The sequence below is a fragment of the Rhizobium mongolense USDA 1844 genome, from assembly GCF_000419765.1.
GTDB lineage: Bacteria > Pseudomonadota > Alphaproteobacteria > Rhizobiales > Rhizobiaceae > Rhizobium > Rhizobium mongolense.
The window spans coordinates 1-55,469 of the sequence record NZ_ATTQ01000021.1 but is presented as its reverse complement, the minus strand read 5'-3'; the positions used below and the strand labels follow the sequence as shown (position 1 = coordinate 55,469).

At 59.4% G+C, this 55,469-nt stretch carries 57 protein-coding genes and 4 pseudogenes (1 of these 61 running past the window's edge); 27 read left to right on the top strand and 34 right to left on the bottom strand.

The features are described from left to right. From A3C3_RS0129420 to A3C3_RS0129385, 7 genes are all read left to right on the top strand, one after another. Positions 1 to 594: the 3' portion of an SDR family oxidoreductase gene (locus A3C3_RS0129420; protein ID WP_022718159.1), read on the top strand. 183 nt of this gene lie to the left of the window's left edge; 594 of the gene's 777 nt are visible here — the last part of the coding sequence; its start codon lies beyond the left edge, outside the window; the stop codon is at positions 592 to 594. A 29-nt stretch (positions 595 to 623) separates the two neighbouring features. After that, positions 624 to 2,540, top strand: a complete 1,917-nt coding sequence (locus A3C3_RS0129415) for a beta-N-acetylhexosaminidase (RefSeq protein ID WP_028740109.1) — start codon at positions 624 to 626, stop codon at positions 2,538 to 2,540. 24 nt (positions 2,541 to 2,564) lie between these two features. Continuing rightward, a complete protein-coding gene (locus A3C3_RS0129410; protein WP_022718157.1) occupies positions 2,565 to 4,001 on the top strand; it encodes a M81 family metallopeptidase in 1,437 nt (478 codons plus the stop codon). Between the two features lie 360 nt (positions 4,002 to 4,361). Further along, positions 4,362 to 4,601, top strand: a complete 240-nt coding sequence (locus A3C3_RS0129400) for a FitA-like ribbon-helix-helix domain-containing protein (protein WP_022718155.1) — start codon at positions 4,362 to 4,364, stop codon at positions 4,599 to 4,601. Continuing rightward, positions 4,601 to 5,041 (top strand): type II toxin-antitoxin system VapC family toxin, encoded by a 441-nt coding sequence (locus A3C3_RS0129395; RefSeq protein ID WP_022718154.1) that lies wholly within the window; start codon positions 4,601 to 4,603, stop codon positions 5,039 to 5,041. The genes A3C3_RS0129400 and A3C3_RS0129395 overlap by 1 nt, the downstream gene beginning before the upstream one ends. Before the next feature lie 22 nt (positions 5,042 to 5,063). Beyond that, the gene (locus tag A3C3_RS0129390) at positions 5,064 to 5,363 is read left to right on the top strand and encodes a hypothetical protein (protein WP_145611648.1); all 300 of its coding nucleotides are present in this window, start codon (positions 5,064 to 5,066) and stop codon (positions 5,361 to 5,363) included. Beyond that, positions 5,360 to 6,562 (top strand): MFS transporter, encoded by a 1,203-nt coding sequence (locus A3C3_RS0129385; protein ID WP_022718152.1) that lies wholly within the window; start codon positions 5,360 to 5,362, stop codon positions 6,560 to 6,562. Before A3C3_RS0129390 ends, A3C3_RS0129385 begins: the two co-directional genes overlap by 4 nt. Before the next feature lie 233 nt (positions 6,563 to 6,795). Here A3C3_RS0129385 and A3C3_RS0129375 read toward each other — a convergent pair whose 3' ends face one another. The 6 genes from A3C3_RS0129375 to A3C3_RS0129350 form a co-directional block, all read right to left on the bottom strand. Further along, the gene (locus A3C3_RS0129375; protein ID WP_022718151.1) at positions 6,796 to 8,079 is read right to left on the bottom strand and encodes an MGH1-like glycoside hydrolase domain-containing protein; all 1,284 of its coding nucleotides are present in this window, start codon (positions 8,077 to 8,079) and stop codon (positions 6,796 to 6,798) included. A 21-nt stretch (positions 8,080 to 8,100) separates the two neighbouring features. After that, the gene (locus A3C3_RS0129370; RefSeq protein ID WP_022718150.1) at positions 8,101 to 9,159 is read right to left on the bottom strand and encodes an ABC transporter ATP-binding protein; all 1,059 of its coding nucleotides are present in this window, start codon (positions 9,157 to 9,159) and stop codon (positions 8,101 to 8,103) included. A 45-nt stretch (positions 9,160 to 9,204) separates the two neighbouring features. After that, complete coding sequence (locus tag A3C3_RS0129365; RefSeq protein WP_022718149.1) at positions 9,205 to 10,035, bottom strand: carbohydrate ABC transporter permease; 831 nt, start codon at positions 10,033 to 10,035, stop codon at positions 9,205 to 9,207. Next, complete coding sequence (locus A3C3_RS0129360; RefSeq protein ID WP_022718148.1) at positions 10,032 to 10,883, bottom strand: carbohydrate ABC transporter permease; 852 nt, start codon at positions 10,881 to 10,883, stop codon at positions 10,032 to 10,034. The genes A3C3_RS0129365 and A3C3_RS0129360 overlap by 4 nt, the downstream gene beginning before the upstream one ends. Before the next feature lie 62 nt (positions 10,884 to 10,945). Beyond that, the gene (locus tag A3C3_RS0129355) at positions 10,946 to 12,223 is read right to left on the bottom strand and encodes an ABC transporter substrate-binding protein (protein ID WP_022718147.1); all 1,278 of its coding nucleotides are present in this window, start codon (positions 12,221 to 12,223) and stop codon (positions 10,946 to 10,948) included. Between the two features lie 24 nt (positions 12,224 to 12,247). Continuing rightward, a complete protein-coding gene (locus A3C3_RS0129350; protein WP_022718146.1) occupies positions 12,248 to 13,258 on the bottom strand; it encodes a LacI family DNA-binding transcriptional regulator in 1,011 nt (336 codons plus the stop codon). 324 nt (positions 13,259 to 13,582) lie between these two features. Here A3C3_RS0129350 and A3C3_RS48240 point away from each other — a divergent pair, with 324 nt between their 5' ends. Further along, positions 13,583 to 13,975 (top strand): hypothetical protein, encoded by a 393-nt coding sequence (locus A3C3_RS48240; protein ID WP_312866118.1) that lies wholly within the window; start codon positions 13,583 to 13,585, stop codon positions 13,973 to 13,975. A gap of 54 nt (positions 13,976 to 14,029) precedes the next feature. Here A3C3_RS48240 and A3C3_RS47370 read toward each other — a convergent pair whose 3' ends face one another. From A3C3_RS47370 to A3C3_RS47985, 4 genes are all read right to left on the bottom strand, one after another. After that, the gene (locus A3C3_RS47370; protein WP_233450559.1) at positions 14,030 to 14,281 is read right to left on the bottom strand and encodes an MBL fold metallo-hydrolase; all 252 of its coding nucleotides are present in this window, start codon (positions 14,279 to 14,281) and stop codon (positions 14,030 to 14,032) included. 130 nt (positions 14,282 to 14,411) lie between these two features. Further along, positions 14,412 to 14,627 carry an MBL fold metallo-hydrolase gene (locus tag A3C3_RS47365; protein ID WP_233450592.1) on the bottom strand — a complete coding sequence of 72 codons (216 nt, stop codon included), beginning with the start codon at positions 14,625 to 14,627 and terminating at the stop codon, positions 14,412 to 14,414. Beyond that, positions 14,609 to 14,887 (bottom strand): MBL fold metallo-hydrolase, encoded by a 279-nt coding sequence (locus A3C3_RS47360; protein WP_022718143.1) that lies wholly within the window; start codon positions 14,885 to 14,887, stop codon positions 14,609 to 14,611. The genes A3C3_RS47365 and A3C3_RS47360 overlap by 19 nt, the downstream gene beginning before the upstream one ends. A 559-nt stretch (positions 14,888 to 15,446) precedes the next feature. Further along, complete coding sequence (locus A3C3_RS47985) at positions 15,447 to 15,569, bottom strand: hypothetical protein (protein ID WP_022718141.1); 123 nt, start codon at positions 15,567 to 15,569, stop codon at positions 15,447 to 15,449. 92 nt (positions 15,570 to 15,661) lie between these two features. Here A3C3_RS47985 and A3C3_RS0129315 point away from each other — a divergent pair, with 92 nt between their 5' ends. After that, positions 15,662 to 16,087: a hypothetical protein gene (locus A3C3_RS0129315; protein WP_312866119.1), complete on the top strand. Its 426-nt coding sequence runs from the start codon at positions 15,662 to 15,664 to the stop codon at positions 16,085 to 16,087. Between the two features lie 214 nt (positions 16,088 to 16,301). Here A3C3_RS0129315 and A3C3_RS0129310 read toward each other — a convergent pair whose 3' ends face one another. Then, positions 16,302 to 17,213 carry a LysR family transcriptional regulator gene (locus tag A3C3_RS0129310; protein WP_028740107.1) on the bottom strand — a complete coding sequence of 304 codons (912 nt, stop codon included), beginning with the start codon at positions 17,211 to 17,213 and terminating at the stop codon, positions 16,302 to 16,304. A 94-nt stretch (positions 17,214 to 17,307) separates the two neighbouring features. On the opposite strand from A3C3_RS0129310, the gene A3C3_RS0129305 reads away from it, so the two are divergent. Next, the gene (locus A3C3_RS0129305; protein WP_022718138.1) at positions 17,308 to 18,192 is read left to right on the top strand and encodes an aldo/keto reductase family oxidoreductase; all 885 of its coding nucleotides are present in this window, start codon (positions 17,308 to 17,310) and stop codon (positions 18,190 to 18,192) included. Between the two features lie 251 nt (positions 18,193 to 18,443). Here A3C3_RS0129305 and A3C3_RS0129300 read toward each other — a convergent pair whose 3' ends face one another. The 9 genes from A3C3_RS0129300 to A3C3_RS0129245 all read right to left on the bottom strand — a co-directional run bounded on the left by A3C3_RS0129300 (position 18,444) and on the right by A3C3_RS0129245 (position 26,388). Then, on the bottom strand, positions 18,444 to 18,896 hold the full coding sequence (locus A3C3_RS0129300; RefSeq protein WP_022718137.1) for a hypothetical protein: 453 nt from the start codon (positions 18,894 to 18,896) through the stop codon (positions 18,444 to 18,446). Between the two features lie 247 nt (positions 18,897 to 19,143). Continuing rightward, positions 19,144 to 20,049 carry a hypothetical protein gene (locus A3C3_RS0129295; RefSeq protein ID WP_022718136.1) on the bottom strand — a complete coding sequence of 302 codons (906 nt, stop codon included), beginning with the start codon at positions 20,047 to 20,049 and terminating at the stop codon, positions 19,144 to 19,146. A gap of 163 nt (positions 20,050 to 20,212) precedes the next feature. After that, entirely contained in the window at positions 20,213 to 20,758 is a 546-nt protein-coding gene (locus A3C3_RS0129290) for an MOSC domain-containing protein (RefSeq protein WP_022718135.1), read from the bottom strand. 302 nt (positions 20,759 to 21,060) lie between these two features. Next, complete coding sequence (locus A3C3_RS0129280; protein ID WP_022718133.1) at positions 21,061 to 22,287, bottom strand: bifunctional alpha/beta hydrolase/OsmC family protein; 1,227 nt, start codon at positions 22,285 to 22,287, stop codon at positions 21,061 to 21,063. Positions 22,288 to 22,512: 225 nt separating this feature from the next. After that, positions 22,513 to 23,019: a peptide-methionine (S)-S-oxide reductase MsrA gene (gene msrA, locus A3C3_RS0129275; RefSeq protein ID WP_022718132.1), complete on the bottom strand. Its 507-nt coding sequence runs from the start codon at positions 23,017 to 23,019 to the stop codon at positions 22,513 to 22,515. Further along, a complete protein-coding gene (msrB, locus tag A3C3_RS0129270) occupies positions 23,020 to 23,463 on the bottom strand; it encodes a peptide-methionine (R)-S-oxide reductase MsrB (RefSeq protein ID WP_022718131.1) in 444 nt (147 codons plus the stop codon). 113 nt (positions 23,464 to 23,576) lie between these two features. After that, positions 23,577 to 24,452: a LysR family transcriptional regulator gene (locus A3C3_RS0129265; RefSeq protein ID WP_022718130.1), complete on the bottom strand. Its 876-nt coding sequence runs from the start codon at positions 24,450 to 24,452 to the stop codon at positions 23,577 to 23,579. A 388-nt stretch (positions 24,453 to 24,840) separates the two neighbouring features. Continuing rightward, positions 24,841 to 25,554, bottom strand: a complete 714-nt coding sequence (locus tag A3C3_RS39560; RefSeq protein WP_022718129.1) for an HlyD family secretion protein — start codon at positions 25,552 to 25,554, stop codon at positions 24,841 to 24,843. 189 nt (positions 25,555 to 25,743) lie between these two features. Further along, entirely contained in the window at positions 25,744 to 26,388 is a 645-nt protein-coding gene (locus A3C3_RS0129245; RefSeq protein WP_022718127.1) for a MarC family protein, read from the bottom strand. Between the two features lie 205 nt (positions 26,389 to 26,593). Between A3C3_RS0129245 and A3C3_RS0129240 the strand changes: the two genes are divergently transcribed. After that, positions 26,594 to 28,243 (top strand): alpha/beta hydrolase, encoded by a 1,650-nt coding sequence (locus A3C3_RS0129240; protein ID WP_022718126.1) that lies wholly within the window; start codon positions 26,594 to 26,596, stop codon positions 28,241 to 28,243. A gap of 53 nt (positions 28,244 to 28,296) precedes the next feature. On the opposite strand, the gene A3C3_RS0129235 is transcribed toward A3C3_RS0129240, so the two are convergent. Both A3C3_RS0129235 and A3C3_RS0129230 read right to left on the bottom strand, forming a co-directional pair. Then, the gene (locus A3C3_RS0129235) at positions 28,297 to 29,376 is read right to left on the bottom strand and encodes a calcium:cation antiporter (protein ID WP_028740105.1); all 1,080 of its coding nucleotides are present in this window, start codon (positions 29,374 to 29,376) and stop codon (positions 28,297 to 28,299) included. Positions 29,377 to 29,593: 217 nt separating this feature from the next. After that, complete coding sequence (locus tag A3C3_RS0129230) at positions 29,594 to 30,922, bottom strand: aminotransferase-like domain-containing protein (protein WP_022718124.1); 1,329 nt, start codon at positions 30,920 to 30,922, stop codon at positions 29,594 to 29,596. A 103-nt stretch (positions 30,923 to 31,025) separates the two neighbouring features. Between A3C3_RS0129230 and A3C3_RS0129225 the strand changes: the two genes are divergently transcribed. The 7 genes from A3C3_RS0129225 to A3C3_RS0129190 all read left to right on the top strand — a co-directional run bounded on the left by A3C3_RS0129225 (position 31,026) and on the right by A3C3_RS0129190 (position 38,613). Beyond that, positions 31,026 to 32,015, top strand: a complete 990-nt coding sequence (locus tag A3C3_RS0129225; protein WP_022718123.1) for a substrate-binding domain-containing protein — start codon at positions 31,026 to 31,028, stop codon at positions 32,013 to 32,015. A 36-nt stretch (positions 32,016 to 32,051) separates the two neighbouring features. Continuing rightward, a complete protein-coding gene (locus A3C3_RS0129220; protein WP_022718122.1) occupies positions 32,052 to 32,942 on the top strand; it encodes an ABC transporter substrate-binding protein in 891 nt (296 codons plus the stop codon). Then, complete coding sequence (locus tag A3C3_RS0129215) at positions 32,939 to 33,907, top strand: amino acid ABC transporter permease (RefSeq protein ID WP_022718121.1); 969 nt, start codon at positions 32,939 to 32,941, stop codon at positions 33,905 to 33,907. Before A3C3_RS0129220 ends, A3C3_RS0129215 begins: the two co-directional genes overlap by 4 nt. Next, on the top strand, positions 33,904 to 34,683 hold the full coding sequence (locus tag A3C3_RS0129210) for an amino acid ABC transporter ATP-binding protein (RefSeq protein WP_022718120.1): 780 nt from the start codon (positions 33,904 to 33,906) through the stop codon (positions 34,681 to 34,683). The genes A3C3_RS0129215 and A3C3_RS0129210 overlap by 4 nt, the downstream gene beginning before the upstream one ends. A gap of 86 nt (positions 34,684 to 34,769) precedes the next feature. Beyond that, positions 34,770 to 35,948, top strand: coding sequence for a M20 aminoacylase family protein (locus tag A3C3_RS0129205; protein WP_022718119.1), 1,179 nt, complete (start codon positions 34,770 to 34,772; stop codon positions 35,946 to 35,948). A 157-nt stretch (positions 35,949 to 36,105) separates the two neighbouring features. Further along, the gene (locus tag A3C3_RS0129200; RefSeq protein WP_022718118.1) at positions 36,106 to 37,134 is read left to right on the top strand and encodes a glycoside hydrolase family 25 protein; all 1,029 of its coding nucleotides are present in this window, start codon (positions 36,106 to 36,108) and stop codon (positions 37,132 to 37,134) included. Between the two features lie 636 nt (positions 37,135 to 37,770). Continuing rightward, positions 37,771 to 38,613, top strand: coding sequence for an SHOCT domain-containing protein (locus tag A3C3_RS0129190; RefSeq protein ID WP_022718117.1), 843 nt, complete (start codon positions 37,771 to 37,773; stop codon positions 38,611 to 38,613). Positions 38,614 to 38,946: 333 nt separating this feature from the next. Here the strand turns inward: A3C3_RS0129190 and A3C3_RS0129185 are convergent, their stop codons facing one another. The 3 genes from A3C3_RS0129185 to A3C3_RS39555 form a co-directional block, all read right to left on the bottom strand. Continuing rightward, entirely contained in the window at positions 38,947 to 39,351 is a 405-nt protein-coding gene (locus tag A3C3_RS0129185; RefSeq protein ID WP_022718116.1) for a type II toxin-antitoxin system VapC family toxin, read from the bottom strand. Then, on the bottom strand, positions 39,348 to 39,581 hold the full coding sequence (locus A3C3_RS0129180; protein ID WP_022718115.1) for an AbrB/MazE/SpoVT family DNA-binding domain-containing protein: 234 nt from the start codon (positions 39,579 to 39,581) through the stop codon (positions 39,348 to 39,350). Before A3C3_RS0129180 ends, A3C3_RS0129185 begins: the two co-directional genes overlap by 4 nt. Positions 39,582 to 39,708: 127 nt before the next feature. Next, a complete protein-coding gene (locus A3C3_RS39555) occupies positions 39,709 to 40,821 on the bottom strand; it encodes an AI-2E family transporter (protein ID WP_022718114.1) in 1,113 nt (370 codons plus the stop codon). Between the two features lie 355 nt (positions 40,822 to 41,176). Here A3C3_RS39555 and A3C3_RS44065 point away from each other — a divergent pair. Further along, positions 41,177 to 41,278, top strand: a pseudogene (locus A3C3_RS44065) (DUF3309 family protein); the annotation flags it as partial. Between the two features lie 37 nt (positions 41,279 to 41,315). Here the strand turns inward: A3C3_RS44065 and A3C3_RS0129170 are convergent. Next, on the bottom strand, positions 41,316 to 43,094 hold the full coding sequence (locus tag A3C3_RS0129170) for an SLC13 family permease (protein WP_022718113.1): 1,779 nt from the start codon (positions 43,092 to 43,094) through the stop codon (positions 41,316 to 41,318). A gap of 162 nt (positions 43,095 to 43,256) precedes the next feature. Between A3C3_RS0129170 and A3C3_RS45565 the strand changes: the two genes are divergently transcribed. Next, complete coding sequence (locus A3C3_RS45565; RefSeq protein ID WP_022718112.1) at positions 43,257 to 43,511, top strand: hypothetical protein; 255 nt, start codon at positions 43,257 to 43,259, stop codon at positions 43,509 to 43,511. Between the two features lie 479 nt (positions 43,512 to 43,990). Here the strand turns inward: A3C3_RS45565 and A3C3_RS0129160 are convergent, their stop codons facing one another. Beyond that, complete coding sequence (locus tag A3C3_RS0129160; protein WP_022718111.1) at positions 43,991 to 44,383, bottom strand: hypothetical protein; 393 nt, start codon at positions 44,381 to 44,383, stop codon at positions 43,991 to 43,993. 622 nt (positions 44,384 to 45,005) lie between these two features. Here A3C3_RS0129160 and A3C3_RS45560 point away from each other — a divergent pair. Beyond that, positions 45,006 to 45,155 carry a hypothetical protein gene (locus tag A3C3_RS45560; protein WP_022718109.1) on the top strand — a complete coding sequence of 50 codons (150 nt, stop codon included), beginning with the start codon at positions 45,006 to 45,008 and terminating at the stop codon, positions 45,153 to 45,155. A 323-nt stretch (positions 45,156 to 45,478) separates the two neighbouring features. Here A3C3_RS45560 and A3C3_RS44055 read toward each other — a convergent pair whose 3' ends face one another. The 3 genes from A3C3_RS44055 to A3C3_RS39550 all read right to left on the bottom strand — a co-directional run bounded on the left by A3C3_RS44055 (position 45,479) and on the right by A3C3_RS39550 (position 46,763). Then, positions 45,479 to 45,781, bottom strand: a complete 303-nt coding sequence (locus A3C3_RS44055) for a hypothetical protein (RefSeq protein WP_084797062.1) — start codon at positions 45,779 to 45,781, stop codon at positions 45,479 to 45,481. 225 nt (positions 45,782 to 46,006) lie between these two features. Further along, positions 46,007 to 46,294: a hypothetical protein gene (locus A3C3_RS0129140; protein WP_022718107.1), complete on the bottom strand. Its 288-nt coding sequence runs from the start codon at positions 46,292 to 46,294 to the stop codon at positions 46,007 to 46,009. A gap of 166 nt (positions 46,295 to 46,460) precedes the next feature. Then, entirely contained in the window at positions 46,461 to 46,763 is a 303-nt protein-coding gene (locus tag A3C3_RS39550) for a hypothetical protein (protein ID WP_022718106.1), read from the bottom strand. Between the two features lie 1,076 nt (positions 46,764 to 47,839). On the opposite strand from A3C3_RS39550, the gene A3C3_RS39545 reads away from it, so the two are divergent. From A3C3_RS39545 to A3C3_RS0129110, 3 genes and pseudogenes are all read left to right on the top strand, one after another. Beyond that, a complete protein-coding gene (locus A3C3_RS39545) occupies positions 47,840 to 48,196 on the top strand; it encodes a hypothetical protein (protein ID WP_022718103.1) in 357 nt (118 codons plus the stop codon). Between the two features lie 208 nt (positions 48,197 to 48,404). After that, positions 48,405 to 48,518, top strand: a pseudogene (locus A3C3_RS45550) (VOC family protein); the annotation flags it as partial. After that, a complete protein-coding gene (locus A3C3_RS0129110; RefSeq protein ID WP_022718101.1) occupies positions 48,511 to 48,747 on the top strand; it encodes a hypothetical protein in 237 nt (78 codons plus the stop codon). The pseudogene A3C3_RS45550 and the gene A3C3_RS0129110, both read left to right, overlap by 8 nt. Positions 48,748 to 48,847: 100 nt before the next feature. On the opposite strand, the gene A3C3_RS47355 is transcribed toward A3C3_RS0129110, so the two are convergent. Further along, positions 48,848 to 49,270, bottom strand: a complete 423-nt coding sequence (locus A3C3_RS47355; RefSeq protein WP_233450560.1) for a hypothetical protein — start codon at positions 49,268 to 49,270, stop codon at positions 48,848 to 48,850. Next, the gene (locus tag A3C3_RS47350) at positions 49,224 to 49,556 is read right to left on the bottom strand and encodes a hypothetical protein (RefSeq protein ID WP_233450561.1); all 333 of its coding nucleotides are present in this window, start codon (positions 49,554 to 49,556) and stop codon (positions 49,224 to 49,226) included. The genes A3C3_RS47355 and A3C3_RS47350 overlap by 47 nt, the downstream gene beginning before the upstream one ends. Before the next feature lie 386 nt (positions 49,557 to 49,942). Here A3C3_RS47350 and A3C3_RS0129095 point away from each other — a divergent pair, with 386 nt between their 5' ends. After that, positions 49,943 to 51,463 carry an FAD-dependent oxidoreductase gene (locus A3C3_RS0129095; RefSeq protein ID WP_022718098.1) on the top strand — a complete coding sequence of 507 codons (1,521 nt, stop codon included), beginning with the start codon at positions 49,943 to 49,945 and terminating at the stop codon, positions 51,461 to 51,463. Between the two features lie 469 nt (positions 51,464 to 51,932). Here the strand turns inward: A3C3_RS0129095 and greA are convergent, their stop codons facing one another. Continuing rightward, entirely contained in the window at positions 51,933 to 52,415 is a 483-nt protein-coding gene (gene greA / locus A3C3_RS0129090) for a transcription elongation factor GreA (protein ID WP_022718097.1), read from the bottom strand. A gap of 921 nt (positions 52,416 to 53,336) precedes the next feature. Between greA and A3C3_RS0129085 the strand changes: the two genes are divergently transcribed. Beyond that, complete coding sequence (locus A3C3_RS0129085) at positions 53,337 to 53,594, top strand: YMGG-like glycine zipper-containing protein (protein ID WP_022718096.1); 258 nt, start codon at positions 53,337 to 53,339, stop codon at positions 53,592 to 53,594. Positions 53,595 to 53,949: 355 nt separating this feature from the next. Here A3C3_RS0129085 and A3C3_RS41815 read toward each other — a convergent pair. After that, positions 53,950 to 54,463 (bottom strand): annotated as a pseudogene (locus A3C3_RS41815) (P-loop nucleotide/nucleoside kinase family protein). A 716-nt stretch (positions 54,464 to 55,179) separates the two neighbouring features. Here A3C3_RS41815 and A3C3_RS0129065 point away from each other — a divergent pair. Then, positions 55,180 to 55,469: pseudogene (locus A3C3_RS0129065) on the top strand (L,D-transpeptidase); the annotation flags it as partial.

The window sequence follows — 55,469 nt, the reverse complement described above, 5'->3', positions numbered from 1 at the left end:
AGCGAGGAGAGCGTTTCTCAACTTGCAAGCCGCTGCGCCGAACTCGGGCAGTTGCAGACGCTCGTCAACAATGCCGGCGCGGCACGTGCTGTCAGCCTTCATGATACCACGCCTGCCATCTGGCGCATGGACAATGCCCTCAACCTCGAAGCTGCATTCTTATGCTTTCGCGCCGTAGAGGACATGCTGAAGGCCTCGAAAGGCTCGGTCATCAACATCGCCTCCGTCAACGGCATGAACGTTTTCGGGCATCCGGCCTATAGCGCGGCGAAGGCAGGGCTTCTCCACTTCACGCGGTTGGTGGCCGTCGAATACGGCAAGTTCGGCATCCGCTCCAATGCGGTCGCCCCCGGCACGGTCAGAACCCGGGCCTGGGAAGCGCGCGCGGCTGCCAATCCCAACGTCTTTGAGGAGGCACGGCGATGGTATCCGCTTCAGCGGGTCGTCGACCCGAAGGATGTGGCCAATGCCGTTGCCTTTTTAGCCGGACCGCAGGCGGCAGCCATCAGCGGGGTTTGTTTGCCCGTAGATTGCGGTCTGACGGCGGGTCAGGCGGAGCTCGCCCGCACCTTCTCGCAATCCGACCATTACTGAAATCCATGATCAAAAGAGAGGAACAGGACATGAAACCGGTTTACTATCGCCTGGAAAACAGCTGGACCCCAAAGGGCGGGCCAAACGGCCAGTTCACCTTCACACTGTTAAACCTCTCCGAAAGCCCGCTTTCCGGCTTCAAGCTCGTCTATACGTCCTTGACGCGGGTGAGTGATCCTGAAGCCTGCGAGAACGCTCAGTTCCTGCGCCGGAACGCGAACTTCCACGAATTCTCGCCACCCCCGGGGTTCCTTCTTGCGCCCGGCCAGAGCTGGATCTTCACGGTTGCCGGCCTTCATCGCAAGGCGCAGCATTGCACGGATGGGGCAAAATCCGCCTATCTGACACTGTCCGACGGCACGCATGCCGAGGTGGCCGTCTCCGATCTGCTTCTTGAAGGCAGTCTGAGCGCGCCGCCGCCGGCGCTGCTGCCGGAGGGCAGCCTTGATCTTCCCTTCGCGCTCCAGCCCTGGCCGGCAGAGATCGATGCCAAGCCGGGCGACAGCTTTCCGGTCGTGCTTTATCCGCAGGGCGCAAGCTCCGACGAGCTGATTTCGATCTCGACGGTGATTTCCCTTTCGCGCCGGCTCTTTGAGAGCGACCATTCCATCTTCAGCCTGGCGCCATCGCCGCAGGGCCGGGCGCTGGCCTTCGACCGCCAGGCCCGGCTCGATGCGGAGAGTTACCGTCTAACCTTTGCCTCTGACAAGGTCACGCTTTCCTATCGCGATGCGGCCGGGCTCCAGTATGGCCTGACCTCGCTTGCGCAATTGCTCAACGGAGCGCGCACGACAAAGGGCAGGTTCCGCTTTCCGATCTCCGGCAGCATCTCCGACAAGCCGCGTTACGGCTGGCGCGGCTGCCATCTCGACGTGTCGCGTCAGTTTTATCCGGTTGCCGACGTCAAGCGGCTGATCGATATCCTTGCCTGGTTCAAGCTCAATATCTTTCATTGGCATCTGACCGACGACGAGGCATGGCGGTTGGAGATCAGGGCCTATCCGCAGCTGACCACCACCGGCGTCCTGCGCGGTCCGAACGAGCCGCTGCTGCCGCAGCTCGGCAATGGCGCTGAGCCCGTCGGCGGCTTCTATTCGCAGGACGATATCCGCGACATCGTCGCCCATGCCCAGGCATTGAATGTCGAAGTCGTGCCGGAGATCGATATACCCGGTCACAATGCCGCAACGCTGGCCGCTCTCCCGGAGCTCACCGATGGCCAGGAGGCACCGGACAGCTATCATTCCGTGCAGGGCTATCCGAACAACGCCTTGAACCCGGCCGTACCCCTCACCTACGAATTCCTGGAAAAGGTCTTCGACGAAATGGTCGAGCTCTTCCCCTCCTCCTACATTCATGTGGGCGGTGACGAAGTGGCGAACGGTTCATGGCTTGCCTCTCCGCTGGCAAAGAAGCTGATGGCCGAGGAAGGCATTTCCGGCACGTTCGGCCTGCAGTCCTATTTCCTGAAACGGATCAAGGACATGCTGACGGCGCGCGGACGCAAGCTTGCCGGCTGGAACGAGGTGGCACATGGCGGCGGCGTCGCGGCGAAAGATACGCTGCTGATGGCCTGGGAAAATCCGCAGGTCGGCATCGATCTGGCAAGGGAGGGCTACGATGTCGTCATGACGCCGGGACAGGCCTATTATCTGGACATGGTGCAGGCAGAAGCCTTCCAGGAGCCGGGGGCGAGCTGGGCAGGCACGGTGCCGCCGGCACATACCTATGCCTATGAAGCGGAAGGCGAGTTCCCCGAGGATCTCAAGGACAAGATGAAGGGCGTACAGGCCTGCATCTGGTCGGAACACTTCCTGTCGCGCGGCTACTTCAACCGCCTGGTCTTTCCGCGGCTTCCGGCGATCGCCGAAGCGGCATGGACGCCGAAGGCCAAGAAGGACTGGAACCGCTTTGCGGCCATCGTCCCCTTGAGCCCGGCACTCTAGGCGCGAAACTCCAGGACGGTAGCGATGCGGATTGCGGTCGGCGGAATTCATACGGAATGCAGCACATACTCGCCGGTGCTGATGGCGATCGAGGATTTTCGTCTCATGCGCGGGGCAGATCTCCTCGGTTCCGACTATTTCAACTTTCTGAACGCGGAGGGCGTCGACCACCTACCGCTTCTCCATGCGCGTGCCATTCCCGGCGGACCGGTGTCGCGTGCCGCCTACGAGGAGTTCAAGACGGAGTTCCTCGACCGGCTGCAGGCGTCCACGCCGCTTGACGGTCTCTATCTCGCCATGCACGGCGCAATGAACGTCGAGGGCATGGATGACGCCGAAGGCGACTGGATATCGGCGGCCCGCGCTGTCGTCGGTCCGCACTGCATCGTCGCTGCGAGCTACGATCTGCATGGCAATGTCAGCCAGAAGATCGTCGACCAGCTCGATATTTTCGCGGCCTACCGCACGGCGCCGCACATCGATGTGCGCGAGACCATGGTGCGCGCCTGGTCGATGCTCGTCGACGCGCTCAACAGCGGGAACCGGCCGGGCGTGGCCTGGGCGCCGGTGCCTGTCCTGTGGCCAGGCGAGCGGACTTCGACTGAGGATGAGCCGGCAAAGGGCCTCTACCTGCGGCTCGCGGACTTCGACCGCCGGGACGGCGTTCTCGATGCCAATCTGATGATCGGTTATGTCTGGGCCGACGAGCCGCGGGCGACGGCCTGCGCCGTGGTGACGGCGTCGGACAAAGCTGCTGCCGCAAAAGCCGCTGAGGAGATCGCGCTTTCCTATTGGTATGCCCGCGAAGATTTTCGTTTCGGACCGGTAACCGGTCCGCTCGATGACATGCTCGATATCGCGGCAGATACGAAGACTACGCCGGTCGTGCTTGCGGATTCAGCGGACAATCCGACCGGCGGCGGTGTGGGCGACCGGGCCGATGTCCTAAGCGCGGTTCTTTCCCGCAAGTTCGAAAACACGCTCTTTGCCGGCATCACCGACCGGCCGGCCGTCGAGACCTGCTTTGCCGCCGGCAGGGGAGCGATCGTGCCTCTGTCAATCGGCGGTAGTCTCGATCCGGCGAGCTTTCCCGTTCGCATCGAGGCCGAGGTGATCCTGCTCGACGATCCAGGCTCCGAGGCCGAACGCCAGGCGGTGATCCGGACCAGCGGTGTGACGGTGGTTCTTGCCGCCCGCAGGCGTCCCTATCACAACATCGCGGATTTCGCGCGTCTTGGGCTCGATCCCAGATCGGTTCGCCTGCTTGTCGTGAAATCGGGCTATCTTTCGCCCGAGCTTGCCCCGATTGCCAATCCGAATCTCATGGCACTGACAGAGGGCGTCGTGAACCAGGATATCGAAAGTCTCGCAAGCCATCGCCGAACCCGGCCGGTCTTCCCGTTCGACCGAGAATTCGTATACCAACCGCAGGCGCGTCTTTCAGCGCGCTGGCAGGACTGACTATGTTTTTTTTCGGCCCCGGGACGAAGGCCACTATCCGGTACGGATCTGCACCTTCCGGAACGAGGTGAGGTTCCCGGGGGCCTTTCAGCCTCGTCTGACGGCAGCACGGCTCCTCGCGATGCCACCGTCGTCTTCTTCAGCCTTCCTAGCCCCTCTCCCACGGCCGCCAGCCCTTCACCCGGTTCAACCACGCACTCTCCCAGGCAAAGCCAGCCTTGACGCCAACGGCGAGCATGCGACGGCCGATCCTGTTTTTTCTCCCGTTTCCTCCCGTTTCCTCCCCTTCCTTCCCGTCCTTGCACGGACACGATTTAGCATGCTATCGTTGCTCTCAATGAGAGCATATGGAACATATCCATGGCTGGAAATCTGCACGTACGCAATCTTGATGATGACCTGATCAGGAAGCTGAAGATGCGCGCCGCCCGCCACGGCCGCTCGGCGGAAGCCGAGCATCGGGAGATCCTGCGCCAGGCGCTGGCAAACGAGACCGAACCTGATTTCGACGATCTCGCGGCCGAGCTGCGGAAGCTCACCGCTTCACGCAAGCAGACACCCTCCGAGGTGCTCCTGCGCGAAGACCGAGACGAACGTTAATGGAGACGCTAGTTGTCGATGCCAGCATCGCGATAAAGTGGGTCGTGGAGGAAGAGGGCACTCACGCCGCCGTCGATCTGCGCTCGCGGTTTAGCTTTGCTGCCCCGGAGCTTCTCATCCCGGAATGCGCCAATATTCTCTGGAAGAAGACACAACGCGGTGAGCTCATGCGTGATGAAGCAGTTCTTGCAGCGCGGTTGCTCGACCGCTCCGGAATTGCGTTCCTTTCGATGACCGGCTTGCTCGAGCGGGCAACGAGACTCGCAATCGAACTCTCGCACCCGGCATACGACTGCGCCTACCTGGCTGCCGCGGTCCAAACGGGGTCGAGGTTCGTGACGGCGGACGAACGGCTGCTGCGGGTGATCGCCTTGCATGCGTCAAATGAGATCGCAAACGCGTGCGTTTCGCTGACAGCCATCCAGAGTGGCGCACATTGAATCGTGCGAGCGTAACTGGACAATGCAGCGCAAGGCGAACTGTTCGGAGGAGCTGATGTGCGATGATTATCCTCTGATCGCGGGCACCGCCTCCATCGCCGAGAATTTCGCGGAATTCAGTTCAAGACTCGCTTTGTCGATGTTTGCCGGACGCGGACGATCTTCCGGTTCGACCGCACTTTCGATTACCAGCCGCAGGCGCACGTTTCGACGCGCCGGCGGGATTGACATTTTGCATCATCAAATCGCGTGGCGGGTGGCGCATTGCCAGAACGCGCGCCGTGTGACCACCAGATCGTTCCTTTCGTTGATAGCCGCATGAACCGCCTTCTTCCCGATGTCTTTCGCAATCCGGCAATCCGCGTCAGCATGATTGCCATCTTTTTGTTCGGGTTTGCGGGGGCGACAACATCGCCCTATCAATCCGTCGTCGGCATTCGCGAGCTGGGGTTGAGCAACGGTCTTTATTCGGCCCTGATCTTTGCGGCCGCGGCGGTCAATGTCGTCGTGAGCATCCTCCTCGGCAACCTTGCCGACCGTCTCGGCGAATATCGTTTGATGATGCTGGTGGCTGCCAGTTTCGGCATTTTCGGCTATGGCGCGATATATTTCGTTCCGACCCAAACGAGCTTCGTCGCCTGCTCGCTTGTGTTGCTACCGATCTATGGTTCGCTCAACTCCCTGCTTTTTGCCAATGTCCGGGCCGCCACCGCGGGAATGCCCAAAAGCGAGGTCAACACCGTCAACTCAGGCGTCCGGGCGATGATCTCGCTGTCGTGGGTGCTGGTACCTGGCATGACAGGTGCTCTGCTTTCCGCGTCGACGAGCATGCTGCCCGCCTATCTTTTCGCCTGTCTCTCCTGCATATTCTGTTTTGCGCTGATCAGCGCGTTCCTGCCGCGCCAGAAGGGCACGGACAAAGCAGCAACGCATCATCTCTCTCATCTTGCCGCTCTCGCCGAAGTGGCTTCGCCGAGAATCTTCACGCCCTTGATTGCCGTTGCGCTCATTACGAGCACGCTCCATGTCAACGGGGCGATCCTGCCCTTGATCGTCACCGGAGCGGTTCACGGGACGGTGGGCGATGTCGGCATTCTTGTCGGCATTGTTGCCTTCCTCGAGATCATCTTCATCATCGTCTGGGCGCGACTTCTCAGGCAGATGGGTCAGGTCGCAGCACTGGTGACCGGCACCGTCATATATGCCGCCTACCTGTTGCTGCTCGGCATTGCTTCAGAGCCCTGGCACGCTTACGCCCTGACAGTCATCAGCGGCATCGGCGCTGCAGCGTTGATCAGCATCCCCATCACCTACCTCCAGGACCTCATTGCAGAGCGGCCAGGGCTTGGCAGCGCCCTGATATCCGTCAACATTTTTCTCAGCGCGGGCGTGAGCGCACTCGTCTTCGCCATCGGCAGTTCCATCACGACCTATTCGGGGACCTCAATTATTGGCGCGCTCTTCGGGCTCGGCGGCATCGGGCTCCTGATATACTGCAGCACCGAACGTCGAGCAGTTTGATGGAGGACGACCGGCCCGGATGAAGAAGGCAGGCGCCTAACTCGCCCAAGAATGAGGCGACGGCCGATCGCCCACCAACCGCAATGATGGCTGGCGATCAGATCATAAGCAGCTTGAAGAGCGTCGCCAAAGCCGAGAGCGACCTCGGTTCCAGCGTCGTGTGCAAGCCGCGACCACGGGCCATGCCGGGCTCCTCCAGCCGGGTACAGGATATCGGCGTTTGGTGCTGGCTCCTACTGAATTGCGGGACTGTCGGCCTTTTCAAGAGCAATGTAAGCCGCTGCCGTCCATGAGAATCCGAGCCCACCGCATCCTTCGCCGGTTTTCGGATCGAAATATTCGGCAAAGCCTTCGGTCTCGATCGCGCTGATCGTCGATTGGCGCAGTTCCTCTGCAAATCCTGCGTGGCCGTTGCGTTGTAATCCGTTGATCAGGAGCCAGTTGATGATCGCCCAGGCCGGACCGCGCCAATAGCGCTTGGCCTCAAAACTCGCGGAAGTAGGCTCGGTCGTCGGGAAGACGACTTTCATACCCTTGCACCATCTTCGCATTTCGGCGGCTGCAGCCTCGGCTGTGGCCTCATCAAGGTCGAGCGCAAGAAGAGGAATGAAGCCGGCCTGCGTGGCTGCGGCGACATCCTCGCCGGCCAGCAGATCCCTCGAGACGAAACGCGAAAGATGAGAACGCCATTGCGCCTTCAGAGCCTGCCGCGTGCGCTCATTCAGCGCTGCAATCTCATCGGCTTCGCCTCCGCGCCCGAAGACACCTGCAAGGTAATGCAGATCTTCGCCGGCCTTCAGCAGGATCGCGCTGGTCTGGATATCCGCGATCTTGAACTCAGCCTTTTGCCATTGCTGGATGGGGTCCCAGCCGCAGGCCGCATAGGTATCCAGGAGATGGACGAAGCGGCCATAGTCCTCGTCGCGCGGGCGCATTTGCGGGTTCACATGCCCTGTGTCTTTTCGCACGACCGGCGTTTCGGTCGTCGTCGGAACACGCGCAAGGGCGATGTCCCAGGCAGGCGAGTTGTCGCTGCCGCTTTCCCAAGGATGCAGCAAGGCGACGAGACCGGTGCCTTCCGGATCGCGCGCGCGGTACCACCACCGGTGCCACTTCAAGGCGGCTTCGTAGAGCGTAAGGGTTCGCTCGTTTGCGACGGAGCCGGTGGCGACCGCCGTTTCGTAAATCTTGCGAAGAGCCATCGCGAAGACCGGCGGCTGCGTGATACCGGAGGTCGGAATGACATGGTTCGTGCGCCAGACGTCGGGGCCGGGGAAGTAGCTGTCGCTCGGCTGATGGAACACGATATGGGGGATCATGCCATCGGCCCATTGTCCCTCGGCCAGGCATTCGAGTTCACGATAGGCGCGATCGATGTCATAGGCGGCAAACCCCATGGCGACAAAGGCCGAATCCCAGTTCCACTGAAAGGGATAAAGCCTGTCGGTCGGTACCGTGTAGCCGCCGCGGTCATTCGCCGCCAAGATCGCCTTGGCTTCATCGCTGTATTTCGTCATGCCATTTACTCCAGATATTCGTCAGGCAGCGGCCGCCAGGTAGGCCTTGCCGCTATCGGGTGCGAGCCAAGATATGCGCGCCGGATCAGGTTTCAGGCCGATGACGTCGCCGCTTGCGACCTTTTCGGCGGCCGGCAGGATGACGCGAACGGGCTGGTTTTCGATCAATCCCGTCAAAAGAAGATGCGAACCCATCGGCTCGGCGACGCGAACGCGCATTTGAAATCCCTCTGACGGCGGCGCAAGCGCCACGGCTTCGCCGCGCAGCCCGAGGATGATCTCGGGCCCGGATTCCGGCGGCACCGAAAAGCGCTCGCTGCCGGCGATCACGTGCCCGTCGGTCACGGGCATGCGGATGAAATTCATCGGCGGATTGCCGATGAAGCCGCCGACGAACCGCGTGGCGGGATGGTTGTAGATGTCGACGGGATGGCCAACCTGCTCGATCTGGCCGTCGTGCATGACGGCGATCCGGTCCGAAAGGCCCATCGCCTCGGTCTGGTCGTGCGTCACATAGATCGTCGTCGTGCCGGAAGACTGCAGGACCGTCTTCAGTTCCGTGCGCATTTCCAGGCGCAGCAGCGCATCGAGATTGGAAAGCGGCTCATCCATCAACAGGACCTTCGGCTCGACGGCGAGCGCCCGAGCAACGGCTACGCGCTGGCGCTGGCCGCCCGACAGCTTGTTTGGATAGCGGTCGAGATAGGGCTCGATATGCAGAAGAGCTGCCGCTTTTTCCACCTGCTGCCTGACGCGCGCCTCATCGGCCTTTTGCATCCTGAGGCCGAAGGCGACATTTTCAAAGACGGTCATATGCGGGAAGACGGCGTAGTTCTGGAAGACCATGGCAAGGCCGCGGTCCTTCGGCTGAAGCCCGACTACCGAGCGGTCTCCGATCCGAATGTCGCCGGCACTTTCGGATTCAAGACCGGCGATGATGCGCAGCAGCGTCGTCTTTCCGCAGCCAGAGGGGCCAAGAAGGGAAACGAATTCCCCATCGTTGACTGTCAGCGAGACCTCCTTCAGCGCCTGGAAAGTCCCGAAATTCTTCCGGATGCGGTCAATGACGATGTTGGCCATGAAACTGTTCCCGTTACTTGGATGACCCGTTACTTGGATGACCCGTTACTTGGATGAAATGCCCCAGATCGCGAAAAGGTAGCGCCTGACCGCGAAGATGAAGACCACGGATGGCAGGATGAGCATGAGGCCGCCCGCAAAGCGGTAATGCATCGGGCTTTCCGCCAGCACGGTCAGCAGATAGGCCGTCAGCGTCCGATTTCTGACGGTGAGCACGGACGCGGCGAAAACCTCGTTCCAGGAGATGACGAAGGCAAAGACGGCGGTCGCGGCGATACCTGGAAGGGCGAGCGGAGCGACGATCTTGAAGAATGCCTGGATACGCGAGCACCCGAAGACCCATGCCGCTTCTTCGAGTTCTCTCGGAACGCCAAGAAAGATGCCTTGCGTCACCAGCACGGCGAAAGGAAGGGCAAGGACGGTATGGACGAGCCCGACGCCCGTTACCGTATCGTAGAGGCCGAGACGGATGAAGGAAACGGTGAGCGGCAGAGCAAGGATTGCCAAAGGAAAGGCGCGGGTCAAAAGGACCATGAGCCGGAAGGAATCCTTGCCGTGAAAATTATACCGTGCCAGCGCATAGCCGGCGGGTGCTCCGAGAAGCAGGGACAGGGCAACCGTGATCGCTGCGGCTCCGAGTGAGTTCAGGAAGGAGCCGAGAACGCCTTCCGTCCTCAGGAACAGCAGGAAGGGCTCGAAGGAAAGGCCTGTCGGCAGACCGGTCTTCGGCCAGAGGTAGACGGCGCTTCGTCCGCCGAAGGCGCCGAGCGCGATCAGATAGATCGGCACCAGGACCCAGGCGCAAAGCACGGCGATCCCGCTCCACAGCAGAATGCGGCGGGACGAGACGAAATTTGCGGCGCGGGTCGTGCTCATGGAAGACGCTCCGGATCGACCTTGATGGCCTTCAGATAGAACATGGTGGCCGCAAGCGAGATGAGCATGATGAGAACCGCGTAGGCTGCAGCAACGCCATAGTTCTGGTTCTGGTTCTGCCAAGTGTAGGCCTCGCCGACGAGCACCGGGAAATTGCGGCCGCCGAGGGCATAGACGACGGCGAAAACCTCGAAGGCCAAAACGGTGCGCAGGATGAGCGCCGACTGCAGCGCCGGCCGGATGAGCGGCAAGGTGATGCGGAAGAAGCGCGTCCACGGACCTGCGCCGAAGATTTCTGCCGCTTCCCGGTATTCCTTCGGCACCTGGTTGAGGCCGGCAACGATGACGACCATGACGATCGCCGTTCCCCGCCATATCTCGGCGGCGGCTATGCCGAGAAAAAGTGCAAACGGCGTCTGGTAGGAAAGCCAGCTCGCCTGCCGACCGATGATGCCGAGGCCGTAAAGGAAGGAATTGAGATAACCGCTGTTCTGCAGGATCGACAACCAGACGAGACCGGCTGCGAGATCCGAAATGCCGAGCGGAATGGTCCAGATCCACAGGATCGTTTCCCGGCCGGCTGCCACTTTCGCGACCATCGTTCCCATGGCGAGCGCAATGACGATCTGCACCGGCACAACGGCAAGCGTCAGAAGAAACGTGTTTTGTACCGAGCGGGTAAAATTGAGATCACCCACCATACGCTGGACATTGGCAAGCGAGGGCGTGCCATTGTCGGAGACGGCAAGCCAGATCGTCTGCACAAGCGGCACGACGAAAAGCAGCGCCAGGAATGCGACCGAGGGCAAGATCAGCAGATAGGGGATCCAGGTGCGGTTGTTCGGCATTGGCTTTCGCTTCGTGGCATTTCGGGAAGCGGCCCGGACGCCAAGCGCCCGGGCCGAAAGGCTTATTCGACAGGGCAGGCTCCGTCGCTCTTGGCGTCCGGCGCCCAGCACGGGGCCTTGGTATCGGCCATCAGCTTTGCAAGCGTTGCGCCTTGCGCCTTCAGGACGTCGCCGACGGCTTCGTTCTGCAGAATGATCCGCTGGAAGCTGTCCATATAGACCTTGTTGAACTCGCCGCCTTTGTCGCCGAGGCCGACGGGAAGCAGCGAAATCAGCGCGTCCGGCGCGGTCTGGGTTGCGTTGACGGCAGCCGCGAGCAAGCCTACTCCAGGATCGATGTCGGAGGGCAGCTTGGCGTCAAGCGTCGGAAAGAACCCCACCTTCTGCGCTGTCAGCAATTGCGTGTCGAGCATCGTCAGGTGTTCGATGACAGCGATCGCGCCTGCCTTGTCAGGTGCCCCCTTCGGAACGGCGAGGCCGGCGACAACGGGCATGTAACCGCGGCCTTTCGGCCCGGCGGGAGCCGGGAAGACGACATATTGATCAGGCTCGGAGGAGATCGCCTCCTTGAGGCGGGCGACGTGATCCCAGGCGACCATGACTTCGCCGGCAAGCAGCGGCTCCTGCATGAAGTCGTAGTTGGTGGAGTTCGGATTGACGACTGACCAGAGTTCCTTCAGCTTCTCCCATCCGGCTGCAGCATCAGCACTTTGGAACGGCCGCACGACGCCGCCCGTGAAGGAGGGATAGAAATAGCCCTGGAAGAAGCGGGACATCAGCCCCTTCGGCCCGGCCGGAAAGCCGATCTGCGGCTGGCCGGTTGCTTCCTGCATCTTCTTTCCCCATTCGATCAGCTGATCGTAGGTAAGCTTGTTCACATCCGCGCCCTGGGGAAGATATTGCAGGGCGTCCTTCCTGGCGGCCATGACATAGGTCGCCTGCATCCAGGGGATATATTGCTGGCTGGACTTGCCGAGCTTGCCAAGATCAAGCAGAGGCTGCGGCATGCCTTTCGAGGCGAGCGTCTTGGCGACGTCGTCAAGCGGCTCAAGGCCGTCCTTGTCGGCAAGCGGCGACAGTTCGCCGTGCAAAGCGCCCACAAGGCTGATCGTGTGCGTTCCGGCCTGGCGCTCCGCCTCCATGCGGACCGCAAATTGTGGCGGCTCTTCGACCACGTAGTCGACCGGGTTCTGGACGCCCTTGAGCAGTTCTTCGCGAACCACGGTCGCTTCTGCGATCGGACGAAGTTGCGTGGACAGGAACACCGTGTCGGCAAGCACCGGCGTTGCGGCCAGAAGGACGGTCGATGCCAGAATTCCAAGTGACGCTAGATGTTTCATTTTCTCCTCCTCTTTGGTTCTTCTCTATGCATTTGGCGGCGAACGCCGATGGCTCTCGCGGTCGACGAATTCGATCGGGTGCAGTTCCTGAAGTTCTTCCGAAGGCTCGCCGGCAATGGCGCGAAGCAGCAGCGAGGCAAAGCTGCGGCCCAGGTTCTCGCCCGCCATGCGCATGGTCGAAAGCGGTGGGCTGGTATAGGCACCCGTTGGAAGATCGTCATGGCCGACGATGCTGATCGTCTCGCCGCCCTCAATTTCACGGAGCGCCCGCAAGGCACCGATCGCCATTTCGTCCGTCGCGCAGACGATCGCAGTTGGCCGACGTGGATGGCGCAGCAATTCGAGCGCCGCCAGGTATCCACCCTGCTCGGTCGGTGCACCTTCGGCGCAAAGTTCGCTCGAAAGGCCGCTTTCTTCCATGGCTGCCTGCCAGCCCATGCAGCGGACATGGGCAAAATAATAGTCCTGGGGGCCGGCGATATGAGCGATCCGGCGATGACCGTCGGCATGAAAGCGAAGGCTTGCCGCTTGAAACCCGGCAAAGCCGTCGCCGTCGAGATAGGGATGCGGCAACGCCGACTCGGTCCGGCCGTTGGTGACGAACGGAATGCCCCGCGCCTGCAGGAATTCCACGCGCTCGTCCCTGCGTTTCGTGCGAACGAGCAGCATGGCGTCGACCCTTTGCCCGTCGACGAAACGGCGACACATGTCGAGTTCGCTCTCGCCGCGCGGCACAGGGGCAATCACGAGATTGAGGCCGGCGGTCGCAAGATGTTCGGCGCAGCCGGAGAGCATATCGAGAAAGTGCGGCGGGCCGATGTGGCCCGGATCGCTCGGGAGTGTCACGGCGACAAGTTCGGCGCGCTGTTTGCGAAGGCGTCGCGCAGAAGCATTGGGACGATAACCGGTGAGCGCTGCCGCTTCCCGTACGCGTTCGCGGGTTACCGGCGAGACGTCCGGATAGCCGTCGAGGGCGCGCGATACCGTGGTGATCGACAGGCCGAGCGACTGGGCCAATTGTTTCAGATTGGACACTGCGTACCCTCCAGATACAGCCCCAATATGAACCAAAACGTTTTGGGGATCAAGCCAAAACGTTTTGGAAATGGACAGCTATGAACTGCTGAGAGGGCTGGTCGACTGTCAAGCGATGCGGCGCAGTAACGAGTGTCGACATCGCTGCATTCGCAACAGACATGAAGACCAGCAGGCTAGCGCTTGCTAGTTTTTTGCAAATTGCTAGCTCGCACCTTTAGGAAGCGGCGGGGGAAGCGACATATCCGGTCGGTCACTCAGAAATTTGCAACAAACGCTCCGGGTCGAACGTTAGATGTATTAAAGGCAAACCCCAGGCGACCCATGGTCTACAAGCGGTACGGTTTAGAGGAGAATTCTGACGGCACGTGGCATGTCATCGACTACCACGAACGAAGAACGGCAGAGATGCACGGAACGGTTCTCAATCGGTTGCCCCACGATGTCGCGACTGACCTCATGATCATCCTTAATGCCGAAGAAAAGAGAAAGACCGAGGCGGGGCCACAGCACCCAAAGGTACACCTCATGGCAACTGGGCGTTATAGCCGTCGCAAGAACCTGAACAACTACTGGGCGGTGGTCGATGCAGTGACCGGACAGACGGTCGTTATCGATGGGGTGGTCATGGATATGCTCACTGAAGAGGATGCCGAGGAGTTGGTCGAGCGTCTGAACCTTAAGGATGAGGAAGGGAAACCGTTCAGTCGTCCCTGACATTGCCGCTGAATAGCGGATAGTGAAACGCTCGGATGGGGACTCCTAATCCCGCTAACTCAATGACACAAACGTGTAGGTCTTGTCGCCGTTGTTGCCCACGTGCCCGAGCCCAGGAAACGGCAGGTGTGCGCCTCCGATCAGGTATCGATCCTTCGCAGCATCATCGAAGACACGCCAATGCTCTTGCTCGGCCTCGACACTGTCGACGTCATATCCGATTGTGACGGCCGGATCGACAAATTGCACTGCGGCGACATGGACGATATCGCCCCAAAGGAGCGGCTTTTCGCCTTTGCTCTCCACTTCATACATCGTATGACCAGGAGTATGCCCGTAGGCCGGCTGGGCTCGAATTCCTGGGATCAGTCGGCACCCCTTCGAACGTCTTGATCTTGCCCGCTGTCATGTAAGGAGACAATGACGCGATGGCCGCCTAAAAGAAGCGCTTCGCCGCGGCAGGAGCAGCCTGCATGTTTTCTTTGCTCAGCCAGTAATCCACGTCGCGCGTGTCGGCGCGAACGACAGCGTTTGGGAGGGCCCGTCGGTTTTCAGACATTAAACCGCCGATGTGATCTGCATGCATATGCGTGAGATAGACCTCGTCCACCTGCTCCGGCCGATAGCCCGCGGCTACAAGTTGCCAAGCAATTTGCCTGTGTGCGGCCCCAGTAGTGTCCCTGCACCCGCATCGACCAGTACCAGCTTGTCGCCCGTGTTCACCAGAAAGGAATTGTGGGAGGTTTCAAACTGCTCTCCAAGAAAGTTGCTTTTCAGGGCATCGGCGATCCGCGCGGTGTCTCCTTGCAACAACTTCGCAGCCGCAAGCAGATTCTTGCCGTCGGAAAGTACTGTGACCTCACAGTCACCAACCATTAAACGAAAGAAGCCCGGGCTGTCACTCTTGATCATTGGCGCATCAGCAAGGAGTGGGCCGGGCACAGCGATCGTTGACCAGACAGGGCGCAGTTTCCTTCACGAGCATCTTGACGAAGCTCAGGGTGTCCTTGCTCGCATCGGGGCGCTGCGCTTCCGTGGCAGCTCCGTGGCCGCAGGACCTGTCGGGCGTGCAATGCAGAACCTCAAGACAGCACTCGGCCAGAGGCTAGCGGGGACACCGGATAAGGAATTGCTTCTCAGCGTTGCGGAGATCATTGACGAGGCGGTGCACAAAATTGAAAGATTATGACGCCGATGGACAAGTCGGTCGCTAACAGCTAGCGATGCCGCCCGCGAAAAGCCAAAGGCTGCGTTCGCACGACACGCTCATCGACAAGTCAGATTTCGATCAGGTGTTCGTCGGCGCGGGCCGTTCACACGATCGTGGTCACGATCAGTCCCGTTGAGCAGAAAGATCAAGGCGCCGTCTAGCCTCTGCTTAACATCCGCCATCGCGGTCCGCGAGCTCAGTGCGGTGCTGTCTCCCGCGTGAATGAGTTCGCGCAATTCCTCGACCGTATAGCCGAACACGTCACGGCGCTGCTTGCTCGTTTGAACTGCCGAGGAAGACATCCTGCTCCAGCGTGATTAAAAACGGCTTGTGAGAATCGTGTGGAACAAGTTGATCGGTCGGATGTTCGTCATTTTCAACCATTAGGATTCTGCGTCATGCGAGTTTTACCCGCCATCGCCCTAACTTGTGCCATCTGTCTGACTTCGAACGCGTCCGCTTCTGAAGAAAACTTCTTGAAGTCGATCGAAGGGCAGTGGACGGGCGGCGGAGCGGTCCTGACAAAGCTCGGCGGAAGCACGGTTGATGTCTCGTGCAAAATGCAATCCGATGCCCAATCGTCCAGCTTTTCGATGAACGGCTCATGCCGAGCGTTTGCCGTTGTCACGCGCAGCTTTACCGCGAACGTCAAGGCGTCTGGAGAAGCATATTCCGGCATTTATGTCGGAATATCCGGTAAGCCGTCCAAACTCGTGGGCAGCCGAGACGGGAATATGATTAAACTCGATGTTACCTGGGCCAATACAATCTATGGGGATCGCCAAGCGAAAATGACGATCGAGAAGGTCGGCGAGGACGGTCTTCGAATTCGAACGATCGATCAAGATCCGGCTTCTGGGAAGTCGATTGTCACCACTCAACTAGATTTGCGGCGACGTTAAACGGTTATCGTCCGTCTTTTCCGAGAGGCCCTGTGACGAGAGGCTCTGTGACGAGAGGCCCTGTGACGGCGGCGTCGCTCCTTGGGCCGTCTACGGTGAGCAAACGCCGGCCATTGGTTCAATGCTCCGTCTGCCTGGCCTGGAGTGTTGATCGACAGCGGCCGGGTAAAGGCGGCCGCATAGTATCGGCAGGCTCGCAATATAACTTCAAAGGTCAGCGCTGGTCAGCCGATGCCTTGATGAAATCGATGAATGCACGCAGCGGCGTCGGCACGAGGCGCCGTCCGGGATAGTAGAGAAACGGCCCGGAGAAGGCCTGCCACCAGGGTTCGAGGACGGGTTCGAGGGCGCCGCTATTGAAATAAGGCCGCAGCCAATCCTCGAACAGCCCCACGATGCCGACGCCGGCAATCGCGGCATCAACGGCCAGATCGACGGCCCCGCCAATCCCCACGGTCAACGGCCCTTCCGGATCGACCCGCACGACCTCGCCTTCGCGCTCGAACTCCCACGGCGTCATCATCGCACCGCTCGGAAAGCGACCGCGTATACAGGCATGGCCGAGCAGATCGCGAGGATGATCGGGCCGCCCATGGCGATCAAGGTAAGCCGGAGAAGCAGCCGTGGCGAACCGCTGGACACGAGGTCCGATCGGCACCGCGATCATATCCTGCTCCAGCCGCTCCTCGTAGCGGATACCGGCATCGCAGCCGGCCGCCAATACGTCGACGAAGCTCTCCTCGGCGATCACTTCCAGCCGGATGCCAGGATAGGCTGCGAGGAATGGCGGAACGATGCTGGGTAGCACCAGCCGCGCCGCGCTGACCGGCACGTTCAGGCGCAACGAACCCGCGGGCCGATCGCGAAAGCCGTTCACCACGTCGAGGGCCGACTCCACCTCGGTCAACGCCGGGCCGAGCCGCTCCAGCAGGCCATGACCAGCTTCGGTCAAGACGACGCTGCGTGTCGTACGGTTGAGCAGCCTGACGCCGAGCTGCGCCTCAAGGCGGCGGACCGCCTCGCTCAAGCCCGACGCGCTTGCGCCGCTTGCGCGCGCTGCGTCGCGAAAGCCCTTGGCGCGCGCCACCGCCACGAAAACGCTCAGATCACCTAGATCCACACTCACTGTTCGCCTCTCCGCACAGCCTGTGCAGATTGTATCCGGTTATCGCGCGGATGACCAACGCCCATCTACGCCTTGTGAGATAAAGGGAAAGATCATGACCAGCAGCGAAAACCACTCCGAAACCTTCGTCCTCGGCGACCGCACCGTGAAGCGGCTCGGCTACGGCGCCATGCAACTTGCAGGGCCTGGCGTATTCGGTCCGCCCAAGGACCGTGACGCGGCATTGGCGGTATTGCGCGAAGCAGTGGAGCGCGGGATCAATCACATCGACACCAGCGACTTTTACGGCCCGCACGTGACCAACCAATTGATCCGCGACGCACTCGCGCCCTATGGTGACGATCTCGTCATCGTCACCAAGATCGGCGCCCGGCGCGGCGAGAATGGATCCTGGCTCCCGGCCCTCTCGCCGGAAGAACTGTCCCAGGCCGTGCATGACAATTTGCGAAATCTCGGTCTCGACGTGTTGGATGTGGTCAACCTTCGGATCATGTTCGACGCCCATGGCCCGGCCGAGGGATCGATCGAGGCGCCGCTCAACGCCCTGGCCGAGCTCCAGCGGCGGGGCCTGGTGCGACATATCGGGTTGAGCAACGTCACCCCCACGCAAGTCGCGGAAGGACGCCGGATCGCCAAGATCGTTTGCGTGCAGAACCAGTACAATCTAGCGCATCGGAGGGACGACGCCCTGATTGACGATCTTGCCCGCGACGGCATCGCCTATGTGCCGTTCTTTCCGCTCGGCGGGTTCAATCCGCTGCAGTCGTCTATCTTGTCCGACGCCGCTCAACGCCTCGGCGCCACGCCATTGCAGGTCGCTCTCGCCTGGCTGCTTCGTCGCGCGCCGAACATCCTACTGATCCCCGGCACCTCCTCGGTTGCGCATCTGCGCGAGAACCTCGCCATGGCGCAACTTGATCTGCCGAATGATACGCTTGATGCATTGGACGGCATTGCAGCGAGCGTCAGTTCCGCCTGAAGAACCGGCGATTTCACTTGCTTCGGGGCCGGCGGTCGGCAATGAAAGCTGGCAGCGTGATCGTGCTCGGCAAAGTCCGCTTTTCCCTCATGAACTCGGTTCGGCCGCACTGCGCTGCAGCAATTGGTTTCGTTGATCGCCACCGACCTCCCGCCGTCCCGTTATCGACACGGGACGGTATTGGGTATCCACCAACCTTGGATCAGAACAGGAAAAGGCCGCCTATCTTAGTGGAGGGAGATCGGAGCGCGTCAGTCCGGCTCGACTGGTCGGATCGTATCGACCGAGACGTCGCCATCAAGGATCCCGCGCGAAACGTCGGTACGATCACGGTCGATCTCGATTACGGTGTAAAGCTTGTCGTCCCGGAAAGCGCTCGCATTAGCTGTCGTCACGTCTTCGGCAGGCGCTGCATCGACCTCCATGAAGTCCAGCTCGCGACTCGCCGCCATGATCCGTGCGTCGCCTGGCGTCCTCGCCGCCACGACGACAACTCCATGTCCTGGAGAGTTGGCCCATCTTGGATCGTTCGGTGCGGCGATCGGCTCGAGACGATAGATGCTGAGTGCTTCCCCAGCGCTGCCGGGCGCGCCCTGCGCGGCCGCGTCAGCGATCTGCGCCTGGCTTTCGACCGAACGCCCGAACGTAGTCGGGCTGCTTGCATTGTTGATCGCGTCGGTACCTGTCTTCGAAACGTTCGACATGACGTCCTCCATAACAAACAATAACGATAGCGGCGCCCAACTGTTCCTAACTCCAGAACTCGCAGGGACCGGCCGGTACGGCGCTCAAGGCGAAGCCGATCCTTAAGTCCCAGGCGCCGACCAAGTTCGCAGAGCAACGGGGCGTTAAGGTGCGGGCCCGCCATGACCGTTTTATTGACCCACGTAAGAGCCGCGGTTTCAAATGGGCAGCCCGGGTGAGCGGTCTGTCTACGTGGACCTGGAATGTTCAGCGCGTCACGTAGACGTCTTCGTCCCGCACGACGTGGGTCGTGCCGACGGCGCCGCCGATCCAAGCCGCGATAGCACCTACGGCTAGGGCGATGAATGCCAGGATCGCTCCCGCCGAGAACACTGTCGCTGCGGTTTCGGCGGCCTCGGTCGCCTGCTGCTTGGCCTGGGCAACGGCGTCCTTGTACTGCTGCTCGTACTGGGCGACCTGCTGCTTGGCCTGATCGACAGGAATGTTCTGAGCTCGGGCGATGGCGTCGGCAGCGCGATTGCGTGCTTCTTCTGCCTTGGTTTGGTCGCCTGTCAGAACTGCGCGTACGGAGGCGACTGCGGCATCGCGCAGCGCCGCTGGATCGTTGCCGCCACTTGCGTCGCGGATGCTCTGCTCGACGCCGGCCATTGGATCGGTGGCCGTCGCAAGTGCCGGAGCTGCAGTCGTGGCGGCTGTGGCCACCGTGGATCCGGCGCTGGAGACGATGCCGCCCAAACCAGAGAAGACGCCACCGACGAGCGCGCCGACGGAAGTGGTCAGAAGATAGACGACGACCAGCGTGGTGACGGCCCACGACGTGACGCCATGAAGAGATCCCGTCGAACGAAGGGGGCGTCCTGACAACCGGCTGGCAATGTAGCCGCCGGCAAACGATGCGATCAGGCCGCTGACGACGAACCAGATTGCCGTGCTGACCGAGAGCGTTGTCGCACTCGGATTATCACTCGAAGCGGGATCGATGACGGCGGCGCCAAGGCCGGCACCCAGGAGGTTGAAGAGGAGCTGAACCACAAGTGCCACTGCGACGCCGGCGAACACGGCGCCCCAGGAGATCTTGTTGAAGGCTGCGGTGAGGTAGGGGTTATCGTCGCGCGTATGAATGTGCGCCACGGATGAAACGGGTTCGGTCATCGAAGTTTCCTTTTTTCACGCGTTCGTGAAGTGGCCATCAAACTCGCAGATGTGCCCATTGTTCCAGGTGGCTGAACTTCATTGGAAAAGAGTGGATGCGAAATCCCGCGTCCTTTGCTTGTCGCATCCGCAAGCACATAGCTCGAACCGCACCGGTGCCTTCTTAAACCCACTCCAGCGGAAAGAAGGGGGGCGGAGGCAGCACCACGGTGATGGCCTCGCCCGTGCGCACGATGCCACCTTTAAGCACGACCGTCATGATACCGGCCCTAAGAATGATCTTTCCGTTTGCCCGCTTGTCCAAAACGGCCTTGAGAAGACCCGGCTGAAACTTGTCGATCTGCGAGCACGGATTGCGAAGTCCCGTCACCTCCAGCTCGACGTCTGTTCCGAGCTTCAGAACAGCGCCGCGGGGGAGCGCCAGAAGATCGAGGCCGCGGGTAGTGACGTTCTCGCCTAGATCGGCTGGTCCGACTGTGAAACCTTTCTCACGAAGCTCGTCGAACAGTTCGGCGTGGATCAGATGAACCTGGCGCAGGTTCGGCTGGCTAGGATCGACTGCGACGCGGGATCGGTGCTTTACAGTTAGGCCGAGATGCGCGTCGCCCTCGACACCCAGGCCAGTAAGAACGCGGATTTCTGTTGTCTGCTTCTTCGAAAAGCGATGCTGGTCGTCCGCCGCAACTGCGATGACTTCTCCATCGGCCATGGCTATCTCTTCAGTTTCTACTCGGCAGCATCCTTGATAGCGGTTTAGAAACGTCTGTAAACCCGACAGACCGCTTTGATTTCGATCGGAGCCGCGGAGGTCGAACGGTGGCGATATCCCCTGCAAAGTGTTGCGAAGGACAGTGAGTTTGGTTCGACCACAAGTACACCGAATTGTAACCTCCACGCATAGTCCTTAGGCCGTCAAGGGATCGAGCGCACTGAAACTGGTGTCGTTCGATGACGACGGCGCGCGTGCGGGCGCCAGACCCAGCGCGCCCGCGAGGTGCTTGTCGACCTTTCTCATTTCACGATCGTTTTTATCTTCGCCACAGCTTCGAGCGTTCGATGGACCGGGCATTTGTCGGCAATTTCAGCAATCTTGCTGCGAAGCTCCCCGGAGACCTCGCCATCGATGGAAATGACGCGCTCGAAACGATCAATCCTGCCGCTTGCGCTGCGTTCCGCTTCGGTGCAGTCCTCGCAGTCCTTGACATGAATTTTGGCATGCGAGACGTCAACGCCGATACGCCCGAGCGTCAGCTTCGTGTGATCGGCATAGATGCGCAGCGTCATCGAAGTGCAGGCGCCGAGTGCGATCGACAGGAAATCATAGGGCGATGGCCCGGTATCGAGCCCGCCCAGGTTTCCGGGTTCATCTGCGAAAAGCCGGTGGCTGCCTGCCTGAACCGAATTCTGAAACTTGCCTTCGCCCGTTTCCGTCACCCGGACATGTTCGATCATCCCCGTGCCCTGCGGCGTGTCGGCGGCAAGATAACGGGTCAGCCATCCCGATATGACTCGTCCGGCGAAGGCTGCATCGTCAATGTCAGTGAGCAGGTGGTCGGCCTTGTCCAGCGAGATGAAGCTCTTGGGATGTCTGGCCGCGAGGAAGATTTCGTTGGCGTTTTCTATTCCGACCGTCTCATCCAGCGGCGCGTGAAGGATGAGGAGCGGCTTTTTCAGGCTCGCAACCGCATCCTTGATACGGTGTGAACGCGCGTCCTCGACAAATTGCTTTTTGAGAAGGAACGTCCGCCCAGCGAGATCGACTTCAGCCGCACCACTTTTTTCGATTTTCTCGAGGCTCGTCCCGAAATTCTTCAACACGTGGCCGACATCGGCCGGCGCACCGATCGTAGCAACGGCGCGCACTTCAGGTATGTCCTTGGCGACGGCCAGCACCGCCGCGCCGCCGAGCGAGTGGCCGATCAGCACTGACGGTGCCCGATAGTGCTGACGAAGATAGTCGGCCGCCGAAAGCAGGTCGGCGATATTGGAGGAGAAATTTGTCGAAGCAAATTCGCCTTCGCTCGATCCCAGACCCGTGAAATCAAAACGCATGACAGCGATACCTTCGCGCGCAAGCTCCGCTGCAATGCGGCGAGCTGCGGCCAAATCCTTGGAGCAGGTGAAGCAATGGGCAAAAAGTGCGTAGGCGCGTAAAGACCCGTTCGGCACGTCGAGGCGGGCAGCCAGGGTTGCGCCGGAATGGCCGGCAAATTGAAGCCGCTGTGTGTTGAAGGCCATGGGAATGCTCCGTCGCTGTGAGGAAATGAGCATTCTACATCAGCGACGGAGACCGACTACCTAGATGTTCGTTCAGAGCCCAATCTTTGCCCGGATCTGCAACAGCGCAGTGGCGGCGTCCAGACTGCACAACGTGCTCCTTTTTATGCGCCCGGCGTATCCGCCGGGCTTTCCAGGAGCGGTTCGAATGGTCGCTGTTTTGCGTGGCAAGAGGCAGGCGGCCGGTTATTCGGCCGCCGACCGCCGTGGCAGCACCCAGTTGGCGCGCGGGAAGTGGCAGGTGTAGCCGTTTGGATAGTGCTCCAGATAATCCTGATGCTCGGGCTCCGCCTGCCAGAAGTCTCCCGCCGGCTCGACCTCGGTCACCACATTGCCGGGCCACAGGCCCGAAGCGTCGACGTCTGCGATGGTGTCCTCGGCTATTTTCTTCTGCTCCTCGTCAACGTAATAGATCGCCGACCTGTAGGAGGCGCCGACATCGTTGCCCTGCCGGTTTCTTGTCGTCGGATCATGGATCTGGAAGAAAAACTCCAGAATCCGCCTGTAGCTGATCGTCTCGGGATTGAAGATGATCTCGATGCCTTCGGCGTGGGTACCGTGATTTCGGTAGGTCGCGTTCGGCACATCGCCGCCGGTGTAGCCCACGCGGGTCTGAATGACCCCGGGCAGCTTGCGGATCAAATCCTGCATTCCCCAGAAGCAACCACCAGCCAGAACAGCTTTCTCGGTCATTTAGATATCCTCCACCTGGTTGAGATACGCACCGTAGCCCTTAGCGTCCATTTCGTCGCGCGGAATGAAGCGCAGGGCTGCGGAATTGATGCAGTAACGTAGGCCGCCCTGGTCTTGAGGACCGTCGGGAAACACGTGTCCGAGGTGGCTGTCGCCATGCGCGGAGCGCACCTCGGTGCGGGTCATGCCGTGGGAACCATCCCGCAGTTCCTTGACGTTTGCCGACACGATCGGCTTGGTGAAGCTCGGCCAGCCGCAGCCGGAATCGAACTTGTCGGCCGAGGCAAACAGCGGCTCGCCTGAAACGATGTCGACATAGATCCCAGACCTCTTGTTGTCATGATACTCGCCTGTAAAGGGGCGTTCGGTGCCGTTTTGCTGGGTCACCCGATATTGCTCGGACGTAAGTTTGCTGACCGCTTCGTCGGTCTTTGCGTAGGTCATTGCCTATCTCCGTTCTCGGATTTGTTGCCTGAATATGGCGAAGCCCCACGGGGATTCCCAATATCAGGCGTGCATAGATTCAATAGCCGTAGGATCAGGACAGTTCTGCCCGATTACGCCCAGTCGTGCCGAGCTGCCATCTGCGCGATCTTGCGGATCTCGAGCGGCGTACCGGAACCGGAGACCGTCACGAAGACCAGTTCGCGTTCCAATGATATCCCTTCAACCGGGCGTGTCGCTATGCCCGGCACGACGACGGACCGCTCGGGCATGATGCAGATCGCGCGGCCCTCGGCTACCATTTGCTGGACCCAGTCCTCGCGCTCGGCACTGAAGCGCGGTTGCATGACCGCATCATGGTCCATCAGGTGCTCGGTGATCTCGCTGTGGAATTCGCAGGCCAGCCGGTCGACGTAAGGATAGGCGGCAATTGCCTCGGTACTGACGACATCTTTGCCCGCCAACGGATGGCTCTGCGCGCAGGCAAGGAGGAATCGCTCGCGAAACAGCGGCACGACGTTGAGCTTGGGGTTGGGACGCGGCGCCCGCGGCAGGATGCAGGCGTGGTACTTGCCCGAAAGCACTTCGTCCGCACTTTCTCCAGCCAACAGCTGATGCATGTTGATCTTTATGGAAGGAAGCTTTCCAAGCGCGTCGTCGAAGAATGCGGCAAAGGCAGCAGGCCCTATGGTCGGGGCAACAGCGATGTCGAGAATACGGCGTCGGCCGAGCACCGTGCTCTCGGAATGCTCGAGCACGTTTCGAAGCGCGAGTTCAATCCGCATGAACTCGGCCTGGACGTCGCGGCCAAGTGCCGTAAGGCGGCTGTCCTTGCCATCGCGATAGATCAGTGGACTGCCCAATTCTTCCTCGAGACGCTGGATTGCTCGAGTGAGACTTGGCTGCGAGACACCACTTCGACGTGCGGCTTCGGTGAAATTCAAGGTTTCCGCCAAATTGAGAAAGTACCTAACCTGATTGATGTCCATGGATCACTTCTTGCGTGGGTTTGACGGGGATTGCCATCAAGGTGGAAGCGAGATGCGCGCATTTTGAGCTCGCCTAGGAGTGAATACAGATCAGCAATGGTTTGCGCCACTCCAGGTGAGCGGCTGCCCCCGATGAGGTACCCGGTGCAGGCGATTATTTACCGCGGGGGCAGTGCAATCACAGCTCTCTTCCATGGGGCCAAGAAAGCCATTGCGATGGTCGTAGTCGGCCCGCGCTTACGTGCGACGGCGCAAAGCGTCGCGGTCCGAATTCGTCGACCTCCATGGGCGGCAATGCATTAAGCACCCTTGGAGGGCCGCGGCGCGAAGCCGAGTTGCGCCTTCGCACGGCTGTTGGAGGGCGCCGTAGCACCTGCGATGAATATCTTCATAGCCAACTCGAGCGAGATACGCTCTGTCCTAGCTTTCGAGTGCAGCCTGTGATGTAGGTCATCGCGGCTTCCCCCTTTCCCAAGACTTGTCCTAGCGCCAGCGAGAGACTTGTCACGCCGCCCTCGGAGGGAGCCAACACGGTCGTGCTGTGGAGGTCGAGGCTCGCTTGTTCCAATGCCGCCATGGCTTCGCGGATTTGAGGATTGGTTGCACCCGTTGGGCCTAGAGCTTGGCGAGCCTTCTCGACTTCGGCCTCGGCCTGAACCACGACAGCCTCTGCCGAATCCAGGAAGGACTGCGCCTGCGCTCGGCGGGCGGTTGGATAGACGCCCTTCTTGACCAGCTCGAAGGTACGCGCCGCCTGCTCCCGCGCGTTCTCCCGCTTGGCAATGGCCTCAACGCGCTTGGCCTTCGCCGTCGCAACAGCAGCGGTTGACGCTCCGATCGACTGCCCGACGGCTTCGAGCTGCGCCTCCGCGCGGCGGACCGCAAGCTCATACATGTCGGGATCGATGCGAAACAGGACGGCGCCCGCCTCTACCCGCTGATCGGTTTCGACGCCGATCTCGACCACCTTGCCTCCAACTTCAGGAGCGATCTTGACCAGATACGCCTGCACCAATCCCTGCGCTGTGTACGGAGTATATCGGTCCGAGGCGATGCCATAGAAGAAGAGCACGGCGCAGATCGCGATCACGATCAGCGTCACGCGGCGAACCGGATTTTTTGCCTGAGAGCTTTTGCAGGCGGTGGCGCAAGCGTCGAGGGCTCCGCTCCCATTTTCTCGTCCGCCATGCCGTCCTCCCCTCGGCTCGTCGTGCGTTTTCGCCGACTCCCCCTATCCGCTTCCCCATGCATTGCGCCGCTTCGCACCCAAGGTCATCAGCAGCTTCACGTTCTAGTGCTTGGCCCCCGCAATGATCTCAAGTGAACGCAGCCCGAAAACCATCAGTTCGACCGCAACCGCGGTCAACAAGATCCCGAACACAACCTCGGATATTACCAGAGTGACCGGGTTCAGGCGCTTTGCCACCTTGTCGATGTTGGAAAAGACCAGATAGTCGAGCGCGCCAACAAACAAGACGAGCCCCAGGACGAGGCCGGCGCTGGCGATTGAGACGACCTCGCCGGAGGCAACGATGAGTATTGTGATGCCGACCGGATTGAGCAGATATGGTATCGCCAGCGGGTAGACGGCGACCCGGCTTGGGTCTTCTTGGACACCGGGGTCCTCCTCGACCTTTTTGCCGGGCCCGGCGACCATTTCGATGGCCAGAATCGCAAGAATGATCGCACCGGCCACCGCCACGGCACCAGCGGTGATATGCAGCAGGCGCATGAGGAGCGCTCCGGTTGCAAACAGGACAATTGCCGTGACGACCGCCGTCACAACCATCCGTCGCCCGACGGCCCGTTGCGTCTCTGGTTCGTAGTGCTTGGTCTTTTCGAGAAAAGGCACCAATGCGATTTTGGGACCCATGCCGACGAGCAAGAGCAGCAGTAGCGTCACCACTAGCTGTACATCAATCACCGAGAAATCCATTACACGGGCTCGCTTTGTAGATGGCGTTGATGACAGACTTGCTCGTTCGATTCGCGCATGTCTAAATAAGATATTGCTAATTCTACCCCTCAGTGCAGTTCGGTCAAGCACCCGGATTCGAGGCGCCACAGTTCAAGGTTGCGCCGTCGTAGCTTGCACGGTAGGTTTTTTCGGAGTACTCCGGTGTACTTTAAGGGCCGCTGCCGTGTCCCAATCTCAAATCTTCAGGTTTTGGAATTCCTTTTCGGCCGCCGGTCTTTTGATCGGAGCACTGTTCTTCGCGGCCTCGCTTACTCCGACGCTGCTTCCACGCACGTTTGTGACCCAGGGGGTTCTATCCGGATTTTCCTTCGCTGCCGGATACGGCCTTGGCGTGTTCGGGCGCTGGCTGGCTCACTATCTGGAATTGCCCAAGCCAAAGGACCGCACACTGCGGATCATCAAGCTCGTTGCTGCAGTGGTTTGCGTTTCGATCGCCGCCGTTTTCCTGTGGCGGGCGTCGGAATGGCAGAACGCGATTCGCCACCTGATGGACTTGGAACCGGTCGATACTGCGCGTCCCTTCGAGGTCGGTTTGATCGCCGCGCTGACCTTCGCATTGCTGTTCGTCCTTGCGTGGTTGTTTCAGCTAACGTTCCTGTTCACGTCCAGAAGGCTCAACCGATTTGTGTCGAGGCGCGTGTCCTATTTGGCCGGCATTGTCATTGCGGTGACGTTGTTCTGGTCGCTCATCGACGGGGTCCTCTTCAAGCTTGCCCTGTACGCGGCGGATTCCTCCTTCCAAGCCTTCGACGAATTGATCGAGCCCGAGAGCCAGCAACCGACTGGTGCGAACAAGACCGGCAGTGACGCCTCCCTGATCGAGTGGGACGAGCTTGGAAGGGCTGGACGGGAATTCATCGCGACGGGACCGACCAGCAAGGATTTGCAGTCGTTTCTCGGCAGAGACGCGCTTGAGCCGGTCCGCGTCTATGTCGGGCTGCGATCTGCCGAGACCGCCGAAGCGCGTGCGAAGCTGGCCGTCGAGGAACTCAAGCGCGTCGGTGGATTCGATCGGTCGGTGCTCATCGTCGTGATGCCGACGGGTACCGGATGGATTGACCCGGCCGCCATGGACACGGTCGAATACCTGCACGGAGGCGATGTGGCGAGTATCGCGATGCAGTACTCCTATCTTACAAGCTGGTTATCCCTCCTGGTCGAGCCTGACTACGGGGCCGATGCCGCTCGCGCGCTGTTTGCCGAAGTTTACGCGCATTGGACCAAACTGCCCAAGGAAAGTCGCCCCAGACTCTATTTGCATGGGCTGAGCCTTGGGGCATTAAGCTCCGAGCAATCCGCGGAACTGTTCGAAGTCATCGGCGATCCGTATCATGGAGCCCTGTGGAGCGGCCCGCCATTTCCGAGCCGAATCTGGCGCTCGGTGACCGACGATCGCGTTCACGGTTCGCCGGCCTGGCAGCCGCGCTTCCGGGACGGCTCGTATGTCCGGTTCACCAGCCAGAAGAACGCCTTGGCGATTCCGGGAGCGCAGTGGGGGCCGATGCGGATCGTCTATCTGCAGTATGCGAGCGACCCGGTGACCTTCTTCGATTACCGGTCGCTGTACAGGGAGCCGGATTGGATGATGGCGCCTCGCGGTCCGGACGTGTCTTCCGAGCTGCGGTGGTATCCGGTGGTGACACTTCTGCAGCTCACGCTCGACATGGCAATGGCCACCACAGCCCCCATAGGGTATGGGCACGTCTATGCGCCGGCACATTATATCGACGCCTGGATCGAGGTGACGGCGGTGGACGGGTGGAGCGCTGAGCAGATCGCTCGCCTGAAGCATCACCTCGAAAGACGGCCGTGAAGGAATGTCGCTGAAAAGCCCATGGGTGCGATGGATACGACGCGACCGGAGGGCTATGGCGCGACGGCGAAGAACAAGAATACTGCAAAGACGACCAGGTGCACGATGCCCTGAAGCACGGTGGTCCGGCCCGTGCCCAATGTGATCACGCTGATGATCAGCGTCAGCACCAGCAGAGTCTGATCCTTCTCCTCCAGGCCAAGCGCCAGCGGCTCGCCAAGCACGATCGAGACGAGCGCAACGGCAGGGATCGTCAGGCCGATTGTCGCAAGTGCCGATCCCAGCGCCAGGTTCAGGCTGGTCTGCAGTCGGTTGGCTTGCGCTGCTCTGAGCGCCGCCAGGCATTCAGGAAGCAACACGACGCCCGCAATGACGATTCCCACGACGGCCTTCGGCACGCCGAGCCAGTCTACTCCTGCCTCCACCGAAGGCGTCAGAGCTTTCGCAAGGCCCACCACCGCCACGAGCGCGACGAACAGCAAACCTGCGCTCGTGGCTGCCGTCCTGTTTGAGGGCACCGGCGCGTGCGCATCCTCGTTATCGGCTTCGAACGGCAGGAAGTAGTCGCGGTGCCGCACGGTCTGGACGAAGATGAATGACCCGTAAAGGACCAATGAAACTGCACCGGCGAAGACAAGCTGCGGTGTGCTGAACATCGGCCCCGCTGCGCGCGTGACAACGTTTGGCACGACCAGCGTCAGGACGGTGAGCGCGGCCAGTACGGCCAAGGCAGCACTCGCTCCCTGGAGCTGAAAGCCCTGTTCGTGGTGACGCATGCCCCCGGAAAGCAGGCACAGGCCGACGATACCGTTCATCACGATCATGACAGCGGCGAATACGGTGTCGCGAGCCAGGTCCGCCTTTTCTCCCGGAGCTGCGATCATCACCGAGACGATCAGCGCTACCTCGATCACGGTGACGGCGATAGCCAGAACCAGCGTCCCGAAGGGCTCGCCGACCCGCTGTGCGACCACCTCGGCGTGGAATACCGCGGCAAAGACGGTGGCGATGAGAGCGACCCCGGCAGCCGCACCAACAGGGCCCGCGCTGCCTGTAAACGGCGTCACCAACAGGATCGCCCATGCCACTGCAGGCGAAACCCATGCCCACCACGGTGTTTGTTCTGCTGCCAAGGCGGTGAAAACCCATTGTTCGGGCGTTTAAGAATACGCATGGAAAGCCTCCATAGGCAACCTTACGTCGCACTCCACGGGCCTGAGTCTGGCTCCGTAGCGAGACATGTGGTTCTAACGCGCCGACGGCTCAGCGTCTGGCGTTCATCAATCCTTTGAGGCTTCCCGGTGTCCAACCTTACCATCCTATCTGGACCCTCCTGTTCAAAATCCAGGATCAGCCGGTCGTGCAGGCCAGCGCGATACCGTCCGCGACCTCGCTGCTACGCTCCGAAAGATTGCCCGTTGCGACCCTGATATGATTGCTGGGCAGGATCGAGAACTTTGCGCCGGGGTGAACGGCGATCCCTCTCGCCGCCAAAGTGACCATCGCAAAAGGCTCCGACGAGACCGGAATCCAGGCGCAGAGGCCTCCTCCATCATCCAACTCGACGCCGCGCACGCGCAGCGCATTCGTCAGATCATCGTGGCGCTGCTGATAGATACTGCGTGCGCGGGCAAGGATTTCCTCGGTTCTAGGATCGCGGAGCAGCCACGCTGCCGCCGATTGCAGGATCCGGCTGGTCCAGCCGGCGCTGAAGCTCCGATAGGATTGAATCTGCTCCACGATTGCCCGGGAACTCGACAGCACGGCAAGACGCAGGTCCGGACCCAGCGTCTTCGAATAGGACAGGATGTGTATGACGCGGTCCGGATAGCGCCCTCCCAAGGAATGCTTGGGTGCGCCGGAAATATCGGCCACGCCATCGTCTTCGATGATCAGCGTGTCGCTCCCCGCCAGAATAGTTCCCAGAGCTTCCAGACGGGCCTTGCTGACGCTTTGGCCAGTCACTGAGTGAAGCCGAGGCTGAAACAGAAATGCAACGGGGCGATATTTCATGGCCGCTTCGAGCGACGATGGCAGGGGACCGTCCTTGTCGCACTGAACGGGCAGAATGCGCACGCCCAGATCCTCGAGGATATCGAGAAGGCGCATGGCCGTCGGGTTCTCTATTGCGACCGAAGCGCCTGGCATCACTAACGCATGCAAGAGCGTATAGACAGCGTTGTAGCCGCCGTTTGTTGCAAGAAAGGCCTCCGGCTCGTAGGGCCAGTCGCGCCGCACGGCCGCTTCGAGCTCCGGCAGGATCCGGCTGCGTTCGTAGCTGTTGAGGTTATCCGCCGAGGCGCCGTATCCAAGGGCTTCTGCCAAGGGCGGCAGCAGGCTTACATCCGGGACCGCTGCCGTGAGGTCGAGTACGCCCTCGCCGTAGTTGCCGGAACTTGCAAGCCTCTCGGGCTTGGCAACGAACCGATCGCCGCTGATCCAGGTGCCGTTGCGGCCGCGCCCGCTGATGATCTTCTGGCGGCGCAGCTCGCTCCAGGCCTCAGAGATCGTCGCAGGGCTGACGCCAAGCGCGAAGGCAAGGTCGCGGATCGCAGGCAGCTTGGTTCCGACGGGAAGCGCGCCCGCGCGGATCATGGCGCTGGTTTCCAACGCAATTCCGCGAATGGACTTGTCGCTTAATTTTTCGGCAAACCAATCGGCATTTCGGGTTTCGCTCATTTTTGCACCAAGATTAAATGTTCAATAACGTAATAACATTTGATCGAGGCAATTTGAACATTTATTTACGAGCATTAATGACCATCCTTTGCGAGCAAAATGCATGACTGTAACGATACGGCTGGCCCTGCGCGACTGGGACTACATGACCCCGCTGGTGTTGGGAGAGGTCTCGTCACCCCGCCTCGACGTGAAGGTCGAAAGGGTTGGCACGCTCATCTCCCATATTGGAAAGGACGATGCTCACGACGCGGCGGAAATGTCCTTCAGCCGATATACGCAGCTTCGCGCCGACGGCGACGAGACTGTGATCGGCATCCCGAACTTCATCATGCGCGGCTTTCGCCATCGCTGCATCATCACGACGAAAAAGAGCCCGATCACGCAACTGCACCAGCTTGCCGGAAAGCGGATCGGTGTGACCGGATGGCGAGATTCCGGAAACACCTGGACGCGCGCAGCCTTGCGCCGTGAAGGTGTCGGCGTCGAGGATGCGATGTGGTTTGCCGGCCGGTTGACAGAAGCCCACCCTGTCACCGATCGTCTCGACGGCTTTGGCCGCGCGGGACGCATCGAGGCAGCGCCCGGCGAGCGGCCGATGGTCGAACTCCTGAAAGAGGGCGGGCTGGATGCGGTTTTCACACCCTTCATGCCTGAGGGCTTCTTCGATAAAGATTCGCCGTTCCGCCAGGTCCTTGCAGATTTTCGTGGTGCCGAACGCCAATATTTCGACGACGTCGGCTACGTGCCGGGCATGCATCTCATCGGCGTCAAGGCGACGGTGGCGGCGGAACATCCATGGCTCCTCGAAGAACTCAGCACCTTGATCGATGAATCCAAGCGCGTCTGGACGACGAAGCGCCGCAAATATGCCGACACCACGCCGTGGATGCTCGATGAGCTTTTGAAGGTCTCGGCAGATCTGCCACCGGAATGGGACGAAAGCGGCCTTGATGCAAACCGTGCGATGATTGTCGATTTTGCCCGGGAACTGCACGCGCAGGGCATCCTGCCGCGAATACTCACGGCGCAAGAGCTCTTTCCGCTGCAGGCGTCCTCAAATCGCTCGCAGCTTGCCGCAGCCGAATCCTGAACCTTTATCCATACAAACCAAAAAGGGGAATAAGAAATGCCATTGAAATCCGTTACCTCCTTCGCTCTTGCGAGCGCCCTGCTCTCTGGAATGGCCATGGCCGAGGATGCAACGCTTCCGAAGCTCACCGTCAACGAGGAACTGCGGGCAAAGCTTCCCGAGGAGATCAAGACCGCCGGCAAGATGATCTCGGTCAACAACGGCTCCTTTCCGCCCTACGAGATCGTCACCGGAACGAAGATGGAAGGTGCAAGCGCCGACCTCACGGACGCGCTCGGCCAGGTGCTTGGCGTTACGATCGAGCACGCAACCGTCGGTGGTCTGCCGGCACTCCTCGCCGGCGTCAATTCCGGCCGCTATCAATTCGCCTTCGGTCCTGTCGGCGATTTCAAGAGCCGCGAAGAGGCAAACGACTTCGTCGACTGGGTGCAGGAATTCGTCGTCTTCGCCGTGCACAAAGGCAATCCGAACGGGATAACCTCGCTCCACACCGCCTGCGGACAGCGCATCGCCGTCATGGCTGGCGGTTCGGCGGAGAAGGTCATCAAGGTCCAGGCCGAAAAGTGCAAGACCGACGGCAAGGAGGCGATCGAGGTTCAGTCCTTCACCGACCAGCCGAGTTCGATCCTTGCCGTCAGGTCCAAGCGCTCGGATGCATTCTTCTCCTCCCAGGCTCCCCTCACCTATTTCGTGTCGCAGTCCAATGGCCAGCTCGAACTCACCGGCGTCGGCCAGAAAAACGGCTTTGAAAATCTCTATCAGGGTGCCGTCGTGCCGAAGGGATCGCCGCTTGGACCCGTGCTGCACGACGGCATGAAAGTTCTGATGGACAACGGCACCTATGCGGCAATCATGAAGAAATGGGGTCTTGAGAACAACATGATCAAAAAGCCGGGCATCAATCTCGGCGGGACGTTGCCAAAATGAGCGCCAATACCCACAAAAGCGCATCGCCTCCGGGCGGTGCGGATCCCCGCGACGTCGTCAACGCGCACAAGCCGTTTCGCATCGATCGCCTGGTCCTTTGGACGCTGACACTGGGCATTGCCGCCGATTTTGGATGGATCGTTGCAAACAACGAGAATTTTGGCTGGCCGGTGGTCGCACAATATTTCTTTGATCCGACGGTCATTAGCGGTCTTTACGTGTCCCTCGGACTGACCGTTGTAGCCATGCTGATCGGCATAGCGCTCGGCCTGCTGCTTGCCATTGCGCGGCTGTCGACGGACAGGCTCGCCCATTCCCTTGCCGGCCTCTACATCTGGTTCTTCCGCGGCACGCCGCTCCTGGTCCAGCTTATTTTCTGGTACAACCTGTCGACGCTCTTTCCATCGATTTCGATCACCGTGCCTTTCGGACCGACATTGGCCAGTTGGGACACCAATTCCGTTATCACGCCGATGACGGCCGCAATCGTCGGCCTGGCACTCAACGAGGCGGCCTACATGGCCGAGATCATCCGCGGCGGCCTTCTCTCCGTCGACAGGGGCCAGGCGGAAACCGCGGAAGCCTTTGGCATGACGCGGGCACGCGCACTGCGCAGGATCATCATCCCGCAGGCGATGCGCTCCATCGTTCCGCCAACCGGCAACCAGCTCATCAGCATGATCAAGGCGACCTCTCTCGTCAGCGTGATCGCCATGGCGGACCTGCTCTATTCGGTCCAGTCGATCTATAACCGCACGTTCGAGATCATTCCGATGCTGCTCGTCGCCGTGGTCTGGTACCTGCTCATCACCTCGATCCTCAACATCGGCCAGGGCTATATCGAGCGCTACTACAGCAGAGGCGACAGACGCTCCAGCAGCGTGGCGACGCCTGCCGGACAGGCGGGCACGCCGATCGTACCCGATACCCCCTCACCCGTCATCGCACAGGAGGCGAGCCATTGAATGCCCTTGCAACTCTCGAGCCGCTCGTCCATGCACGCAATGTTCACAAGTCCTTCGACCAGCTTGAAGTCTTGAAAGGGATCGATCTTGACGTCGCTCCTGGCGAGGTCGTGGTTATCCTCGGGCCGTCCGGCTCGGGCAAATCGACCTTCCTGCGCTGCATCAACCATCTGGAGTCCATCAATCAGGGCTCCATCATGGTCGATGGAGAGCAGATCGGTTATCGATTGCGAAAGGGCCGGCTTGAGAAGCTCTCCAACAATGCAATCGCTGCACAGCGGCGCAAGATCGGCATGGTCTTCCAGCAGTTCAACCTCTATCCGCACATGACTGCGCTCGAAAACATCATCGAAGCGCCGGTTGGCATCCACGGCGAAAGCCGCAAGGCCGCAACGGAAAATGCGCTGATGCTTCTGGAGCGCGTCGGCCTCTCGGAAAAAGCCGGCAGTTATCCGCGCCAGCTTTCCGGCGGTCAGCAGCAGCGCGTGGCGATCGCACGGGCTTTGGCGATCAAGCCGAAGCTGATGCTGTTCGACGAGCCGACCTCCGCACTCGATCCCGAACTCGTCGGTGAGGTCCTTTCCACCATGCGGGACCTGGCAAGCCAGGGATTGACCATGATCGTCGTCACTCACGAGATTGGTTTTGCGCGCGAAGCGGCCGACCGGGTCATCTTCATGGATGGCGGCAAAGTCGTCGAACACGGCAAGCCCGAAGATGTTCTCGGCAATCCGCAGCATCAGCGCACGAGAAGCTTTCTCGCCCGCTTCATCTAGCCGGGCAATCTGTACGCTCCGCATTCTGCCCGCGCGCCAAACCGCGGCGCGACCATCCCGTCCATTCTAGCTACTGGAACTGACTGATGACACGCGACAACGCTTTTGCCCGCATCTCCGACTTCGAGCCGCTCAAGGAACAGCTTGTTGCGACCCGCCGGCATCTTCACGCCAATCCGGAACTGTCGTTCGAAGAAGTCGAGACGGCACGCTTCGTCGCCGAAAAACTGGAAACCTGGGGCTACGAGGTTTTTCGCAATGTCGGCGGCCACGGTGTCGTCGCTCGTCTCAAGGTGGGCAGCAGCCCGCGCAGTATTGCGATCCGCGCCGACATGGATGCCCTTCCGATCCAGGAAGAAACGGGCCTGCCTTATGCGAGCCGGGCAGCCGGCAAGATGCATGCATGCGGTCACGACGGCCACACGACGATGCTGCTTGGGGCTGCGCAATATTTGGCGCGCACCCGCCGTTTTGACGGAACGGTCAACCTGATCTTTCAGCCCGCTGAGGAAGCCGGTGCCGCAAGCGGCGCTGAAGCGATGATCGCCGACGGATTGTTCGAACGCTTTCCGTGCGATGCGATTTTCGGGCTGCACAATCACCCCGGCGCGCCCCAAGGCACCTGGCTTTTGCGTTCCGGTCCTTTGATGGCGGCTGCCGACACGGCAAAAATCACCATCAAGGGAAAGGGCGGCCACGCCTCCAGGCCGCATCTGACGGTGGACCCGGTCGTCATTGCCTGCAATCTCGTCGTCTCTTTGCAGTCGATCGTTTCGCGCAGCATCGATCCGACGCAAACGGCAGTCGTTACCGTTGGCTCCATCCATGCCGGTGAGGCCTCGAATGTCATTCCGGACATCGCAACGCTTTTGCTGAGTGTCCGCTCCTTCGAACCGGCGATCAGGGACATTCTGGAGGCGAGAATTCGCAAACTCACCGCGACCGTCGCTGAAGGCTATGGCGCCAGGGCCGAGGTCGACTATCTACGCGGCCACCCGGTTGTCATCAACTCCGAGAACGAAACCGAATTTGCCCGCGGCATTGCGGAGGAGCTCGTCGGCCCGGACCAGGTCTTAACGTGCCCGCTGATCCCGGGAAGCGAGGATTTTTCCCATTATCTCGAGCATAAGCCGGGCTGCTTCCTGCGCCTTGGCAACGGTGTGAACTCGGAGATCCTGCACAGCTCGAAATTCAACTTTGCAGACGAGAACCTGACGGTTGGTGCCGCCATGTGGGCGCGGCTGGCAGAGAAATTCTTGGGCTAGAATTCCGTGACGCACTCGCAGCATGCCCATGCCGTTAACCTTGGCAATAAAGATTGTATTCAGTCTTTTTTGGTAATTTCCCGTTAGCCATTCACGCCAGCCGGTCCCGGCGGCATGGGATTGGCGTCGGCGGCAGTTGTTTTGCGTACGGGTCCTTATGCGTCTATCGAATGTGACAGCAATCTTTCTTGCGTGCCTGACTTTGGCCGGTTGCGCCGCCAATTCTCGTCCTGCGACCGTTCAGGCCGGGCGGCCATCTGAGGAGACGACGGGCTCGGTTGCCCAATCAACCGTGCCCGTCCCTGCCGCCAATGTCGGCGACGTTGCCCTGCAGGCCAACCCGCCTGAGCAAACGTTGGCTTGGGCGGGATCGGTGCCGCAGCCACAGGCGTTCGCGCCGGCTTCACGAACCGTTGGTGCGCCCATCCCGTCAGACCGGCCGATTGCCATGCTCGCCCCGGACAAGCCTGAGATGAGGACCACTCCGCAAACGCGCTCGCAGATCTACGGTTATGGCTTCCGCGACGCCAAGCCGATCAATTTCGGGGCCATTTCGCCGAGAAAGCTTGCGGTGCACGGTGTCGACGTTTCGCGCTGGCAGGCGGAGATCGATTGGGAAAGGCTGAGAAGGCAGGGGGCGAACTTCGCCTATATCAAGGCGACGGACGGCGGCGATCATCTCGATCCGATGTTCAAGAAGAACTGGCGCCGGGCCAAGGAGGCCGGCTTGAGGCGCGGCGCCTATCATTTCTTCTATTGGTGCCGGACGGCCGGCGAACAGGCCGACTGGTTCATCCGCAACGTTCCGAAGGAAGCGGGTGCTCTTCCGCCGGTAATCGACGTCGAGTGGAACGGTGAATCGAGCTGCAAGCGACGGCCTTCGCGCGAGCGGGTGCTCGAAAAAATGCAGGTCTTCATGGACAAGCTCGAGCGGCACTACGGCCAGCGTCCGATCATATATACCGCTCCGGACTTCTATCGCGACAATCTGAAGGGCGCGTTTCTTGATTATCCTTTCTGGCTGCGTTCGGTCGCCGCTCACCCCTCCAAGGTCTACCCAAAGCGCAAGTGGGTCTTCTGGCAGTATTCGGGTTCCGGCCTGTCGCATGGCGTCGATGGCCGGATCGACCTCAATGTCTTCCATGGCGATGAAGACGATTGGCACAACTGGGTGGTGTCCCGCTAGCGCCGGGCAAGCCGGCTAGCTTCGGGTTGTCGCTGAAAAGTAAAAAGGGTCATGCCGCCCGACGTAGTCGTAGGAGACTGCGTCGGCTTTCAACCCGTCGCAGTTCCTGCAGTTGAGCTTGAGCATTGCCTTTGCTTCGCCCCAAGCCGACGAACTCGCCCTGGATAACATTCTCCATTAGAAACCATTTCTGGCCGCACCGACACGACCACTGGAATCGAGGCTGGCGCGGGGGCGTCTCGAGCGAAAATGGATACCGCAAGAGTCGTGAAAGTCATCCTGGCACTGAAAGCGCACGTCAGAAAGTGCACAATATATGCGCAACAATAGTTGCGCATAGACTTGAACATTGCGCGTATTGCGGCGTGGTCGGGAGATTGTACGAAGATGGTGTGACTTTGCCCGCAGTCGTGGGCGCTCCGGCATCTGAGGTCAAGATTGTGGAAGCAGTTTTCGAACACGTCGATATCGCGCATGAGCCTACGCCGACGATGTGATGGTAGAACCGGCGCGATATCTTGTGACATTTGCCACCTAGTTCCGTATTGTTCTGATGTCGTGGAGAGCTTCTTGACTTCGTTGCGGGGCTCGGCCTTGCGGCGTGCACGCTTTCTTCATCAGGCAGGGGCGATCACGATGAGACAACTCAGTGAAGAGGGTCGACGGACCCTGGAGGGAATTGCACAGCGCTACGGGGTCAGCCTTAGCGCGGTCGAGCACCTTCTGATGGCGATGATCGCCGGGCAGGCCACACAGGCTCAGTTCAACCATCCTGATCTCGGTGGCATGGGGCAATGGTCACAGGGCGGCATGATCATGGTCGGCGACATGTTCAACCATGCTCTGAAGGCGAACGTGGCGGGGATTTGTTCCGAGCTTGTGGCCCTGGTGCGCAGTACAGATTTGCTGGACCCGCAGAGGTCGCACCAGTCCCAATACCAAGGTCAGGGCGGCGTCAGTCTGTTCGTGCCTGGGGCGTTGTCGGCTGGGAACTGGTGGCCCGAGGAGCTCGGGCATCCTGCCTCGACCGGGGCGCAGAATGACCTGCGCTATGCCTTTTTCCCGACAACCCGACGACTGGCGATCGATGTCGGCGGCCGGGTTACGGTCTACGACACGAAGGACCATCGCATTGGCGGTTTCTCGCAACAGCAAAGCAGCGACCAGTCGCTGGCCTTTACGTCTCAGCATGGGCTCGTGAAAATTTCGGAACTGGATGTGGTCCGTCAGGACGGCAAGGAACCGGCGGGCACGTCGGCTACCGGACCATCCGCCGCCACGGTTGCGCCATCGATATTCGCATCGTCCGCGCCGGAATCCGTCGAGCCACAACAAGCGGCGCGGCCAGCGCCGGAGGCGCGTCGGTCCGATGAGAACATCTTCGACAAGATCGAACGCCTCGCGGCCCTTCATGCAAAAGGTATTCTCACAGATCAGGAATTCGAAGCGAAGAAATCGGAGTTGCTCAGCCGACTATAGCATCCGACGAACAGGGGCTTGCCGGACGCAGATCAGTTGATGGCTTTCCATCGAGCCCGGATACTCACCGTGCGGGCCGTCTGCAACGTTCATCGCGGATCTACGCATCGATCGGATTGTGGTGGCTTTGGGAGTGTCGCTGGACATATTCATGAAAGCACTCACTGCCGACCCTTACCGGTGAAATCACTTCAAATGCTTTTCCGCGTTTCGGGGCCTTCAATTCGTAGCCTGGATGCCAAACTTTGCACGCAGATCTGAACCCGGAGTTCTGCAACCACATCAGCGACGCGGACACGGGCGCGGCACCACATCCACTGCAAATATTTCCGGCTACGCGTGCGGCGTTATCAGCGTCACTGACGGAAAATATGTGCGGTAGCGGCCAAGGTCGCGGGTGAGCAACGGAAGCTGACGAACCGCTGCATGGGCACCTATGAAAAAGTCGGGCAATACGCCAGTCTTTGATCCTCCGGCGCGACGATACTGCGTAAATATCTTGCCGGCAAGGAAAAGGGCGGCTCGCGGCATTGCAGTCATTTCAAGCCCAGCCTCGTCGAGGAAGGCCTCGAGTTCTTCGATACGATCGTATCGCACCGCGAGCTCGGCGTACACGGTATCGTTAATCAGCAAGGGCCCATCGAGGCTCGCCGTTTCAAGTTGCGCAATCGACCAATCCGCCCACGCCGGATCATCGGTGACAATGTCCAGGAGGATATTGGTGTCGATGAGGGTCAAGTTTCGCCACGTGTCAGTGCCATGATGGCATCGGTACTGAGCCCTTTTCCCGCATGACCTCGCAACTTCGCAAACCGGCTCGCAGGCTGCTTCTTGTCCGCCCGCACCACGACAATGCTGCCATCGGCGGCGCGGCGGAAATCAACCAAGCTTCCGGGAACGATTCCCAACAGATCGCGGACGGGCTTTGGAATGGTCACCTGCCCCTTCGCTGTCACTGTCGTCGCCATTTGCACCCTCCTCAGTAATACCTGATGTTCAGAAGGTATTACTTTGCGGGCGTGAAGTCAATAAGGCGGCCTCCAAGAGGATCTGCTTTCACAGGGTGTCGCGCCGCAATGAGCGAAATCCGTCAACTCAATCCCTGGTATCGGCTTCCAAGTTGTCGGCCGCAAGGGAAGACGGTTCCGATTGCATACGCTCTTCGAGTTCCGCTGCGACCCACTCGCGAAAGAGGTTATAGGCCACCGCCAGGAGGGTTGGTCCGAGAAAAAGCCCGATGAATCCAAAAGCCAGAACGCCGCCGACGAGCCCGAATAGACCGAGCAGCACGGGCAGATTGATGTTCTGGCTGAGCAGATATGGTCGGAGGAAGTTGTCAATACTGCTGACGAGAAGCAGGCCCCATGCAGCGATGAAGATCCCCCACCAAACCGATCCCTGCATGAGAAGCCAGAGTGCGACCGGCCCCCACACGAACGGTGGCCCTGCGGGCACAAACGAAAGCAAAAACGTCAGGCCGCCGAGCAATAGCGATTGCGACACACCGGCGATCCAGAAGCCGATACCGGCCAAAAGACCTTGGGCGAGGGCCGTTCCGATCATTCCGTAAACGACACCATTCACGGTCATGCCAATGACCGTGAGCAACTTTCTAGCGCGAGTGCCGGCAACACGCTCACCAATCTGACGCATGAAACTGATCATGCGCCGGCCGTGCAGGAACAGGAAAAAAGTGATGAATATACTGAGCGCAAGTTCGATTAGGCCGATGCCGAAAGCTGCGCCGCCAGCAAGAGCAATATCGGTGACGGGCCCCGTCAGCTTCTTGAGCTCGAGGATAAAGGCAGGAGCGTCATGCGCAAAGTTTTCCCAGTAAGCGGCCACACTCTCGCCGACAATCGGAAGGCCTTTCACCCAGATTGGGGGCGCGGATGGACCCTGCTCGAGGACGCGCGTTATTCCCGCCGCCAGGTTCTTCATGTCGTCGGCGAGCGCCGTCACGAGGAACGCTAGCGGTGCGGCCACAACAAAAACCACCAGCACCGTCATAGCTGCGGCGGCAACCGCCCGATTGCCTCCGACAGCACGTTCACATCGGCGGTAGATAGGCCAGGTCGAAAAACATATCACCGCAGCCCACATTATTGCCGATAGGAAGGGCCAAAGGACGAGAGCGCAACCAATCGCCAGCAGCACAAGCGCGCCGATACCCAGAAGCTGCTCGACCAGTCTGCTTAGAGGAATCATGACCACTCCTCCGGTTTCCTTGCGATTCTACTCCATCGGCGAGCAACGCTCATCGACATTCGCAACTACCTTGCTGATAGTCACGCACGAACATCAAGTGGAGCAGATCGCGTCGCTATAGCACAGCAGACCGCTGCTTCGCAGCGGCGGCAACGGGCGACCGGCGTCAGCCGATTGCAGAAACTACACCACTAATAATATAGTGTATATTATTACATGATGCATTAATGCTCATTCGGCAATCTCGCTGATAAAACTTGCGAAAGCCGCGAGACAAGACAGCGGCCGAGCTCAATTTTGGTGAGGGCAGCATTTCGTCGAGACGAAATAGAACTAGATTAAAGTGGAGAAAGTCATGACATTGGGAATAATACTTCTAATTATTCTTATCATATTTCTGTTGGGCGGGTTTAGTGGTCGATTCGGAGGTTATCGCTACGGTTACGGGCACGGCGGCACGGTGCATTTGAATCGGAATTGAACGATGTTGCGCGCTAAACAGGCGGCCAGAACAACAGGATCAGAGGCACGCCCAGCAAGACCACAATGGATGAGAGCGGCAGTCCCAGTTTCCAATAGTCGCCGAAGCGATAACCGCCGGGGCCGAGCACCAACGTGTTGCACTGATGTCCGACAGGCGTGAGAAAATCGCAGGCCGCACCCACCGCTACGGCCATCAGAAAGGCGTCCGGACTGTAACCAAGGCGTTGCGCAAGCGTAACCGCGATCGGGGCGACTACGAGAACCGTGGCTGCATTGTTCAAAAACGGAGTTGCGGCCATTGCGACCACCATGATCATTGCGAGGGCACCGTAAAGGGGCAAGGCGCTAGCAAGCTGAGCGAGGCCACCGGCGATAAGGTCGGCACCACCGGTGGTACGGATCGACTCGCTCACGGGAATGAGGGCCCCGAGCATTATCAGGATGGGCCAATCGATGGCCTCATAAGCTTCCCGAAGCGAAAGCGAGCCGAGCAGTACCGTTAGGACAGCAGCCGTAAAAAAAGCCGTGGCAACGGGCAGCAGGCCAAATGCCGTTAGCGCCATGGCACCAGCCAGGACCACCACCGGAACCAGGCCCCTTCGCGGATTCCCCAGGCGGATCTCACGTCCCGCCAAGGGAAGAAGACCGAGTTCCATCAGCTTGGTCGGGAGAAGCACGAGATCGCCCTTCAAAACGAGAACGTCGCCTGGTCTTAGCGCGATGTCGCGCAAACGTTCGGTGAAGCGCTTGCTGCTCCGGCTCACTGCGAGCAGATTGATGTTGAAGCGCTCATGCAGCGCCAGACGCTTGGCGGTTTGCCCGATCAAAACCGATTTTGGGCCGATCACGACTTCAATTCCGGCGATCTCCTCGTCGACTCCTTTTGCTTCCGTGGAGCGGTTGTGCCCCTCCAGCTCCAGACGCGCACGCCTGATGCCTCGCTCCAGCGCCTGAGGGTCTCCCTCCAACAGAACGATATCGCCCTGACAAAGGATGAGGTCCGGCAGTGATATCATGCGCTCGACCTGATTGCGGACAAGCCCGGTGACAAGGACCTCCTCGTCCAGCAAGGCCGACAGATGCCCGATCGACTTGCCGTTAACGAGCGAAGTCGCAGTGACGCGAGCCTCTGTCATGTAGTCCTTGATGTTCAGCGCTTTCTCCATTGTCGGGGTTGCCTCCCTGTCTCGCGGGAGCAGCCGATAGCCAAATGCCAGAAAAGCCACTCCCGCTGCGGCAATACCAATGCCGACGGGAGTGAAATCAAACATGTTGAAAGGGCGACCCGTGAGTTCCTCGCGCATCTGCGACACGACAATATTTGGCGACGTGCCGACGAGAGTGATGAGCCCGCCAAGCAACGAGCCGAATGCCATCGGCATGAGAAAAGATGAAGGGGGCGCTTTCGACCGGCGCGCCATCTGAAATGCGACCGGGATCATCATCGACAATGCGCCGATGTTCTTGATGAAGGTGGACAGGACCGTGACGGCTCCCACGAGAATAACGACCTGGCCCTGCAAGGAGGTCACCTTGGGCGCGACCCGATGAAGGAGCGCCTCTATGACGCCACTGCGTTCGATTGCGGCGCTTACGACCAGCGCGCTCGCTACGATGATGACAATGTCGTCACCGAAACCGGAGAATGCTGCCTTGTGCGGCACGATGCCGGTGAAAACCGCCGCAAGAAGCGCGAGAGACGCGATAAGATCGTAGCGAAACCGTCCCCATATGAAAGCGACCATTAGTCCGATCAGAATGGCAAAGGCGAAAGCCTGATCTTGTGTCATGGATGCCGTCCAGGCCGACCCCTCCAAATACCGAGCCCATATTACTCGCCTGGAGGAACTAATGGCAGGAAAACTGACAAGCTTTGACTTAAAGGCGCTGCCCCGAGCGTCAGTTAGAGCGCTTTCCAGACAGCATGGCCGAAAACCGTGCTATGATGAGCAATGAAAAAGCGCTCCGCACTTGAAGCCGCAAAGCAGCGGGTGACCGATGATCGAATCCAGATCGCGGTCCAGGAGGCCGAAATTGTCGGGGGCGTTCTCAGGTGCGAGCCTACGTCTTTGGCTCGCGAACAGCTCGTCAGCATTATGCAAACGCTGCGATTTCACATCTTTGCGTGCGACCTGATGAAAGCAAAGATAAGCGCAGATCAAAACCTGCCCCTCGCTCGGGGAAATGAATTCCACGAAACTTTGTAAAGCGACGTACAGCTGCATAAATTCATTTGCGTTCCGCTTCCTCGGCACAATGTCGCCCCTTCGGCAGCCATTGCACGGGCGCTGCCGTTAAGGGCCTTCACACCCTAGCCCCGTCATGGTGCATGTCCATCTGTTGTGGTGTGCCAGATAGCTTATCTGGGCAATCGTCGCGCCACTCGGAACATTCTCGTTTGTCTTGATTTGCCACAGCCTTTCATGGAGCGGACAAAGTCCAAGAAAGCGTAGCACTGCCGCTGTTTGAAAACTGTAGCGCGGGATTTGAGCAGAAGGCAGATATGTTACGCGACCAAGCACTGGCGGAAGAACATTCGATCCAGAACCTTACGGCGGCATGCGGAGGAGAAATCGACGCCTATTTGAAGGAGCGACAGAACGCTGGGATTAAGCAAGAGAGTGAGAAGGACCTGCACCCAACGATGAGGTTTGGCGAAAGAGTCAAGTCGGTGAATCACCGGTTGTCAGCCTTCTTGCCGATGTTTGCGCGTTTTAACCGCGGCACGCAGCCTGACCTGCTGTTCATTGTCCAATCGCAGGGCTTTCAGATGGGCAGACTTGGCTATTCTTGCCTTCAGCTCGGCTCGAATGATGATCGCCGAAACGCGGTGCGTTTCCTCCGCTATCGTGGGCGGCCTTCCGGCGGCGTATTTCATCGGGCGCATTCCCGATGTGCCGTAGTTTAGTACAGCTCGCGACCGGGGACATTCCATGCGAAAATCCGGCCTGGCCGTGACCTTATCCTCGAGCAGCTCCGACTTTGATTTTTCATTCCAGTCGTCGAATGCAATTCTCAGGCTTTCAAGGTCGTAAGATGAATGTCTATTGTTGTGATCGAAACGGTCAGGAAAGGACATGACCTTCTCCCCAGTGCTTGGGGCGGGAGCGTAGCGCTCTCAAGCGGCAGTGCCCTTTTCAACGGCTGCCGACAATACGCACCCTATGCTCTTCTACCGGGAACGCAACGAAATCATTTGTCCTTCGAGGGGAACAATAACCTACGCGCCTTGTTTACCGGGTGACTGCGGAGGCGGAATGGTCCCACCCTGTTCCAGCGCAAGCCCTTGTCCTGCGCGGTCCACCATTTCCCCGAGCTCGCCACTTAAATCTTGCATTGGGGCAACCAGCAGAACGGGCCATTCATGATCAATTCCCATGCCGCAAACGAGGCAGAAACCGTGGCACCGATTAGCGGCGCAACCGCCTCGGTCAGGCAAGGGCGATAATCCCTATGATCCGTGGCACGACGGCGTTGCACGGCTTGAAAGACACCTTCCAGCGGTGCGGTGGAAGTCACCGCCCGCATGTTTTGAAATCAATGCAGGTACGCGGAGCAAGGTTCGTTCCGCTAATGAGTTCCCTTTGGTACGAATGCGTTTGACTATCGCCCGTTAAAGGCGCGTCATCTTTTTATGGTCTTTTGACCAGACGCGCGGCCATTCGATGTTCCCCATCGTAGCCACGCCCAAGGAGGCTAACATGCCATCCACCGCGCTCCGTTCTTATCGTGAAAACACGGTTCGCCTGATCCGGGAAACTAACTTCCGCTCGATAGCGACATACTTTGCGGTTCTTGTCGCGATGTTCATCTCGGTCGCCGTCCTGGGGCATTTGCTGCTCAGGACGTGAGCTATTTAACGTGTGTCTCAAACCCCGCCGATGCGTGGCAGGAGCGAGCGGATAGCGCTATGCAGAAATCCAAGGAAGAACAACTACAAGCCCGCGCTTACTCTATAGGGGAAAGGGAAGGCTGCCCTGAAGGAAAAGACGCGAAAATTGGGAGCTCGGCTTAAAGGCGATGGAAGGGCAATCCCCTCCGCAAGTGGAAAAAGCGCATGGCGGACGCCAAGAAAACGCTGAGTTCCAAGGCAGTTCGGCGCGTACTGTGAGGTTGCGTCTCGTTCCGAGAATGTTGCGCGGCAAAAAGGCTCTCATTGCCTTTGGATGTGCGTTTAATGGATCGCGCCAGATGGCTGCGCCGGAAGCCCTTGGATCGCGAAGCGATGGAAACGTGGGGCTCTGAGCGTAACAGCCTCTTTCTTAGGCTTGCCGAAATGTCGTTCGAGCTGGACAGTCAGTTCGGCTGGACTGGTCGTTCCCTCTTGAAAGAGGCCGATCAGAAGCCGGGCTGCGATGGGGAAGGGTCGAGGCTGTTCAAAGAGAACATCGTCCGTATAGCCAGCATCCTTCAGCACCCCCTGAAGTAAGTTGAGGTCGTCGCTCGTCATATATTTAACGGATGTTTCGGAAGACATGACATCCTCCTTTCGGTCGGGGCAAGGGTTTTGCGACCCTCAAACAGCAGCGCCCGTAATGATTACTGCTGGAGGCTAGACCATGCGCCCTCGGAGTAGACAAAGCAAACAATAACTTTCGAGGACGCTCATATACGATGGCAGAATCAGTCTCCCGCGATGGACGAGATGCACGCCTCCTCGGCGCCGTTCCGTGTCAAGCCACGATAGAGCTGCGTTCCCTACTTAGACGCGATCTTTGGTCGCCGGCGGTCGTACGGCTTGCTGGTCTTTCAGCAGCGCCGCATCGATTTCCGCTCGCGTCACTTGCAAATGCTGCCTCTTGAGCGAAGGCGTTTCAATTGACGGAATTTCCAGATGAGCGGCTAGTATCCTGTAAGCGGCAAAGGACAGTTCCTCGATCCGTTCTTCGTCCACCGTCAGCCGATATGTCCCGGCTGCCAGTGGCATAACAAGAGATTGGATGAGGAACGAATGATCGAACCTGATCTCGGTTTCAGTTGTTCTGTTCATGGCCGACTCCCGTCTGGTTGGATGCTGAGGCGACAGGCGTTTGCCGCGCAGCCAGGAAATCTTTCCATCCCGGTCAGCTTTCTCTTCATGCGTTTATAGCCCAAGCCCTGGCGCGATCTGGTCCGGTCGGACAGCCCTTTGTGGTCGCTGCACCAGGTCACCGCAGTCACCTTCGGTTCTCCGCAGCTTTCGAGGCTGCCACCGAACGCGCGCTGGTTGCGCCGCCTTCGTTCTCCCACGACGCCAGTGCATCCGGGTCTGAGCTTTGCCTGCGTCGAAGGGAGGGAGGGTAACTCTGCGAGGGTATCGTGCCGGCCTCAATGCGGCGGATGATCACGACTTCCTCGTGACGCTCCGGGCCCTCGTCGGCTTGCATGTCCGATGTCGCATAATTGGCTCGCTTCAGAATTCGCTGCAGCGTCGAGCCCTCGATAGCTGCAGTTTCACCGATGTAAAGAACAGTTACCACAGCCAGCCCCCCGAAATCAGAAACAAGATGAAAGCGAAGCTGAGCGCGACCAGGATTCTGATTGCGACGTTTTCAAAGGAATAATGATGATGGAACATGGAAGACATCACGTCCTCCTTTGATTGGGGCGAAGGATTTTAACCCTTTTGCGGCAGCGCCCGCTTCAAATGCTGCCGACAGAAACACTGTGCGCTTTGATTAGGTTTTAAGCAAGGCATTTCGTTGCAACAAAAATAAAAACTTTCTACAAGATCCTGTGATATGATGCGTCCATTGGAATATTATTGCACGGAGACGCTTCAATGAAAGCTATTTTTCCAGACATGACCGGACGGCAAGTGGCGATATTTCTGATCGAGACATCGCTCGTAATGGCAGGACTGGTCGTAATCCTAATCGTAGGGATACCCATGCTTTAGAGTGACAGTCGATCACGGCTTGGATGCCGGCATGCGAAGGCAGATCAGGATAATTCAGCGGCTGGTGAGGTCTACCGCAGAAGCAATCGCCCGACCTTTAAGAAGAAGTCGCGGCTTCACAAAGACCCCGGAATACGCGTTTTTTCTGTTTTCTTAAGGAAGCCCGCGGAAGCTTATACTTCACCAGTAGCCTCCGGCGCAGCACCACGAGTGACGCCGGGTTCCATTCACTTCCTCTTTTGCTCCAGCCGCGAACATGCCCGCTGGCTTTTAGCGCCGCCCGTCGCCCGCGTCGGCGATGGCAGTTATCGCCATGCCCTGAATACTCACCTGAACCGCGCATTCCCACGGACGGCGGGTCGTGGGCCCGGGCCGAACCAGACATCGACATCTCGAGTCCGGTCACGAATTTTACTTCGAGCTGAACTCAAATCGGCTCGGAGCGGGAGAACATGCGGTGTTCAAGCACCGGCAACGGGGTGAAACCCCAGAAGTGCCGACCAGCCAGATCTTGTCCTTAAGGTCGATCAGTCGTCCCGGTATCTCGATCCGTTCGGCGCCAAAGATTTGTTGACTCTTATCACAGTGAGAACATAATAGGAACAAACGGGCGGAGCGGCCGCCCGTTGCAACAAATTGAGTAAGGGGAGAACGATCATGCCCCGGCAGCCGATCAAGAGAGAATTGGAACAAGGCACCTATTGGACGCCGCCTTGCGAAGTCGCCATTACTGAAGCGCATCCGCGATTGCTCAACGCGCTGAAAACCGGCTCGGGATTGGATCGCAAACGCCTCTTCGTGGCAGGCGCCTACGATATGGCCCTCGGTTCGCCGATGGGTCAGTTCGAGGTTGCCATAGATTGCGAAAGCGGGCTTTCCTGCGGCGTCTTCAGAACCATGCGCGACTCGGAAGATGTTTCGGGAAAACCTGTGTGGTTTACCTCTGACGGCGATCCGGACAACGCGGTCGAGACGGTTCTTCGCAGCGCCAAGGCGGAAGGGCTAGTTCCCTGATGCGGCCTGTCACAAGGGAAGACACCGACTATGAAGTCGGGGCCGCTCTCGCCTTTCACGACGACCCAAGGCGACGATCGCGACACTGTTGGCTGATCATCATCATTTGAGGCTGCAGCCGCTCCTGCGAAAGGGGATCGGGAGGAGGAAAGGCTCCTCCGCCTTGTGGAACACCGAAATCCTTGGCGATCGAAGCAAGCCCAACTTGATACTGACTGACGCGCTGGCGGCTGGCGGTGACGAAGCAAAGCGGGCGTTTGAGGCCATGATGACGATGAGAAAAATCGACGTCGCCGCTATCGAAGCGGCGCGGCGTGGTTGACGCTCCGGCCGCGTCTTGTGGCCGCCAGATCGACGCGCAGGTCGGCCACTTTTTCATCGCTGCTCTCGAAACGGATATTGCAGGAACTGCCGAGATTGATGCGCAGCGCTCCGTTCGGCGCGAAGGCGAGTTCGCCTCCCGTGCTCGCCCCGTCGAAGAGGTCGTCGATGCCCGCTTCGAGCTTGCCGATCGTGCATCCGCATTCACGTTGCCCGCCATCACCTCATGAATGGAACCTCGGAACATGCGGCTATCTCGAAGAGCGGTGCCGTGGAAGTGTCAAGGTAGGAGGCACCAAGCGGTGGTTTGGAGCGCCTCCTTCACGGCAATCACGTCCTTTTCCTCGGCTCGCATCCCGCGGTGCCGTCGTCAGCAACCGCAATCATGCGTGCGTTGCCGATGTTGCGGGCAAAACGCGGACGTCTTTCCGTCCGGCCGGAAGGCCTTTCCGTCGAGTTCAGTTCAGCATCGAACTTTCCCGGCCCCCACGCCTCGATCGCCTTCTTCACCTCCGCTTCGGAAATCTGCAGCATCTCGGTGAACGCGCTCAGGTCCGGCGCGAGCGCGACGATCGCGCCAATGTTCAGGTCTCGATTGGGCCAGCCGTCCAGTCTCGCGCCGATGCCTGGCGCGTAGGCATCGTCGACGGTCGAGTGGCACACAGCGCAATGAATCCCCACCGACGTAAGGGCCTTGCCATCGGCGTCAAAGAACCCGGTTACGCCGACAACGGCGTCTGGCCGGATCGGCAAGATCAACCTCGCCTCTATTCAGCGCTCCGGCTACATCTTTGGGGATAGCGTTTATGTCGACTTTCAGCCCGAGCTCGAGCGCCCTTTTTGGGCTGAGACCGGGCCCTTTGCCGTCCAGCTTTTCGCCAGCGATCGCCTCATGAAGCTTCAGCTTGCCTCCCCAAAAGTCCTCGCTGCCGAACGTATCGTAGCGAAACGTCTCGCGGCCCTCCTCTAGATAGCGCCTCGCCTGCTCCGTCGCGGCCGCGTCGAAATCCTTCCCTCGCATCGAGGTATTGCCGCTCATTTGAGCAGACGCTGGGATCAAAGTCGAAGGGAGAAGAAGCGAAAAAAGGATCACGTTCACGAAGCTTTGAGGGATATCACATCCCTCCCTGCGGTCGATCTCTCGACGCGTGACATCCGATCTCCGACAAAGGAAAATTCCACTATACATTAAAGCTTACTAATATACAAAGCTTCTCCTCGCTTGCCGTGGCATTTCGGGAGGGATGGGGAACTGCGCGAGGGCTGGAAAGTGATAGCGCATTGTCGGGATTGACCGTCTACGATGGGGTCTCCCCAGGGCCGACTTCCGCCTGAGTGATCCCAAGGTCCGCTGGGCAAGGTTCGGCGGGAACTTTTGCGTTCGTTCTCCTATTTAGCAGGTGTAGAATTTGGAGAAGTCGGGCCATGAATGTCAGCGATGAAAGAACCGTCTCTTTATGGGCGCCGATCAAAGTCGCGCCTGACGTTGTTCCGCTTTCCCACGATGACCAGGTCGATGTCGTCGTTGTCGGCTCGGGAATTGCCGGCTTGTCAGTGGCCTATGAGCTCGCACTCGCCGGGAAGAAAGTGGCCGTCATCGATCGCGGCCAGATCGGAAGCGGCATGACTGCCCGCACGACCGCGCATCTGACATCGGTATGCGACGACTATTTTTCCGAATTCATCGCTCTGCGGGGCCGTGAACTGGCGCGACTCTTCCACGAGAGCCAATCTGCCGCGATCGATCGCATCGAAGCGATTCAGGAGACAGAGGCCATCGCGTGCGATTTCAGACGCGTCGATGGGTTTCTGTTTCCGTCGTCTCGAGCGCAGGAAGGTGACCTCGAGCGCGAACTCGATGCCGCACTGCAAATCGGCGTCGCGGTCGAAAGAACCACGGGCCTGCCGTTTGCGGGGTTCTCGGTGGCACCCGCCCTTCGCTATGCCCGTCAGGCGACATTCCACCCGCTCAAATATCTCCGCGGGCTGGCCGTCGGCGTCCGCGCCCGCGGGAGCGTCCTTTACCGGGACACAGTGGTCGAAAAGATCGAGGAAACAGACGGCGGTGTCCGCGTCGCGACAGCCGCGGGCTTTGTCGTCACTGGAAAATGGGCTGTCGTGGCGACCAATTCGCCGATCAATGACCGTGTCGCCCTCCACACCAAACAAGCGCCCTACCGAACTTATGCGATGTCGTTCGAGATCGGGCGCGGCGTGATCCCGGATGGGCTCTACTGGGATACTGAAGACCCTTACCACTACGTGCGTCTGCAGCCGGGTGACGGCGAAACGGACTTTCTGGTCGTCGGCGGCGAAGACCATAAGACTGGCGCGGCCGACGACGGCGACGAGCGGTTCGCAGCCTTGACGTCGTGGACTAGACGTCTAGTCCCCGATCTTGGCGTCGAGACCCATCGATGGTCCGGGCAGGTGATGGAAACCATCGATTACGCCGGTTTCATTGGTCGCAATCCGGGCAACGAGCGGGTGTTCGTAGTGACTGGTGATTCCGGCGAAGGCATGACCCATGGAGTGGTGGCTGCTCTGCTCATCCGAGATCTCATTCTCAGTGGCAACAGCCGTTGGCGGGAACTTTACGAGCCATCCCGCAAAACACCAAAGGCGATCGGTGACTACCTCGTGGAGAACGCGACAGCGATTAAGAACTTCGTCGAGTATATTGCGCCTGGAGAAATTGATTCCCTTGACAAGCTGCGACCGGGAGAAGGTGCCATCGTCCGCGTGGGCCTCACCAAGATCGCCGCCTTCCGGGACGAAGACGGCACGCTCTACAAACGTTCGGCGTCTTGCACGCACATAGGCTGCCACGTGCACTGGAATTCCCTCGAGCGCTGCTGGGATTGCCCCTGCCACGGTTCGCAATTTGCCGTCGATGGTACCGCCCTGAACGGACCGGCTGTGTCTCCCTTGGCTGATATCCAATAGGTCATTAGGGCGCGCGGACGGATTTCATCCTTGAGATGTGGGACGCCGCGTCGTCGGTCTGCTTGAAATTGATGTGCATAGGACCTGCATTCCGGAGAATGCCATCCCACCCATTTGTAGCGATAGAGCAAATGCCAAATTGGCCCAGGATCGGCCACTCCCCTGGTCTCCGCAGCCATGCGTGAAGGTATGATAAACAATCAAACCGATCCCAGGCGGCCACCGACTTCACGCACGCTTTCCTGCCGCAGCGCCGTTCTGCGATTTGGGCAATTCAGAAATTTTCCGTTCTTTGGTCTTTGTGCGAGGGCCTTCGGCGCGTTGTCCCGTCGCCCGGCCTCATTGCTTGTCAGGAAGGTTCGGAGGTGTGGTGCTTCTTGGCCTTACGCTCGCTTCTCAGAGTAAACTGTCGCTCGAGCCAGAAGCTAACGGTCCCTTGCGATTGGACCTTGGGAGGGCGTTATCTTCACTAGGAGATGGCAAGGATCTCAAGCTCTTGATCACCTACATTGACTATGTCTCCAATAGCTTTGCCCATTAGGGACGTTCCTACAGGGGATGCGAAGGAAATCGACCCGGTCTTCGGATCAGCTTCATCTTCTCCAACCAGGCGATATTTCTGCACGCGCCCGTCGTCGCGACGGAAGGTTACCGTGCTCCCGAACGCAACAATGTCAAATGAAGCAGGGTCAGGGACCACCTGTGCCGTGCGAATTCTTTCGCTAAAGTAACGCATGTCACGCAAGGGGATTGCCGCTTGCCGCCGCCGTTCATTCACGTCTTCGATTGTACTTGCGGCATCGTAGGCTTCACGAGCTTTTTGGCGCTGCAAATCCAGGGCCTTCAATCCCGCTTCAGTAACCAGGTTCGGGTGAGGTGAAATCGGACGGTCGGGCAGCAGAGTTTCCGAAGCCGTTTCGGCACTTTCTTCCTTGGTGAACGCGGTGCTCAATCTCAGCCTCCCTTTAGACTGGCCAACGACATCGGCGATCCGTCACATGCGCAGATCGATTTTATTTCGATTTTTCGATGGTCGCGAGCAGATAAGATACCTCTATCCTGGTCCGACGACGAGAGGATTTTTGCCGGATTGTCATATTCCGCATTACGCCTCCCGGAATGGACATCGCCGGCCCGTGAATAGCGACGATTTCTGGATGGCAGGAGGCTCGTTACCGGGTTGCTGTCCGGCTCGCGCTGTCACGATCCAGATTGCAGCCAAAAGCTGCGCCCTGGAGGGGTCGCCCAAGGCAGCCAGCGCCTCACGCAACAAAGGCTCGGCCACCACTTACCGGGCGGGGTTCTCGCGAATGAGCTTCCCGAGCGGCCCAACTTTCAGGAACACCCAGGTCATTGCGTGGAGATCGCCGCTCGATACCTTTTCATCGTGCGACTGGATGGTAATCTCCCGAAATCCGGCCGCCTCAAGAATGCGGCGTACGTGTTCGGGGTATGTCCGTCGCCGGATCTTTGACCCGCGCCATTCCGTAACGCAGCGATCAGATTAGGACTTTCCCTTCGGCCAACCACTCCGCAACAGGGCGAGAGACCATTATCGGGGCGCCGGAACGCGTACTGCGCTCCATTCAGATGGAAATTGAATGATAAATTAAGACTAAAGTCCAGCCACTTTCGGGCTTCGGTCCAATGTTCTTTGCCGCAAGCTTGATCCATGTTGTGGGCGGCCTGACGCGCACGGATTCGGTAAGCCGCGCGGAAGGTTAAGGGCTTTCCCGGTCCGCCGCTGGGAAGGCCCCTTTTTTTGCAGGGGCGCCGGCATCTCCTGGCTCGGCCTTGGATTCTGGACTTCCATGGATGCTCGGGCTATCTGCTTTCTGTCGTTCGAAAAATTGAATTTAGGAAAGCAACCAAAATGATGAAAAAAATCGTTCTTGCCAGTGCATTGGTAGGTACCTTGGCATCCTGTACAGCGACCGAACAAGGGACGGCGATCGGCGCCGGATCCGGCGCCATCATCGGTGGTGTCGTCACCAATAGTTGGGGCGGTGCAGCTGTTGGTGCTGTGGCAGGCGGGCTGGTCGGCGCTTTGATCGGACGCTCGACGGAGCACCGTGGCTACTGCATCTATCGTGACCGCTATGGTCGCCGCTATGAGGCCCGTTGCCGTTAAAGCGGACACGCCGAGAAATTTCCTGGTCTGATAAGAAAATAGCCGTCTCCTTTCTAATAGGGGGACGGTTTTCCGCTCGGCGTCACGCTCCCGGCCCTCGATGTCGGGCAAGGAAGGTGGTCTTCCGTATGATCCGGCCTGCTCCCTCAGGGACAGCTTCGGCTATCGAGTTCGGCAGCCGGCACGGCGTCTCGATCAGGCCAAGCAGTGGCAATGGGACGATGAAGAAGGCGAAATAACAAAGCCTCGCGGAGCCGCTACCCGGCCATTGATTGGTAAAGCCAATCGAAAAACGTCTGGGTGGCTACGCGTGTACCAGCGCTCTGACCGCCGGAGAAGTGGCGATCGGTGTAAGTCAAGCCGCCGATTGAGTGCGTGGTAGATGTCGACGCCGTCCATCAAGATCATGCGGCGTGCGGTGCAATTCCACGGTCTTCGGCACACTATCGATGACAATCGGGCCTTGCCATTCATCATATGCTCTCGCCGAACTTCTTGCCATCGGCTTCGCGAGACCTTCGACGTCCGTGACGCGCGTTTCAAGACGCCTGCGGGGCTCCGTTTTATCTGGAGCACGACGTCAACCTCCACCGCTGTCACCCCGGCAGCTTGCGCGACCGCCAAGATACTGGGTTATTTGGAGCGGATTCACGCAGTCCGCGATGACGGTCTATCGAGGATCAGATTGTCTCCGGCAATGCCGTAGCAACGATGTAGCCTGCAGGGCCGGGTTCATCTGCTATTCCGGAAGCCCGTATCGCTTGTTCGATTGTATCCACCCGCACATGGACGGCGTTCAGCCGCTGCGCCAGAGCCCGTGCAATCGTCGTCTTCCCACTGCCAGGCAGCCCGCCGAAGATAATGAGCATGATTTCCTCCACAATCAGGACCGTTCAACCGGTGACGCCTTCTGGATGAGTGCCGAAACTTTCATCGCGCAGCCGACAAAATGCATTTATCGCGAGCAGTGCAATTTTAGGTAAATGTATCACGCAGTGTTAATCGCCTCATGCGATGCGTAGCGGATCATGGAGGATTTGACGATTACTATTCGTTTTTGCGCTACCGTTGCCGCCCTCACCTTCGCCGCATCCAGCGCGTTTGGCCAAGCCGCCTTCCCGCGAAATGCGATGATACCCGAGGGATATGTCGCCGTTCAGTCGAGCATTTCGCTGTCGTTGCCCTTTGATCAAAGCGTCCAGGCGGACGAGTAGGTCCAAAGAGCCCAAAAGGCGCTATACGATATTGCGTCACGGAACTGCTCAGTCGTCATGGAGACCATCGCGGATGATTGCAAAATCACTGGAATGACCAACAGCGTCGATATGCAACGCGGCAATAACCGAGATGATTTCATATCGGTTCGCGGTCAGATCAACATGGCGATTAAACTGAAACCATCGACGCAGGGTTCGAAATAGTCCGTGGCTATGGCCCTGGTCACTTCATGCCCATAGCCTCATGAGTCCATTCACGAGCGGCGTCCTTGGAACCGTGGGCATGCCCACGCCGTCTTACTCAGCGGTCATAGTGCTGCCACAGAGTTCGGCCCAATCACGCTTGTATAACAAGCGATGGCGACAAAATGAGATTGCTGGCTCTCTTGGCTGCAGCCCTTTTGCTGACGGCCTTTCAGGCCCAAGCCCAGGTTTACGGGCCTTATGATGGATACGACGACTATGGTGGCTACGGCTATGACGACCCGTACAGCCCTTATCCGCCACCGCTGGATTACGAGCCAGTGCCTCGCTATCGGGAACCTTGGCAAGAACGTCGGGAGCCATCGACGCGAAGCGCAAGGGGAACCATCGTCATCGCCACGCGTGAGCACACCCTTGTTTACATCACCTCACAAGGCGAGCAGTTCGCCTACCC

Coding starts and splice junctions, on each gene's coding strand:
- A3C3_RS0129415 (WP_028740109.1), top strand. CDS start 624: ATGAAACCGGTTTACTATCGCCTGGAAAACAGCTGGACCCCAAAGGGC.
- A3C3_RS0129410 (WP_022718157.1), top strand. CDS start 2,565: ATGCGGATTGCGGTCGGCGGAATTCATACGGAATGCAGCACATACTCG.
- A3C3_RS0129400 (WP_022718155.1), top strand. CDS start 4,362: ATGGCTGGAAATCTGCACGTACGCAATCTTGATGATGACCTGATCAGG.
- A3C3_RS0129395 (WP_022718154.1), top strand. CDS start 4,601: ATGGAGACGCTAGTTGTCGATGCCAGCATCGCGATAAAGTGGGTCGTG.
- A3C3_RS0129390 (WP_145611648.1), top strand. CDS start 5,064: ATGCAGCGCAAGGCGAACTGTTCGGAGGAGCTGATGTGCGATGATTAT.
- A3C3_RS0129385 (WP_022718152.1), top strand. CDS start 5,360: ATGAACCGCCTTCTTCCCGATGTCTTTCGCAATCCGGCAATCCGCGTC.
- A3C3_RS0129375 (WP_022718151.1), bottom strand. CDS start 8,079: ATGACGAAATACAGCGATGAAGCCAAGGCGATCTTGGCGGCGAATGAC.
- A3C3_RS0129370 (WP_022718150.1), bottom strand. CDS start 9,159: ATGGCCAACATCGTCATTGACCGCATCCGGAAGAATTTCGGGACTTTC.
- A3C3_RS0129365 (WP_022718149.1), bottom strand. CDS start 10,035: ATGAGCACGACCCGCGCCGCAAATTTCGTCTCGTCCCGCCGCATTCTG.
- A3C3_RS0129360 (WP_022718148.1), bottom strand. CDS start 10,883: ATGCCGAACAACCGCACCTGGATCCCCTATCTGCTGATCTTGCCCTCG.
- A3C3_RS0129355 (WP_022718147.1), bottom strand. CDS start 12,223: ATGAAACATCTAGCGTCACTTGGAATTCTGGCATCGACCGTCCTTCTG.
- A3C3_RS48240 (WP_312866118.1), top strand. CDS start 13,583: ATGGTCTACAAGCGGTACGGTTTAGAGGAGAATTCTGACGGCACGTGG.
- A3C3_RS47360 (WP_022718143.1), bottom strand. CDS start 14,887: ATGATCAAGAGTGACAGCCCGGGCTTCTTTCGTTTAATGGTTGGTGAC.
- A3C3_RS47985 (WP_022718141.1), bottom strand. CDS start 15,569: ATGGTTGAAAATGACGAACATCCGACCGATCAACTTGTTCCACACGAT.
- A3C3_RS0129305 (WP_022718138.1), top strand. CDS start 17,308: ATGACCAGCAGCGAAAACCACTCCGAAACCTTCGTCCTCGGCGACCGC.
- A3C3_RS0129300 (WP_022718137.1), bottom strand. CDS start 18,896: ATGTCGAACGTTTCGAAGACAGGTACCGACGCGATCAACAATGCAAGC.
- A3C3_RS0129295 (WP_022718136.1), bottom strand. CDS start 20,049: ATGACCGAACCCGTTTCATCCGTGGCGCACATTCATACGCGCGACGAT.
- A3C3_RS0129290 (WP_022718135.1), bottom strand. CDS start 20,758: ATGGCCGATGGAGAAGTCATCGCAGTTGCGGCGGACGACCAGCATCGC.
- A3C3_RS0129280 (WP_022718133.1), bottom strand. CDS start 22,287: ATGGCCTTCAACACACAGCGGCTTCAATTTGCCGGCCATTCCGGCGCA.
- msrA (WP_022718132.1), bottom strand. CDS start 23,019: ATGACCGAGAAAGCTGTTCTGGCTGGTGGTTGCTTCTGGGGAATGCAG.
- msrB (WP_022718131.1), bottom strand. CDS start 23,463: ATGACCTACGCAAAGACCGACGAAGCGGTCAGCAAACTTACGTCCGAG.
- A3C3_RS0129265 (WP_022718130.1), bottom strand. CDS start 24,452: ATGGACATCAATCAGGTTAGGTACTTTCTCAATTTGGCGGAAACCTTG.
- A3C3_RS0129245 (WP_022718127.1), bottom strand. CDS start 26,388: ATGGATTTCTCGGTGATTGATGTACAGCTAGTGGTGACGCTACTGCTG.
- A3C3_RS0129230 (WP_022718124.1), bottom strand. CDS start 30,922: ATGAGCGAAACCCGAAATGCCGATTGGTTTGCCGAAAAATTAAGCGAC.
- A3C3_RS0129225 (WP_022718123.1), top strand. CDS start 31,026: ATGACTGTAACGATACGGCTGGCCCTGCGCGACTGGGACTACATGACC.
- A3C3_RS0129220 (WP_022718122.1), top strand. CDS start 32,052: ATGCCATTGAAATCCGTTACCTCCTTCGCTCTTGCGAGCGCCCTGCTC.
- A3C3_RS0129215 (WP_022718121.1), top strand. CDS start 32,939: ATGAGCGCCAATACCCACAAAAGCGCATCGCCTCCGGGCGGTGCGGAT.
- A3C3_RS0129205 (WP_022718119.1), top strand. CDS start 34,770: ATGACACGCGACAACGCTTTTGCCCGCATCTCCGACTTCGAGCCGCTC.
- A3C3_RS0129200 (WP_022718118.1), top strand. CDS start 36,106: ATGCGTCTATCGAATGTGACAGCAATCTTTCTTGCGTGCCTGACTTTG.
- A3C3_RS0129190 (WP_022718117.1), top strand. CDS start 37,771: ATGAGACAACTCAGTGAAGAGGGTCGACGGACCCTGGAGGGAATTGCA.
- A3C3_RS0129180 (WP_022718115.1), bottom strand. CDS start 39,581: ATGGCGACGACAGTGACAGCGAAGGGGCAGGTGACCATTCCAAAGCCC.
- A3C3_RS39555 (WP_022718114.1), bottom strand. CDS start 40,821: ATGATTCCTCTAAGCAGACTGGTCGAGCAGCTTCTGGGTATCGGCGCG.
- A3C3_RS0129170 (WP_022718113.1), bottom strand. CDS start 43,094: ATGACACAAGATCAGGCTTTCGCCTTTGCCATTCTGATCGGACTAATG.
- A3C3_RS45565 (WP_022718112.1), top strand. CDS start 43,257: ATGAAAAAGCGCTCCGCACTTGAAGCCGCAAAGCAGCGGGTGACCGAT.
- A3C3_RS0129160 (WP_022718111.1), bottom strand. CDS start 44,383: ATGTCCTTTCCTGACCGTTTCGATCACAACAATAGACATTCATCTTAC.
- A3C3_RS45560 (WP_022718109.1), top strand. CDS start 45,006: ATGCCATCCACCGCGCTCCGTTCTTATCGTGAAAACACGGTTCGCCTG.
- A3C3_RS44055 (WP_084797062.1), bottom strand. CDS start 45,781: ATGTCTTCCGAAACATCCGTTAAATATATGACGAGCGACGACCTCAAC.
- A3C3_RS0129140 (WP_022718107.1), bottom strand. CDS start 46,294: ATGAACAGAACAACTGAAACCGAGATCAGGTTCGATCATTCGTTCCTC.
- A3C3_RS39545 (WP_022718103.1), top strand. CDS start 47,840: ATGCCCCGGCAGCCGATCAAGAGAGAATTGGAACAAGGCACCTATTGG.
- A3C3_RS47350 (WP_233450561.1), bottom strand. CDS start 49,556: ATGAGCGGCAATACCTCGATGCGAGGGAAGGATTTCGACGCGGCCGCG.
- A3C3_RS0129095 (WP_022718098.1), top strand. CDS start 49,943: ATGAATGTCAGCGATGAAAGAACCGTCTCTTTATGGGCGCCGATCAAA.
- A3C3_RS0129085 (WP_022718096.1), top strand. CDS start 53,337: ATGATGAAAAAAATCGTTCTTGCCAGTGCATTGGTAGGTACCTTGGCA.